The sequence below is a fragment of the Cobetia sp. BMC6 genome (genome assembly GCF_029991385.1).
Taxonomy (GTDB): domain Bacteria; phylum Pseudomonadota; class Gammaproteobacteria; order Pseudomonadales; family Halomonadaceae; genus Cobetia.
The window spans coordinates 115,344-173,014 of the sequence record NZ_JAKUMF010000003.1; the positions used below are offsets into that span (position 1 = coordinate 115,344).

Consider the following 57,671-nt stretch of genomic DNA (forward strand, 5'->3'; position numbering starts at 1 on the left):
GCCTTTTTTGCTTTCAGCATCTCTCTAAAGAAACAGCGTCTCGCAAGGGCATCAAGCGAGGGGATCAACCCCGTGCGTTCACTTCCTCGATCAGTTTGCTGGAACCAGTGAGGTCTGGCAGGCAGGCGCCGTCGGCAATCTTCGCCAGCAGCACGTCTTCGGCTTCTTGCACCTCGATGGCGTGGCTGGCGATGGCCGAGACTTCCTCGGGCGCCATGACGATGACGCCACTTTCATCGGCAAGGATGGCATCGCCCGGATTGACGACCACGCCGCCGATGCTGACCGGTACGTTGAGTGCGCCGCCGATTCCGGCGAAGCGGGTGGTCAGCGAAGCGACGCCGCGACTCCAGACCGGGAACTGCTTGTCGCGAATGGTCAGCGCATCGGTGGCCATGCCGTCGATCACCACACCGGCCACGCCGAGGCGCGAGGCGACCGTGGTCATCACGCCGCCCCAGCAGGCGCGGTGGCGATCGCCCTGTCGATGCACGATCAGCACATCGCCCGGGCGCACCAGGCGCATCAGATGGTTGAGCAGGGTGCCATCTTCCGGCGGCAGCGAGACAGTGATGGCGGTACCGGCGATGCGCACCTCGGGCAGCATGCTGGCAATCGCCGGATCGACGAAGCCCCGGGTGTGGAAGTGGCCGATGGTGGCCGTCTCGCACTGCTTGAGCTGTTCCAGCCGTTCAGGAGCGACCTGCGCTGGCATGTCATTGAGTTGGTACATGAAAGTCTCTCGTCGTGGTCGGTCAGATCAGGCTGGGCAGGAAGGTCGTCAGCCACGGGGCCCAGTAGAGCATCAGCATCGCGAACAGGAAGCAGATGACGATCGGCCAGGCGGCGGCGTAGATGGTCTGCATCGGCGTTGCCGGGGCGGCGCCTTTCACCGCGAACAGGTTGTAGCCGAAGGGCGGGGTGAGACTGCCCACCGAGATGTTGATCAAAAACAGCGTCCAGAACCACACCGGATCGAAGCCATACAGCTTGACCAGCGGCGCGTAGATGGGAATCACCACCATCATGAAGGCGATCTGGTCGATGAACATGCAGGCGATCAGCGGAATCAGCATCAGGATCAGCAGCATCCACACCGGGTCGAGATCCAGCCCGGTCACGCTGCTCACCAGACCGCTGGTGGCGCCGGTGAAGCTCAACAGCTGGGAGAACAGCTTCGAACACGCCAGGATCAGGATGATCATGGTGCTGACCTTGAGCGAGGACATCACCGCTTCGCCCGCCATCTTGAACGAGAACTTGCGGTAGTAGGCCGCGACCACCAGCGAGCCCAGCACGCCGGTGGCGGCGGATTCGGACGGCGTGGCGATGCCGAGCAGAATCAGGCCGAGCACGGCAAAGATGATGATGGTGAACGGCAGCATGTTGATCACGGCGCGGCGCTTTTCCTTTGCCGTGCCACCCCCGCTTTCATCGAGGGGCGGTGCACGGCGCGGGTCCATCGTGATGCGCACCTTCACATAGAGGATGAACAGCGCGGCCAGCAGAATGCCGGGCAGGATGCCCGCGATCAAAAGGCGTGCGATGGAGACATCGACCATCGAGCCGATGATGATCACCAAGAGGCTCGGCGGGATGATTGGTGCGAGACTCGCGCCACCCAGGATCAGGCCGATGGACAGCCTGTCGTCATAGCCGCGCTCCTGCATGGTCGGCAGCGCCGAGCGGCTGAGCATGGCGGTCACGGCCAGCGCCGAGCCGGACAGGGCACCGAACAGCGTCGAGAGGGCGACGACGAAGAAATAGAGGCGCCCCTTCATGCGGCCCATCAGGGCATCCAGCGAGTCGAAGATCACATCGATGGAGCCGGAGCGGAACAGCAGCTCCCCCATCAGCACGAACAGCGCGATGGTGGTCAGTGTCTCCGAGGTCATGCTGTCGTAGACACTGTTGGCGAACATGCCGAAACCGGCAGTGCCCATCAACCACAGCGTGCCGAGCACGTTGATGGTCAAGAAGGCGGCGAAGACGGGAATGCCGAGGGCGAACAGGCCCATCAGCAAGGCGATGGCCAGGCCCAGAGAGGTATACCATTCCATGACTCAGGGTCCTTTTCTGGTGTCGGCGGTCGCCGAAGGCGTCGCGCGGCTAGTCGAGCGGCTAAAGGCGTGGCGCAGGAAGTACAGGGCGGCGCCGATCATCGCGTAGGCGATGAAGCTGGAGACCCAGACCTTGGGAATATCGAGGCCCATGGCGGTGGTGGTGTGATACTGGAACTGACGCAGGCTTTCCTGCACGCAGATCCAACCGGCCACGGCGCAGACGGCGCCGGTCACCAGGGCGAGGAGACGATCATAGAAAGCGCGCGCGGTAGGGCCGAGGCGCTCCGGCAATACGGTGATGGCGATATGGCCATGGGTGCGTGCCAGTTCCGGCGTCGCCAGCGAAATCGAGAGGCATAGCAGATAAGCCACCATCGCGCCGGACCACAGGGTGGGCGAGTTGAAGAAGTAGCGCGCGATGACTTCCAGCCAGAAGCACAGGACGATGCCACACAAGGTGACACCGCCCAGAAGGAAGCCTGCTCGCGTCACGCCGTCATGCACACGTGCAAGCAGGGTTAGCATGGTGGATTCCTTACTCGCTGACGGTGGTCAGGTTCTTCTCGATCGCCAGTTCACGCATGGCGGTCACCGTGTCCGGGGTCTTGTCGATGCCCAGCTGCCAGATGCCGTCCGTAACGAGGGCATCCAGACGCTCGGCGTCTTCCGGCGCGAATTCGGTGGCCTGCATGCCGGCTTCGTCCAGCGCCTTCCACTCTTCGATGGCCAGTTCATCCAGGATCGGGATGATCTCGGTCTCCAGCTCGCGGCCTTCGTCGAGCAGCACTTGCTGCTGTTCCGGCGACAGGGAGTTGAAGGCGTTGAGATTCATCAGCACGAAGTTGTAGGTCTGACCGAAGGTCGGCTTGGAGTAGTAGCCGGCGACTTCCTGCCAGCCCATGTCCTTGACGCCATTCAGGCCCCAGGCCGCGCCGTCGATCACGCCACGGTCCATGGCGGAATAGACATCGCCACTGGACATCAGCACCGGCGTACCGCCCAGGCCCTTGGTGACGTTGGTGTAGGTGGGGCTGCCGCGCAGACGGCGGCCATCCAGGCCCGGCGTCCCGGTGATCGGCTCCTTCAGCACGTACTGGAAGCCGTGGCTGCCCAGCGGCGGAATCGCGATCAGCTTGAGGCCCAGGCCGTTGTAGTGCTCATCGACCATGTCCCACAGGCCGGATTCACGTGTCTGTTCCGGATTCACCGCCACGCCATCCATCGCGGCGCCGACGCCGGTGGTGTTGGTGTGGTAAGCAGCATGGGTATACAGCAGCTGGAAGACACCGGCCGCGACAGGCTGCAGCTGCTCGAAGGGCGGCACCACATCCGGGCCGGTCAGCTTGATGGTGAGGTCGGCGGCCTTGTTGGCTTCGACTTCCTTGATGAAGCGTTGGGCAATCTCGCGGGAGTAGGCAGTGGTCTGGTCGTAACTGGACAGCATGCGCAATTCGGTGGCCATGGACTGGGTGGCCGGGAGGAGTGCGAGCAGCGGGAGCAGAAGAGCGGGCTTGAGGGTTTTCATGACAGTATCCACGTTATCGTTATTGTGAGCGGGGCAGTGCATGCGGGACTTCTCGTGACCATGATGCTGCGTCCGGGAGATGCATGCGGTACCTGTCCCTGCTTCTTGTTGTGATGGTACGCCTTCAATCTATGAGGCCCTCCCTTCGCGGTCAACGAATCATCAGCCTTTTGGGCTTTCAAATTTCAATACGCAGTATTTGCCAGATTTATGTAAGAAAATATGTGTGTATTGTGCCATGACAACATGCGGGGATTGTGATGGGGAATAGGCCGATTGATGGCAGAAAAGGCAGGCAAGTCGTCGCAAGGATGGTGGGCAGTCGATCGCGAAAATCTTCCTGAAGCCATCTGCTCGCTCAGCAAGCTGGTCAAGAAGATAGTCAGTAGAATGGCGGGCATAAATCATCGAGTGAATGAAGCTGAACACAGGAAAGCCCCCGTTGCCGATGACCTCTTGTGAGTCTCGGCAACGGGGGCTCTCGGGTATTACATCACTGTCTGACACGCACTGAGTGCAACCGTTATCCTGGCCAGGCAGGTTATTGAGTCAGCATGGCCAGTCAGCGCGCCGCGGACTCGGTCGAGAGAGTCAGGCTCGGCTTGCGCAGCGCCAGCGGCATCAGCGCCAGCGAGACCGGCAGGCCGATCATCACCGGGTGCAGGCCGAAGGGATGGCCCAGCACCTGCCAGAGCACGGCGGTGGCCAGCCCGCCCCACATCATGATCACCCCGCCACGCGGGTCTGGCGTGCGACGGCACAGTGCGACCACCGTCGGCACCAGCACACCGCAGACCAGCATTGCGCTGCCGAGAATCCAGATATCGAGCAGACGCGGTGCATAGAGTGCCAGGCCCAGTGAAATCAAGGACATGGCGACCACCGAGTGGCGGCTCATGCGCAGCATGAAGGCATCATCGCGGCCCTTCATGCGCGGCTTGATGATGTCGTTGGCAATCGAGGACGCGCCGGCGATGAAGAACGAATCGGCGCATGAGATGATGGTCGCCAGCAGCACCACGACCATGCTGACCATCAATGGCAGCGGGAGTGTCGCCTTGATGATGGCGTAGAAGGACAGGTCCGGATTGGCCACCGCGATATCCAGGCCCAGTTTCGCAAAGGCGCCGATCAGGACCACGGCAGCGCCGACCAGCAGCGTGAAGACGATGGCGACGGCGTAGCCGGTGCGTGCCGCCTTGAGGCTGCGTGCGGCCCAGAAGCGCTGCCACAGGTCCTGGCGCACGAACTGATAGGCGCCGATGGTCAGCATGTAGACTGCCAGTTCATGACCCGAAATGCCGGTCAGGCTCAGGAAGTCAGGGTTGCCTTCGGGCATGGGTGCCGCGCTGATGAACTCCCAGCTGCCGCTGGCGTAGTAGACGGTGACCAGCAGGAAGAAGATGCCCAGGGTCTGCAGGGTGCCCAGGATGGCATCTGACCAGATGACCGCCATCAGGCCGCCCAGCCATGTCTTGGCGGTCAGCAGTGCCCAGGTCAGCAGGATGCCCACCGGCAGTGCCAGGCCGAACACCAGCTTGAGCACCGTGGCCACGGCCACGAACTGCATGCCGGTGATGGCCGCGTAGGCACACAGGATACTGAGCAGGGTCGGCACCCTGACGCCTTCGCCAAAGCGACTGACCAGGAAGTCGGCCAGTGTCACCATGTTGAGGCGCTCGCCTTCGGCGTGGATCCTGCCGATGAAGAAGTACAGCGCGATGCCCGCGAAGGTCATGCCCACCGGCAGCCACAGCTGGCCCATGCCGAAGGTGTAACCCTTGGAGACGAAGCCCAGCAGGGTAGAACCGCCGACGGCGGTACCGATCAGTGTACAGATCAGCGGGAAGGTCGAGGTGGAACGGCCTGCGACATTGTAATCATCATAGGTCTTGATGTGGCGGAAGAAATAGAGCGAAAGCCCCATCAGAAATACGCCACATGCTATGATCATGATCGAGAGAATGAAGGTTTCTCTGGTATCGAACATCGTCGTGTTTTCCGCTTTATTGATTTTGTATTGATCGTCATTGCTGTCTTGAGTGAGAGGGAATATATCACTCGAGGGCAGACGTCGGTGACGCGGTGCTGACTTTATTGCTATCTGGGTGTCGGCGAGAGTGCGTTTCATTGCGCTCTTGCCGGTCGCGCCACTTTCGGGACAGGAACAATCACCATGCGACCCATACATGACACGCTGGACTGGAACCTGCTGAGAACATTCATCGTCATCGTCCAGGAGGAAAGTGTCAGTCGGGCCGCGGCGCGTCTCTACCTGTCACAGCCAGCGGTGAGTCTGTCACTCAAGCGCCTGGAAGAGCGCCTGGGGCAGCGTCTGATCGAACGGGACAGTCACAGCTTTCGCGTGACGGGGGCGGGGCAGGTGGTCTATCGCGAGGCGGTGGAGATCTACGCCAACGTGGCGCGTCTCGCCTCTGAGGTGGGCAACAGTCATACGGAGATTTCCGGGCATGTCTCGCTCCTGTTCATCACCGGCATCGAATGCCGATTCCTTGATAGCGTGTTCGCGCGCTTTCATCGCTGTTTCCCCCAGGTCACTTTCTCGATCCAGGAAATGTCCAGTCACGAGGTGCAGCAGGGTCTGCTGCAGCGCCAGGGGGCCTTGGGTATCTGTCTGGCCCAGCAGACGCCCGAGCAGCTGATGTCTCAGGTGCTGGCGCGCCAGAGCTACCGCTATTTCTGTGGTCGCATGCATCCGTTGTTCGGTCAGCAGAATCTGCCGCTGGAGGCGCTGCGCAATGAGCGTTATGTCTCCTTTGGCAGTGAGCAGCTCGATGGCGTGCTGTCACCGCTGGCGATGTTCCGCGCCCGCGAGGGCTTGCAGGGCCCGGTGATCGGTCAATCCAGCAGCCTGCAGGAAATCCGCCGTATGGTGCTGGCCGGCTGGGGCATCGGCTGCATGCCGGAACACACCGTGCGGCGCGAGATCGACGAAGGTCAGCTCTGGCCCTTGCCACCCTACGGGGGCGTGGCCGATATCGATCTGCACCTGATGTGGCACCGTGAAGCGCGTTTCAGTGCCGCCGAATCCACCTTTGTCGACTTCCTGCACAACGCGCTGGCCAAGGTGCCGCTGGAAGAACGCTTGCATCGTGGTCTCGAAATGCAACTGCCGGACACGAATGCCGTGCTGGCCAGTGACGGTGCGCCGGGTGGTGATACGCCCGCCACTTGAGTCACCTTTGAGACAAGTTCAAGACGTTGTGCTGGAGCCCGTCCTGCAGCGTGTCCTGAAAGGCCAGCGCCGCTGTCACCAGAGAGTCCGGGTGGCAGCGGCGCTTCGGGGCTACCCGCGTTGGTCGACCGACGTCTCAATAGGCCAGATTGATCCAGGTGGTCTTCAGGTCGGAGTACTTGTCCAGCGCGTGCAGCGACTTGTCACGCCCGAAACCGGACTGCTTGACGCCACCGAAGGGCACGCTGATATCGCCATCGGCGTAGCAGTTGACCCACACCAGCCCTGCCTTCAAACGCCGCGAGACACGATGGGCACGCGCCAGATCGCGTGTCCACAGACCAGCGCCCAGCCCGTAGATGGAATCATTGGCCAGTTCGATGGCTTCTTCTTCGCCGCTGAAGCGGGTCACGCCGAGCACCGGGCCGAAGATTTCCTCGCGCATCACGGTGCTGTTCTGGCCGCCTTCCACGATGGTCGGCTCAAGATACCAGCCGCCTGAGGTGGCATCGCTGGGCGCGATGGCACGGCCGCCCTGGTGCAGCGTCATGCCTTCCGAGAGCGCCGTCTCGACGAAGCCGAGCACCTTCTCGTGGTGGTCCGCACTGACCAGTGCGCCCATGCGCGTGGCCGGGTCGAGCGGGTCACCGGCCGGCATGGCACGGGCGCAGGCGATCAGGCGCGGCATGAAGTCATCGAAGATGGCCTCATCGACGTACAGGCGTGAACCGGCGATGCAGACTTCGCCTTGATTGATGAAGATGGCATCGGCGGCGGCGCGAGCGGCCTGGTCCAGGTCCGGGCAATCGGCGAACACGATATGCGGCGACTTGCCGCCACACTCCAGCCACACACGCTTGAGGTTGGAGTCGCTGGCGTAGCGCATGAAGCGCTTGCCGGTCGCGGTGGAGCCGGTGAAGGCCAGCGCATCGACTTCCATGTGCAGGCCAAGCGCCTGACCCGCTACCGCGCCCAGGCCTGGCGTGACGTTGAACACGCCCGCCGGAATGCCGGCTTCATCGGCCAGCACCGCCAGACGCAGCGCACTCAGGCTTGAGGCTTCGGCCGGCTTGAGCACCACGCTGTTGCCCAGCGCCAGCGCCGGCGCGAACTTCCAGGAGGCGATCATCAGCGGGAAGTTCCACGGCACCACCGCCGCGACCACGCCCAGCGCTTCACGGGTAATGGTGGCGTGCACGTTCTCGCCGGTAGGCGCGATCTCGTCGTAATGCTTGTCGATGGCCTCGGCGTACCAGGCCACCGAGCGCGCGGTTTCCGCCAGATCGAAGCCCAGGCTGTCGCCGATCGGCTTGCCCATTTCCAGCGTCTGCAGCAGGGCCAGTTCTTCGGCATTGTCGCTGATCAGCTGGGAAAAGCGCTGCAGCACGGCCTTGCGGGCCTGGGGGGACTGACGCGACCACACACCGGAGTCGAAGGCGCGACGCGCGGCCATCACGGCGCGGTCGATGTCCTGCTCGGTGCAGGCGGTGACATGCGCCAGCACTTCACCGGTGGCCGGGTTATATGCCGGGAAGGTGTCGCAGCCGGTGCTTTCCACATAAGCACCGTCGATGAAGGCACGCGTCTCGAAGGTCAGCGCGGCGGCGCGCTGCTGCCAGTCGGCATGCGTCAGCGGAACGGAGGTTGCAGTGGTTGCGCTCATTGGGCGTTCTCCACGGTGGTAGTGTTGGTGCTGACGACACCGGCGCGCTTGAGCATCGCCAGCAGCAGCACATTGGCACCGGCTTCGAGATCGGCAGGCTCGGCGTTCTCGCTCTCGTTGTGGCTGATGCCGTCTTCGCAGGGCACGAAGATCATCGCCACCGGATTGATACCGGCGATCTGCACGGCGTCGTGACCGGCGCCGGTTTCCATGTCGCGGAAGCTGAGTTCCAGCTCCTGGCTGGCGCTGCGCACCATCTCGACCAGTTCCGGCGCGAAGGGCGTCGGCGGAATGTGCTGGACCTCGATCAGTTCGATATCGACGCGCTGCCTGTCGCTCTGGTTGGCGGCGTGATGCTTGAGGCACAGCGCCTTGAGCTGGTCGTGCATCTCGGCGAGCACCGCCGGTTCCAGGTGGCGCAGGTCGACGCTGAAGCGCACCTGGCCCGGAATCACGTTGCGCGAGTTGGGATGCACATTGAATTCGCCACAGGTGACGCGACCGTTGGGCTGATAGGCATCGGCCAGCGTCAGGATGTCGCTGACCAGCGCGCAGGCGGTCTTGAGCGCATCGCGGCGGTAGGGCATCGGTGTCGGGCCGGCGTGGGCTTCCTGACCGCTGACCACCACGTCGAACCAGTGCAGACCCAGCGAGCCGGTGACGGCACCGATGGTGATCTCTTCCTGCTCCAGCACCGGGCCCTGCTCGATATGCGCCTCGAAATAGGCGCCGAAATCGTGGCTGCCCACCGGCACGTCGCCGGCATAGCCGGTGCGCGCCAGTGACGCGGCAACGCTGTCGCCGTCGCGGTCGGTGGCGGCCAGTGCCTTCTCAAGCGGAATCAGGCCCGCATGCACCCCGGACCCCATCATCACCGGCACGAAGCGGCTGCCTTCCTCGTTGGTCCAGATCACCACTTCCAGCGGGGCTTCGGTCTCGATGCCGTGCTCATCCAGCACGCGCATGACTTCCAGGCCAGCCAGCACGCCGAAGCAGCCGTCGAACTTGCCGCCGGTGGGCTGTGTGTCGATGTGGCTGCCGGTGGCGACTGGCGGCAGGCTGTCATTGCGGCCCGGGCGACGGGCGAAGATGTTGCCGATCTCGTCGACGCGCAGCGTGAGGCCTGCGGCCTCGAGCCAGCCGGTGACCAGCTCGCGGCCGGCGCGGTCTTCTTCGGTGAGTGCCAGGCGGCAGTTGCCGCCCTTGGGCGTCGCGCCGATCTCGGCCAATGTCATCAGCGCGTCCCACAGGCGCTTGCCATCGACGCGCAGGGCGAGGGAGTCCAGCACGTCTTGAGTCGCTTGAGTTGTGGATGTGCTCATGTCAGATACCTCCCTTGTCGTTGCGTGTCAGAGCATCTTCACGGATGCCGCTGAGCAGCTTGCCCGGGGCGATGCCGTCCGGGTCATAGCGCAGCTCGATCAGGGCCGGCAGACGCTCGCGGTCGGCAAATTCCAGCGCGCGCGTGAAGCTTTCCTCGAAGTCCTCGTCCTTCTCCACCACCTGACCCAGGCCGCCGTAGGCGGTGACCAGGGCGGCGAAGTCCGGGTTGGTGAAGGTCAGCGCGATCTCGCGGCCCGGGAAGTCGTTTTCCTGGTGGGCACGGATGGTGCCCCACATGCCGTTGTTGAACACCAGCACCACGATGCCCAGACGATATTGCAGCGCCACGCCCAGCTCCTGCAGGTTCATCTGGAAGCAGCCATCACCGGCGTAGCAGACGGCGGGGCGTTCCGGGAATTCCAGCTTGCTGGAAATGGCGGCTGGCAGGCCGTAACCCATGGAACCGACGGTCGGGGCCAGCGAGCTGCCCAGGCCACGGAAGCGCACATAGCGGTGGGCGTAGAGCGCGTAGTTGCCGGCGCCGACGCTGATGCAGCCCTTGCCATCGAGAATGCGGTCGACGGTCAGGCTGACCTTGTCCAGGCTCAGCGGACCCGGCGACGGCTGCTCTTCCAGCGTGGCCAGATAGGCGGCGCGCGCCTCGCGGGTAATGTTGGACCAGCGCGGGGCGCTATCCGGTGACAGGGTGGCGAGCGCCAGCGCGAAGCCGTTGACGTCGGTATTGATGGCCAGCGTTGGCTGATAGACGCGGCCCAGCTCTTCCGGGTCTGCATAGATGTGCACCAGTTTCTGGGTCGGCACCGGCGACTGGATCCAGCTGTAGCCTTCGCTGGTGGCCTCGCCGATACGGGTGCCGACGGCGATCACCAGATCGCTCTCGACCAGCTGCTGGCGCAGTGCGTCATGCATGCCCATGCCGACGTGACCGGCGAATTGCGGCAGTTCGGCATCGACGCACTCCAGACGGCGCCAGGCGACACCGGTGGGAATATCGAAACGCTGGGCGAAGCCTTCCAGCGCGACCTGGGCATCGCGGGTCCAGCCGCTGCCACCGACCATCAGGAAGGGGCGCTCGGCGCTGGCGAGCAGGCGCTTGAGCTCATCCAGTTGCGGCTGTCCCGGGTAGGTGGCAAGACGCGGGTGCGGCTTGACGTCCGCGACCTGGGCTTCGCCCCACAGGGTGTCTTCGGGCAATGCCAGCACCACCGGCCCCGGACGGCCGCTGCGCGCCACCTGATAGGCACGGGCGATGTATTCCGGAATGCGTGAGGTGTCGTCGATCTGCGCGACCCACTTGGTCATCTCGCCGAACATGCGGCGGTAATCGATTTCCTGGAAGGCTTCGCGCTCGATGAAGTCACCACCGACCTGACCGATGAACAGGATCATCGGCGTGGAGTCCTGATAGGCGGTGTGCACGGCGATGGAGGCGTTGGTCGCGCCCGGGCCACGGGTAACGAAACATACGCCCGGCTCGTTGGTCAGCTTGCCGTAGGCTTCGGCCATGTAGCCTGCACCACTTTCCTGGCGACAGACGATGGGCTCGATGGCGCCCTTGTGCTCATTGAGCGCATCGATGCACGGCAGGTAGCTTTCGCCCGGCACCAGGAAGACACGCCTGGTGCCGTGCAGACGGATCTGGTCGACGAGGATCTGCCCGCCATTGCGCAGCGGCAGGGTGGAAGCGGAGGAAGTGTTCGTGGCCTGAGTCATGGGAGTGCTCTCGTTGTTGTTGAGAAATCAGTGTTGAGAAATCAGTGTTGAGAATTCGATGTTGAGAAATCGGTGTTGAGACGCAGCTAGTGTTGAAGCGGCAATGAATTCGGTGCGCGCTCGGCAGGGCCGCCTTTCAGAACTGCGACGCGGTGCTGTCGGCGGGCATCAGGTCACCGCCCCATCAGCGGGCCTCGGGCCAGCGCCGCGAGCGGGCATCGGGTCACCGCCGCGAGCGGGCATCAAGTCATAGAGCGCCTCGAGCTGTTCGGGGTGGATGACGCAACGCGCCTGCAGCCCCTGCTGATTGGCCCAGTGCTGGTCGGTGCCCAGCCCGTGTTGCCAGCGCCATGGGCCATCGATGGCCAGTCGTTCATGGCGCTGGCAGACCTTCGCCAGCCGCGCGCGCCACGGCTTGAGGGTCTCGGTGATGGTGGCGACAGGCTGGTCGGGCATCAGGCCCAGATCCGCAGCCAGATCTCCGGTACCGATCAGTGCGCCCAACAGGCGTGGCGTATCATCGCCGGCGGCGAGCAGTTCCTCGGCGGCCATCAGTCCGGCCTGGCTTTCCAGTGTCGCGATGCTCTTCAGACTGCCCCGTGGTAGGCCGTGCAGCTCTTCCTGCTCGGCCAGGGCGTCATCCAGCGCTGCCAGCTGGGTGCGTTGCTCGACGGCAGGCAGGAAGATGGCGGCGGGAGTCCCGCTGGAATCGCCTTGGGTGGTGCTGATCAGTTCGGCCAGCTCGTCATGTCCGCCGTGCGTGAGCGGGTTGAGACGCACGCACGGCCACACCTTCAGGGCACGGGCGCGTCTGGCGAAGTCGGCAAAGCGACTGATGGCAAGCTTGCGTCCGGTGGCCGGGGTGAACTCCTCGAGATCGACGACGATGGCATCGGCGCCGCTGGTGAGGGCGGCCTGCAGACGGGCGTCGTCGTCACCCGGCACGAACAGCCAGCGCTGGGGAAGCTTGTGGTCCATGGCGGTGGTCATCACTCAGCCCTCCATCAGGTTGGGCAGGAACAGCACGAGTTCCGGGATGAAGGTGATCAGCATCAGCACGGTCAGCATCGCGCCCAGCATCAGGCCCAGCGGACGCAGCGAGTCGCTGACGTTTATCCCGGCAATGCGACAGGCGGCCATCAGATCGATCCCCAATGGCGGCGTGTTGGCGCCGATGGCCAGATTGACGGTCAGCAGCACCCCGAAGTGCACCGGGCTGATGCCGTATTGCGCCAACAACGGCATCACGATGGGCGTCACGATGATGATGATCGCCACGCTTTCCATGAAGGAGCCCAGCACCAGCAGCACGGCGGTCAGCAGCAGCAGGACGCTGATGCGGCTGTCGGTGAATTCACCGATCAGCTGGGCGATGGCCTGCGGCACCTGCTCGTAGGTCAGGCCCCAGGCGAACATGCCGGCCGCCCCGATGATCAGCAGGATGGCGCCGGTGGTCTCGGCGGTCGCGCGGACGCTGTCCAGGAAGCCGCGCCAGGTGAGGCTGCGATAGACACAGGTGCCGATGATGATGGCGTAGAGAATCGCGGAGGCGGCGGCTTCGGTGGGCGTGAAGACCCCGAAGCGGATACCGCCGATGATCATCACCGGCACCATCAGGGCCGGCATGGCGCTGAGCAGGGCACGGCGACGCTCGCCGGGCACACGGGCCGCGACACCACCCGACCAGCCATGCTTGCGTGACAGGTAGAGGGCGACGCCGACCAGCGCGACGGTCAGCATCAGTCCGGGGGTGATGCCGCCCATGAACAGCTGGCCCACCGAGGTATTGGAGGTGGTGCCGTAGACGATCATCACGATGCTGGGCGGAATCACGGTGCCGATGGAGCTGGCGGTACCGACCAGCGCACTGCTGAAGCCCTTGTCATAGCCGTTGCGGGCCATGGTGGGCAGCAGCATGCTGCCGATGGCGATCACGTCCGCCACGCCGGAGCCGGACAGCGCGCCGAACATCATGCAGGCGAGAACCGCGACCACCGCCAGGCCGCCGCGGATGTCACCGACCATCGCCATGCACAGGCGTACCAGGCGTTCGGTCAGACCGGCGCGGTTCATCAACTGGGCGGCGAGCACGAACAGCGGGATCGCCAGCAGGGTGAAGCTTTCCATTCCGGCCACGAACTGCTGCGCCGAGACCATCATGGGCGCGGCACCAAAGGCCAGCAGGTAGAAGAGGGCCGACATCAACAGCGCGAAGGCGATGGGGATGTCGATGAGGATGCCGAGCGCGAAGACGCCGAGCAGAGCCAGGGCGCCGAGTGTCATGGGGCATCTCCTTGGCGAGATGAAGCGTTGTCAGACGCAGTGGTATCCGTCTCGTGAACCTCGGCTGCGATGGCCGAAGGGCTCAACAGATGCTCAAGCTGGATCAGGGCCATTGCGGTGCAGCACAGCGGCACGGACAGATAGACGATACCGGCCGGAATCTGCAGCGCGGTGGTGGTCTGGCGCATCGTGATGGCGGTCAGGTCCATGCCTGCCTTGGCCAGCATCAGCAGCATGATCAGGATCATGGCGTCAGTGATGCGGCCGGTGATGCGCTGGATACGCACCGAGTGCACCAGCAGCGGCAGCAGGCCCGCACTCAGGTGAGTGCGGTTGCGGGTGCAGGACACCGCGGCCAGCAGGGTGGTCCATACCAGTACCAGCTGCGGCAACTCTTCTGCCCAGTGCGGCGGCTGACCCATGACCCAGCGCATGAAGACGGTCCAGATCACCAGTGCCGACAGCGCGGCGACTCCGCTGGCAGCCAGGGCCAGACAGCCCCGGCAGCTCCAACGTGAGAGGGTGATCATCAAGGTACGCAAGGCACACAACACGGCCTGCGGCTTGACGGAGGGAGAGGCGGAAGACATCGTCACTCGCCCTTGCGGTATTGCTCGACCAGGCCCATCAGCTCAGGCCCGAAGACGTCGGTGTACTCGGCCCAGACACCCTGCACCTTGGCATTGAAGGGCGCGGTATCGACCTCGTTGACCTGCATGCCGGCCTCCTCCAGCTTGGCCACCAGTTCGGCGTCATCCTTCTGGGTCATCGCGCGCTGCTTGTCACGCCATTCGTCGGCGCTCTTCTGCACTGCCGCCTGATCCTGCTCGGAAAGCTGGTTCCAGGTGAAGTTGGACATGGTCAGACACGCCGGTGCCCAGACGTGACCGGTGAGGGAGACGTAGTCCTGCACTTCGCTGAAGGAAGAGGAATAGATGATGGCCAGCGGGTTTTCCTGGGCATCGAACACGCCCTGCTGCAGCGCGGAGTAGAGCTCACCGAAGGACAGCGGTGCGGGGCTTGAGCCCAGCGCGGTGAAGGTATCCAGACGCATCTTGTCCGGCGTGACGCGAATCTTCAGACCCGCGAGGTCTTCCGGGGTGGTGATGGGGCCACGGTTGTTGGTGACGTGACGGAAGCCGTTCTCCCACCACGACAGGATCTTCATGTTGTGCTCGTCGGCGATGTCCTCGAGCGCATCGCCCAGCTTGCCATCGTAGGCTGCGTAGGCGTGTTCGCGGTCCGGCCAGGAGTAGGGCAGTTCGACGATGCCGAAGCGGGCATCCAGCGGCTGAAAGGAGCCACAGCCGATCACGCCAGCTGGCACACTGCCGATCTGCATGCCTTCGACGACGGTCTTCTCGTTGCCGAGCTGACCACTGGGGAAGACCTGGAAATTGACGCGGCCATCAGTGGCCTCGGCGACATCCTTGGCGAAGCCTTCCGCCGCGATGTTCCAGCTATGGGTGGGCGCCAGCACGTGGCCGAGCTTGATATCCTGGGCCTGAGCGGCGCTCAGCGGCAAGGCGCAGGCCACCGCGATGGCGGTGGTCAGCAGAGCTGGCTTCAACTGGACGGATTTCATCGGGACACCTCTTGGAGTTGTTATCATCGTGACAGGCGCCTCTGTGTGCGCCTTGAGCCAAGAGTGTGTTCTGCTCGTGTATTTCGGTAGTTTCGATTTTTTATTCTTGGTATTAACCAGATTTATGCTGGGTCTGGATGTCCCGCCGATCTGACGGTTCAGCTGCATATATACCGTTATCTTTCTTGTCGTCACTTGCAGGTCTGGCAGACCTGAGAGAAGTGCAGTCATCGGGATACGCAACACAAGGCGCCCGCGAAGAAGCGAGTCTTCGCGGGCGCTGAGATATGACTGAGACTGCCTGGTTGGCGTCTCAATGTCGCCTGACTGTCGTTTAGGAACCGCTCCCGCGTCAGGCCACCGCCTTGTCCAGTGCCTGGCTGACATCGGCGATGATGTCGTCGATATGCTCGATCCCCACCGAGATGCGCACCAGATCCGCCGAGACGCCGGCCTTGGCCAGTTCTTCCTCGTTGAGCTGGCGGTGAGTGGTGGAGGCCGGGTGACAGGCCAGTGACTTGGCATCGCCGATATTGACCAGGCGCAGAATCATCTGCAGCGCATCGATGAACCTGCCGCCGGCGATGCGCCCGGCTTCGGCCTTGTCGTCACCTGTCGCGTCCGTCTTGATGCCGAAACTGATGATGCCGGAGGCCTTGCCGCCGGTGATCTTCTGACAGGTGGCGTGATAGGGGCTGTCCGGCAGGGCACCGTAGTTGACCCAGCTGACGCTCGGGTGCTGTTGAAGGTATTCGGCCAGTGCGAGCGCATTGCTGCAGTGGCGCTCCATGCGCAGGCTGAGGGTTTCCAGGCCCTGCAACAGCAGGAAGGCACTCTGCGGTGACAGTGCCGCGCCGGTATTGCGCAGCGGCACCACGCGGCAACGCCCGATATAGGCAGCCGGGCCGAAGGCTTCGGTGTAGACGACGCCGTGGTAGGAGGGGTCCGGCTCGTTGAGGATCGGGAAGCGGTCCTTGTTGGCGACCCAGTCGAACTTGCCGGAATCGATGATGATGCCACCCACGGTGGTCCCGTGGCCGCCGATGTACTTGGTCAGCGAATGGATCACGATATCGGCGCCGTGATCGAAGGCGCGACACAGCACTGGCGTGGCGACGGTATTGTCGACGATGAGCGGCACGCCATGTTTGTGGGCGATCTCGGCCAGACGCGCGAGATCGACGATGTTGCCGGCAGGGTTGCCGATGGATTCGCAGAAGACGGCGCGGGTCCTGTCGTCGATCAGTGCTTCGAGGCCTTCGAAATCATCGAAGGCTGCCATGCGTACCTCGACCCCCTGACGCGGCAGGCTATGGGCGAAGAGGTTGTAGGTGCCGCCATACAGCTGGCTGGTGCTGACGATGTTGTCGCCGACCTGTACCAGCGCCTGGATGGCATAGGTGATCGCCGCCATGCCGGAGGACACCGCCAGCGCCGCGATACCGCCTTCGACGGCGGCCATGCGTTGCTCCAGCACGTCATTGGTCGGGTTCATGATGCGGGTATAGATGTTGCCCGGCACCTTGAGGTCGAAGAGATCCGCGCCGTGCCGGGTATCATCGAAGGTGTAGGAAGTGGTCTGGTAGATCGGCACCGCTGCGGCCTTGGTGGTGGCTTCCGAGGTATAGCCGTGATGCAGGGCGAGGGATTCCAGCTTCATGTTGTCAACCGACATGACAGTGTCCTTGTGCGAGAGCGTGGCGAAGTTCTTGTTCTGTCGTGCGCTTTTCGTTCGTGCTGTTTGCTATCGTGCGGCTGCGATCTGCCGCCAACACCAACAGGGGCGCATACCGCGACGACGCCCAACATTAGCAATGGGTCATCAGGATGTCTAAGCGTTTCCCGGCGCGGGCTGTGGCAGTGTCTTGAGAGCGACAGCTCGGAGATTCCATCATGGTGGGCACAGGAGACATGGATGTGACATCACAAGACATCATATGCCAGCAGAACTGGTTGCAAGGCCCGTATGGTGCGTTGTTCGTGGCCCGGTGGCAGCCTGCTGTCCCGGACAATCACCCAGTGCGTGCGCCCATCATTCTGCTGCATGATTCACTGGGCTGCGTGACGCTGTGGCGAGGCTTTCCTGCAACGCTGGCGGCCAGTAGCGGACGCGAGGTAATCGCCTACGACCGGGCAGGCTTCGGCCGTTCGGAGGCACGCCATCACCCCATGCCGCTGGATTTCATCGAGCAGGAGGCTCGCGGCGACTTGCAGGCCGTGATCGAAGGGCTCGCGCTGGAGCGCTTCATCCTGCTTGGCCACAGTGTCGGCGGGGGCATGGCCATCGCCGGCGCCGCGACACATCATGCGCGTTGTCAGGCTGTCATCACCCTGGCGGCGCAGGCGATGGTCGAGGAGCTGACCCTGAGCGGTATCCGTGAAGCGCAACGCCTGTTTGCCGAGCCCGACCAGCGCGCACGACTTGCCCGATATCACGGCTCCAGGACCGAGTGGGTGCTCAGCGCCTGGATCGATAGTTGGCTGGCCCCCGCTTTCCGTGACTGGTGTCTCGATGCCTCTCTGGCAGCGTTGCGTTGTCCGCTGCTGGTGATCCATGGCGCGCAGGATGAGTACGGAAGTGCTTCCCAGCCGGCGCGCCTGACCGAGAACGCGGGGCGCGGTGCTGAGCTGCATCTTCTCGACGACTGCGGACATGTTCCGCATCGCGAACAGCCAGAGGAAGTGATGACACGACTTGTCCGCTTCCTTGCCGCTTGCGTCTGACATCCAGCGCCTTGCCCCGACCGTCCCCCTTGCATGTCGACTCACCCTACACCGCGCCGTTGTCAATGACAGGCCGCTGACTGGGTGGCACGCCGAACTGGCGACGAAAGGCGGTGGCGAAATTGGCGGCGCTGCGATACCCCGCCATTTCGGCCGCGGCCTCCACCGTCACATTGCGGTCCTGAAGCAGGTGAGCGGCACGGACCAACTGTCGTCGTCTCAGGTCCTGCGTCATGGTCTGGCCGTAGGCGTCGCGATAGCGGCGCTGCAACTGGCGCACGCTCATGCCCAGACGAGCGGCGATCTCCGCCTGACTTTGATAGGCGACTTCCCCGTTGTGGATCCAGTCTTCCAGCGTTTCCTTCCAGTCTGCCGTCTCCCGGGGAGGATGCCTTTCCCCGGCTCCCGTCTGGGCGGGTCCGGCCGCCAGGCATTCACTGATCATCTCCAGCGCCAGCGATTCGATTCCCAGACGCTGTGCCGGGGAGGTGGGACGCTGTCGGCTGAAGGTGTCCAGTCGTTCCAGCAGACGAGGGGACGGCCACCAGTGGAAATGCGCCAGATGGCGCATGTGGGACATCACCTCACTGGCACGTGAGACGTTCAGGTGCCATTTCAGCCAGGCCGGCGTCAGTGTCAGGATGGCGCTGTGTTCGTGGGCTCCCTTGGGACTGTTCAGTCGGAATTCAGTGGGCTCGTCCAGGGCGATGCACAGTGCACGCCCCGGCTTCAGCGCATGGCAGCGTGGCCCGAAACTGACCTCTGGCTCTCCACGCCACACCACCGCGATCTTCAGCGATGGCTCGATTCGGGAGCGAATCATCAGATCCGCTCGCTTGCGCACGCGGTTGAGGCGCATGAACAGTCCCGGCTGCGCTTCCTGTAGATGCATGTTGCCGATCAAGGCGCCGTCAGCGGACTGGCCCTCGGCAGGTTGGCATTGGTGGTCGCTGGTCAGCGCGCGCGCCATGCGATGCACGTGATCGAGCTCGATGATCCGGTGGCGTGCGCTTGCCGAGGTGTGAGAACTGGCGAGGCCGGGAGGGGGGGTAAGGCTCATCTTGTCGCACCTGCAAACATCAGGGAGGGTTCCGCAAAGGTTTTTGTCGTTCTGGAGTGCCAAAATGCCCCGTCAGCACATCAAATGCAAATAATTATCATTAGTGGCGATGATCCAGGACACGACAGGCAAGGGGACACGATGAAGAAGGTGAATGCACGAGGACGCGGTCTGTGCGGGGCAGGCACGCGTCGTCTGATGATCGGGGCAGGTGTGGTGCTGGTCAGTCTGCCGGCACAGGCGGAAGATGCGACGATGGTGCTGGATACCCAGCGGGTGACGGGGCTGCGTCTGTATGACATGGCGTCCAGTGAGCAGAGCGGCGGCTACAGTGTTGATGCTGCCACGGTGGGCTCGAAGGTACCGGCCTCGCTGCGCGACATTCCGCAGTCGGTGAGCGTGGTGACCCATGACGCCATCGAGGACCAGAACTTCATCACGCTGGATCAGCTGGCGGCACGTACGCCGGGTGTGCGGGTGCTGAACAATGACAGCGGTCGTTCCTCGATCTTCGCGCGTGGCTATGAATACGATGCCTACAGCATCGATGGGCTGTCCGCACCGATGTCGAGTCTGACGGGCTCGGTGCCTTCCCTGACTGCCATCGACCGGGTCGAGGTGATGCGTGGGCCGTCCGGCCTGTTCAACAGCACCAGTGAGCTGGGCGGTGTGATCAATCTGGTGCGCAAGCGCCCGACCGATACCTTCCAGGGCTCCATCAGCGGCAGTGTCGGGACGCTGGAAGACCGAAGCGTCAGTGTCGATATCTCCGGACCCATCGATGAGCAGGGCCGTATCCGCGGCCGCCTGGTGACCCGCTCCACCGAGCAGGCGCAATGGGTGGATGACAACGACAACACCCTGAATGATTTCTATGGCGCGCTGGATATCGATCTGGATGAGAATACCGAGCTGTCACTGGGGGTGATCCACAACACCAAGGACATCACCGTCAATCAGGGTCAGCCGGTGGATGGAGACAACAACTTCACCTATGGCCGCCGTTCGGCATTCTACGGCGCGGACTGGAACAGCTTCGAGAGTGATTCCACCGATGTGATCGCCGAGCTGACCCATCGCTTCAGCTCACGCGGCTATGGCCGGCTGGCGGCGCGTTACAGTGACCGCAATGCGGATTATGAATACGCCTACAGCGGCTCGGCACTGAGCGATACCGGCGACTTGAGCAGTGTCGCGGGTTATGCCGGTTTCACCGATGAGACCTCGGTGAGCGTGGATGCCAGCTATACCCAGGGCTTCGATGCCTTCGGCAACCAGAACGAATTCGTGGTCGGGGTCGATTACAAGACATCGGAATCGGACACCACCGCAGCGCGCACCAGCAACCTGACCGGCTCTGGCGCCAGCATCAGCGAGCTGAACAACCTCGCCTATGTCGACATACTCGGCAATGCCCGTGATGGCGTGAGCGGTTACAGCCTGTCGCGCACCGAGACCACCCTGGAAGAGCAGAGCCTTTACGGCAAGGTGACACTGCGTCCCGTGGCACCGCTGGCAGTGATAGTGGGTGCGCGCGTCAGCCAGTTCTCGGCCGAGACCGAAGACAAGCTCAACGGCGGCAGCAGCGACATGCAGGACACCGCGTTCACGCCCTATGGCGGACTCGTGTATGACCTGGATGCCGACCACTCTATCTACGCCAGCTATTCCAAGGTCTTCGAGCCGCAGACCAGTGAAGACGAAGATGGCAATCTGATCGACCCGCGCGAAGGCGAGCAATACGAGATCGGGATCAAGGGCAGCTATCTGGATGGTGCGCTGAATGCACGCATCAGCGGCTTCCAGCTGACCGACAGCCACCGCGCGGCATCCTCGACCGACGGAAGCGTCAGTTACTCGGTGGATTCCGGCAAGATGCGCATCACCGGCGCCGAGCTTGAACTGGCCGGCAACATCACGCCGCAGTGGGATGTCATCTTCGGCTACACCTACATGGACTCCGAGGTTCTGGAAGCCGGCAGCTCCGATGCGTTGCTGATGCTGATGCCCAACAACATGGTCAATCTGTGGACCCAGTATCGCTTCGAGGGCAACCTGCTGGATGGCGTGTCCGTCGGTGCCGGCATGACGGCGCTGAGCGATTTCGACAGCACCCAGGGCACCATCCATGCGCCGGGCTATGCCGTGTTCGATGCCATGCTGGGCTATCAGTTCACGCCCAGACTCAGTGGCCAGCTCAACGTCTACAACCTCTTCGATCGTGAATATTACGTGCGCGCCGGTTCGGCCAGTGTCTTCAACTTCGTGGGACGCCCGGCCAGTGCCGTCGCGACCATGAAGTACGAGTTCTGATGATGCGTCTCGGATTGCGAGCACGCGTGAGGCTATTCGTCCGGCGACAGGCCTGGGGCCTCATCATGCTGACCACCGGTACCGTCTGCTTGCCGGGCTTTGCCATGGCTCACACCGCTGATGATGCTCTGCCAGGCACCACGACCTCTTTCACCCAGCATTCGCGTCTCACGGGGCACGATTATCTGATCCAGGTGGCGCTGCCGCAGGCCGCGCCGCCTCAAGGAGGTTATCCGGTACTGCTGGTGCTGGATGGCAATCGCTACCTGGACCTTTTCACGGCGGCTCGGGACGTGCTGGGTCGCCGTGGCTTTGACAAGGCGCCGTCAGATCTCGCCATCGTCGCGGTCGGCTATGCGGGCACTGACGAGCAGGAAGAGGTGGCGCGGGGTACCGTCACGACGCTGCGCTACAAGGACTTCACGCCACCGCTCACCAGCGGCACGGCCCCTGAGGGGACGGGCGGTGGTGAAGATTTTCTCGCCTATCTGACCCAGGCTCTGCCGTCTGAACTGGCCTCACGCTATCCGCTCGATCTCGAGCGACCTGCGCTGGTCGGTCACTCGCTTGGTGGCCTGTTCGCACTCCATGCCCAGCAGAAGGTGCCCGAGGCCTTCGGCGCCATCTTCGCGATCAGTCCTTCGCTGTGGTGGCTGCAGGAAAATGACCAGGCCAACTGGCCGCTGCGTCTTGCCTGTACCGAGGCGGCGGGTCCGGTATTGATTGCCGCTGGCGGACGCGAGCAATCGCCGCAGCCACAGCGCAATGACCCGAAGCGGGACAGACTGCGTGTCCAGCGCGCGATGATCGACAACGCCCATGCCTATGCCCGCCAGCTGGGCGAGCGCTGCCCGCAGATCGAGGTGCAATGGCGGCGTTATGCAGGCGAAGATCATGGCAGCGTGATGTGGCCCGCCGCGCGCTCGGTGATGGAAATGTTGTTGGAGGCACGCTGATCAGGCTTGCCTGCGTGAGAGCGTGCATGTGAAAGGAAGCAGTCAGGCAGTAACAAGACGACGGCGGCATCAGCATGGGACATGTAGCGTCCTGACTGATGCCGCCGTCGTCTTGTTTCAGCGCCGCTTGTTCAGAGCGGTTCGTGTCATAGCCTCTCGTGTCAGAGCGATGCTTACATCACCGCACGCACCGCGAGGAACAGCACCGTCGGGGCGAGCAGAATGCCCAGGCCGGTGTAGAAGGTGGCCGTCATCGCGCCGTAGGGCACCAGACGGGCGTCGGTGGCGGCGAGACCGGCCGCGACGCCGCTGGTGGTGCCGATCAGGCCGCCGAAGATCATCGCGGAGCGGGGGTTGTCGAGCCCGATCAGGCGCGCCGTCATCGGCGTGGCCACCATGGTCAGGATTGATTTCACCAGCCCGGCGGCAATCGACAGCGCGACCACTTCGGAGCTGGCCCCGAGCGTTGCCCCGGTGACCGGGCCGACGATATAGGTGACTGCGCCCGCGCCGATAGTAGTGATATCGACAGGATCGGTATAGCCGAAGGCGATGGCGACACCACCACCGGCGACGAAGGAGATCAGCACGCCGACGAACAGCGCCACGACACCCCGAAAGCCGGTCTGACGGATTTCGCGCAGGTTGACCCCGTAGGCGGTGGCGATGATCGCGAGATCGCGCAGCATGCCGCCACCCATCAGGCCAAGCCCCGAGAACAGCGTGACATCCGAGAGCCCCTTGCTGCCGCCGGTGGTCGCACCGCCCACATAGGCGAGCACCAGGCCGAGGATGATGGCGATGGCGGAGCCGTGCAGCTTGCCGTGGGTCAGATTGTTGCTGATCCAGTAGGCGACATACATCGCCAGGCCGATCACGGCGAAGGCAGCGACCAGATGATACTTGTCGAACAGTTGGACGAGTGAATCGATCATGGTTCAGCCCTCAGAGTTTGTGCGCAGGCGTGGAGGAAGCGTGGCGGTTGCGGTCCAGCACCGGGGCACCCGTCGTCACTGAGGTTCTGGTCGGCGTGTAGCGGGTCTCGCCGGCCAGCGGGTCATCTTCCAGCGCATTCTCGGGGCGCTTGCCGGTCAGCAGCGGCACGAGGGCCAGCCCCAGCACCACGGCCAGCACGCCCGCGACCAGCGCGACCATGCCACCACTGAAGGCCGCGACCACGTTCTGGCTGGCGGCCATCGCGACCACGATGGGGATGTACATCGCGTTCCAGAAATTGATGCCGCTGGCGGTGCTGTCGGCCATCTTGCCGCGGTCCTTCAGCACGCCGGTGATGAAGATGAGCAGCAGCATGGCGATGCCGACACCGCCGAGATTGGAATCGATATTGAGCATTTCTCCGAGCAGGTCCCCGATCACGAGACCGGCCATCATGCACCCTGCGAGCAGGGCAACTCCGTAGATCACCATGGCGTAATACCTTCTTGTTGTTGTGGTTAAGTGGTGGTGAATCAGTGTGGCGTCTTGTCGTCTATCCGACTTGTCTCTTTATCCAGGTTGGCTGGCCTGGCGTTGAGTGTCTTGTGTCTGACTATTGCGCGTCCTTTGTCTGTCCTTGGCTGGGCTTGAGGGTGAGTGAGTCCACCGGCATGACGTAATGGCGTCACGCCATGCCGATGGCACGAATGTATCGAGTATCAGGCCTGTCAGGGGTGGCTCAGCCGTGTGAACGGGCCGGCTCAGGGGCGAACAGCTCCGCATACTCCTCGCGCAGCTGTTTCTTCTGCACCTTGCCCATCACGTTGCGTGGCAGGCTGTCGATGAAGAATACGCGCTTGGGCTGCTTGTAGCGGGCCAGCGTGTCGCTGAGGGCGGCGAGCACCGCTGCTTCATCGAGACTGCCCTGGTGGCCGGCCTGCATGACCACCACTGCACAGACACCTTCGCCGAAGTCTGGATGCGGTACGCCGAACACCGCCGATTCGTTGACGCCGGGCATGTCATCGATCAGCAGCTCCACCTCCTTCGGGTAGATGTTGTAGCCGCCGGAGATGATCAGGTCCTTGTCGCGACCGCTGATGCACAGATAGCCATCGGCATCGATATGGCCGAGATCGCCGGTGATGAAGAAGCCATCCTCGCGGAATTCGCTGGCGGTCTTTTCCGGCATCTTCCAGTAGCCCTTGAAGACATTGGCACCGCGCACCTCGATCAGGCCTGTCTCGCCACGCGGCAGGATGGCACCTGTCTCGCGGTCGGTGATGCGGACTTCGCTGCCGGGCAGCGCCATGCCCACCGTGCCCGGACGGCGTTCGCCATCGTAGGGGTTGGAGGTGTTCATGTTGGTCTCGGTCATGCCGTAGCGTTCGAGAATCGCGTGGCCGGTGCGTGCGCTGAATTCGCTGTGGGTCTCGCTGAGCAGCGGTGCGGAACCGGAGACGAACAGACGCATGCCGGCGGTCGTCTCGCGATTGAGGCGCTCGGACTCCAGCAGGCGGGTGTAGAAGGTTGGCACGCCCATCAGCACGCTGGCGCGCGGCATCAGGTCCAGAATCTGCTCGGCATCGAACTTCGGCAGGAAGGTCATCGAGGCGCCCACCGTCAGCACGATGTTGCAGGCTACGAACAGGCCGTGGGTGTGGAAGATGGGCAGGGCATGGATCAGATGGTCATCGGCAGTGAAGCGCCAGGTCTCGGCCAGCGCCTGGCAGTTGGAGGCCAGATTGGCGTGGGTCAGCATAGCGCCCTTGCTGCGCCCGGTGGTGCCGGAGGTATAGAGGATGGCGGCGAGATCATCGGCGGCGCGCGGCTCGATTTCACTGCTTGCGCTGCACTGGCGCGCTTGCTCCATCAGACTGCCGTCCTGCTCGGTGCCCAGACTCTCAACACGCGGCACACCACATTCCTTGCCCAGTGCGCGCGCCGTCTCCAGCACCCTGGGCTGGCAGACATACAGGTGCGGACCGGCGTCGCCCAGGAAGTAGCGGATTTCCTCGCCGGTATAGGCGGTATTCAGCGGCAGATAGACCGCACCGACCTGCAGGCAGGCCAGATACAGGATGACCGTCTCGCAGCTCTTGTCGATCTGCACCGCGACGCGGTCGCCCGGTGCCACGCCCAGCTCGCGCAGGGCAGTGGCCATCTGGCCGGCGGCGGTGCGTGCCTCGGCGAAGGTGTAGCCGTGGCCTTCGACGGTGTCGAGGAGGGTGGCATCCGGGCGCTCATCGAAGTTGCGCGCGAATTGCAGATAGAGGTTGTCGTTGTCGGCGTGAGGCATCGTTGGCTCCAATGGCGTTGTTGTTGTAGTGAGGCGTGCTCCGGCAGGCGGCGTGCCTGACGGGCGAATCATTTTTCGAGCGGCTCATTCTTCCAAAGACTCAGGCGCTGGCTTGCTGTCATTGGCATCAGCAGCCGACTTCGGCGCGGGCGGCTGCTCGTCTGTTTTGGGTGGCAAGGAATCGCTTTCCTTTCTGGCTTCGCGCTTCGGCGCCCTGGCCAGCTCCTTGTTGGCTTTCGACTCCTTCTTGACCTCGCTGCTGCACACCACGCTGTCGTTGCGGCTGAAGGCCTCGTGGTTCTGCTCGATGCGGTGCGGCTCGTAGAGGTAATTCACCATCAGGCCGTGGGCTTGCTGGCGGCCATTGGGCGAGGTATCGCCGGGCCAGTTGAGGCGATGCAGGCTGGCACCGTTGCCGAGGTGGAAGCGGGCGACCGGGTCCATCGGCTGGCCGCTGCGGTGCTTGACGTTGACCAGATAGTGGGCGGCGAGGGCGCGCAGTTCCGGCGCCATCTTCTGCTGGGCCTCCTCGTCATTCATCCAGTCATCGTGCTCAAGGTGATGGGCCAGCAGGTCGGAGACTTCCAGGCCTTCGTCATCACGTGCACGGGCCAGCCACTGACTGAAGCCTGGCACCGGCGAGAGAGTGACGAAGCGGCTGAGGTTGGGCAGTTCGCGTTGCAGCTCCTGCACCACCTGCTTGATCAGGAAATTGCCGAACGAGATGCCTTTCAGGCCCTTCTGGCAATTGCTGATGCTGTAGAAGACGGCGGTGTCCGCCTCGCGTTCGGTGGTCTGGCCGCTGTTGGCGAGCAGATGCTGGATGTTGTTGGGCACGCCCTTGCACAGCGCCACTTCAACGAAGATCAGCGGCTCGTCGCCGATGGCCGGGTGGAAGAAGGCGTAGCAGCGGCGGTCCTCGGGATCGAGACGGCCGCGCAGGTCGCTCCAGTCCTGTATGGCATGCACTGCCTCGTAGCGGATGATCTTCTCCAGTACCGCGGCGGGGGTGTTCCAGTCGATGGCCTCCAGCATCAGGAAGCCACGATTGAACCAGGAGGCAAACAGATGCGCGAAGTCGGCATCCAGCGGCTTGAGCTCCGGGTGCTGCTTGATGAGCTTGAGCAGGTCGGCGCGCATGCGCACGATTTCATAGGTGCCGCCGGGGCACAGGTTCAGACGGCGCAGCAGCGATTGGCGCCTGGGTTCGCTGGCGTCGAACAGTGCACTGAGATTGGCGTTGTCCGGGGAGTCGCGATAGGCGGCGTAGGCGGCGTGAATGCGGCCTTCATCGGCGGCGTAGTGCTCGGCCAGCACGCGGAAGAAGGCGAGGCGCTGTTCGTGGTCCAGCTGCTGATAATCCTCCAGCGCACGCTGGGCCATCATGATGCGTGAGGCTTCACCGCTGCTCTCGGTGAGGTTGTGGCAGCTCTCGGTCAGGCGGGCGAGGGCAGTGTCTTCATTGCCGGCGCCGGGCGAGAGGCCGACCTGCTGGCGGGCACGCTGGCCGACGTGGGTCAGCAGGTCCTGCAGAAAACTCAGATTTATGTTCATAGCGGTCTTCCTCAAGGCGCGAGACGCGAAGCTGTGGTGGCTGATTCCTGTCCATTGCTCAGTATGGCGTCTGAGACTTGAATATTTGGCTTCGTCTTGTTGTATACAACAGATAGGCGTCTGATGTGTTAGCGTCAAGTCTTGGCATGCCAGACACGACTAAAGTCAGTTTCCTGTGCGGCCGCATCCCCTGTTCAATGAGGGCAGGGAGCAAAGCCTGAAGCGCGTGGTGGTGGGCGTGACAGCGGTGAATCGATTTCTTCTTTAAAAGCAAAGGCGCAACAATAAGAAGGTCGCTTTCAGAATCACCGCTGCTGACACGTTCATGGTGACTGACAAGGCCACAGCGACTGACAAGCGATGCCCCATCAAGACCGCTTCAACGAGAACAGCCGCCAGGCCACAGCACAAGGACGCCGATGATGATCAAGATGTCTCATGCGCAACGCCTGCGAGACCTGCTGGAAGACGCCATCGTCGAAGGGCGCTTCCCGCCGGGCACCAAGCTCGATCCCGAAGCGCTGGGCCGCGAGTATCAGTGTTCCCGCACCCCGATTCGCGAGGCGCTGCAGCAGCTCGCCGCCTCCGGCATGGTGAAGGTAGTGCCCAAGCGCGGCACCTTCGTGACGCAGCTAGGGGTGTCGGAGCTGGTGGAACGCTTTGAAGTCATGGCGGAACTGGAAGCCATGTGTGGCCGACTCGCCGCGCGACGCATCACCCCGCAGGAACTTTCTGAACTCAAGGACGCCCACGCCGCCTGCCGTGAACGCCTGGAAGCCGACGACGCCAATGGCTACTACTACGAGAACGGCCTCTTTCATCACTGTCTCTACCGCGCCAGCCACAATGCCTTCCTCACCGAAGAAGCCACGCGCCTGCACGCCATCCTCAAGCCTTACCGCCGCCTGCAACTTCACGTCCGCCACCGCATGCACAGCTCCTACGCTGAACACGAAGCCATCGTCGCCGCCATCGAAGCCGGCGATGCTGCTGCTGCCGAGCAGGCGCTGAAGGATCACGTGCATATCCAGGGGGAGAGGTTTACGGACCTGGTGGCGAATTTTGAGCGTTTGCATGAAGTTGGGTAATTAACTTTAACTTACGTAAGCTTTTGCTTTATTTTTATACAGTTTAAATCTTACTCATTTTGATATTTCAGGGATTCTATATGATATTCAATAACAGCTCTGAGGCGAAAGAGTATGTTGTTCTAAAAACGAATAGGTTACTGAATAAAAAGGAACTTGAAGGTGTGATAAGTGACTGTAGAGATAAGGTCAATGAAGCTTGTACTGAAGAATCTAGAGAGCTGTGGGCTGAGGAGCTCGAAAAATTTAAGGAGTTAAGTGTTAATCAAGACTATGTTGATGGTCTTCTCCCTCAGGGGATTGATGAATTGATAATTGAGATGATTGAGTGGAGAGCCATGATATATGCTTTGCAGAGAGTAGAAACTAAAAGAAATGCTTTTGAAGAAAGTGCTTTCTTTGCACAATGGTATCTAGGAGCTATTTACGGTGTGTTTTCTATTTTTGGGAAATTGTTAAGTAAAGATTCTCGAGACAATTCATTACGAAAACTATGGCAATTGATCTCCCCGATTATGCTAGAGGATGGAGCTTGTTTAAAGCAAGAGACTGACTATATCAATGGATGCTTAAGTGTTAAGACGGGGTTGTTTACTAACGACAAGTCTAAGGCTATGTTGTTCCGCAATAAATTTGTTTCGCATAATGAAGCTACTCCAAAAGTTGTATGGGAAGATATAGATAGGGATATTTCAGTCTTAATAAGAATGTGGTCTTTGTTAGTATCTTGGAGTTCTTTTGGAATAGTTCACCCTTTTCGTGATGATAGCTGTATATTTCTAGGTACTGAAGCCATGTTTGATGATCTTGAGGTAAAGACATTACTCAGGGCTAGGCAAGAGTACTTAGACATGGTTGCTGCATGGTCGAAGACTTATGCACATTCAGGAGAAGTAGATGTCGGGTTCCGTCTGATTGACTATAGCTTGCGTAAACAGCTCAGGTCGTTCGATCTGCCACTCCTTCATTGCTGCTATAGGCGCTTTGTGGTGTAGTGCCTTCTGAGGAATGTGGTGGTTATAGAGCCAGCAATAACGCTCGAGTGTCTGTTCTAAATCCTCACTTGAGTCATAACGCCGAGTCGCCAGAACATCGCTGATACGCCCATTGAAGCGCTCCACCATCCCGTTCGTTTGGGGTCTGCCTGGCCTGATCAATCGATGCTCAATACCATGGTTCTGACATTCCTGGTCGAAAAGATGATTTCCACTGGGCTTACGTTCGCCACCCACGGTGAAGCGATCGGTAAAGGATTTACCATTGTCCGTGAGCACGGTTCGAATCGTGAAGGGAGCCTCCTCTTCCACACGCTTCATGAACGCCTGGGCGTCCTTTGCAGATTGACTTGATCTGACCTCCAGATACACCCACCGAGTGGCACGATCAATCGCGACGTAGAGATAACGCTTATGATCTTCGTCAGGCATTTGGGGCAGGTGCTTGATATCAATGTGCACATACCCGGGCTCATAATCCTTGAAAGGCCGATGCTTGGGCTTCTCGTCCTCCTTCGCATCTTGACGCGCCAGCTTGGCGAGAGTCGGTACATCACGTCGTTTGAGCATGCGCTGAAGTGCGGAACGCGACAAATTGGGGTTCAGGAATTCCCGAGCAACGACAAGTAGATCATCGAGCCCCAGGCGAAGCAGTTCACGTGCGGCGATGACGATCTCTTCCTGTTCTGAGGTCAGAGTCGCGAGTAGGTTATGACGTGTGTGGGAACGATCCAGGACATCATCACGATAGCGCCAGCGCTGTATAGTTGAGGCGCTGACCCCGAACTGACGAGCGAGATCTTTGTTCGTCATGCTGGAGGGAGCTGCTTGGATGTCGGCACGGATTTTCGGTGTCGTCGTCGCTTGCTTATGCAGCTTGATGTCCATGAAGCTTTTCCTGAATCAATTGCTTGATGAGCTCACGAGAGGCTAACAAAGGATAGCTTCGTTGTGAAATCCGATCATCCGGCACCCTACAAGTAGATAAAGGTAGAGGAGCATTTGCAAATCTCAAGGTCAAAATAAAAAGTATATAATAGTATTGGGTTTCTGATTTCAAATATTCTTTTTATAGTTTAATTTTTACTAATAGTTAGATGAGTTGGTGTCGCCTTTTAGGAGGCGATTATTCAGATTGTTGACTTGTATGTAGAGAGTGCTCTTCCGCTATAAACTATTCACTCAACCCTTATACAACTGATTGAAGCCTTTGACGCTGAACCCCTTCAGGTACTGATCGCCGATCTTCAGGACCGGCACGCTGCGAAAGCCGGTCTTGGCGAATTCCTTTTGGCCCGCGGGGGATCTGACATCCACCAGGCGGAAGCCGATCTTCTGTTGCTCCAGATACTGCTTGGCTGTCTTGCAGTGCGGGCAGTTTGCCATGGTGAAGAGTGACACCCGTTTCATTGCTGTTGCTCCCGTGTTGATCGATCCCGCGTGTTGTAGGCACGTGGCCTGAGTTGCTGGCCTGAGGCGCTGGCGGGCAATCATACCAGCCGTCGCTTTCTCTCTACACCAGCACTCTCTATCCCAGCACCTCCCTCATCAGCTCCCCACATTGCGCACCCTGAAAATCAGCCCTTGCGCGGGATATGGCTCATCGCATGTTCCGCCAGTGCCGTGATGGTCAGGCTGGGATTGACGCCCAGATTGGCGGCGAGCATCGAGCTGTCGCAGATCAGCATGTTGCGGTAATGAAAGACCCGGTTTTGCCCATCGCAGACGCCGTCCTCGGGGGAGGCCGCCATGGCCGCGCCGCCCATGCAGTGCGCCGTGGTGGGGATGTTGAAGAGTATCTCGGGGATGCTGCTGCCGGGGATGGCGCCGATGGCCTTGGCGCCACGCGTGACGAAGTCATTCGCCTCGGGGATGAAGGTGGGAATGCGCTTGCCCTCGGTGACCAGCGCCTTGCGAAATGGCCAGTACCACAGGCGTTTGAGCGTCATGTCGAGGTGGCCCTCCGCCGTCTGCATGCACAGAAAGATGATGGTCTCCTTCGCGAAGCCCCACGGCAGCTGGAATCTCAGCGCGCGCAGTGGATTGGCGAGGAAGAGCTTCGCCATCGCGCTCAGCCAGGAAAAAGGGCGTGTCCAGCCGGGCTTGCCCCTAGCCATCGCGGTGAAGAGCAGCCCCATGAAATCGGAGCCCGCGGGATAGCGCGTGGCTTCGATATGGGTGTGCTCATCGATATGGATGCCGGAGCCGATGGCGATGCCCTTGGACATGTCATCGTGACTTCCCGGCATGCGGCAGCTGATCAAGGACTCCGCATTGGTGCGCACCCGCTTGCCCAGCGCGTCCGAGAGGTTCGGCAATGAGCCCTTGTCCCTGAGGTGGAACAGCAACTCCTGGGTGCCGAGCGACGAGCCTGCGAAGACGATGGACTGACAGGTGACACGGCGCTGTCCTAGCCCAAGATAGAGCCCGGCGAAGGTGGAGGGCACCGTCGTTACCACATAGCCATCGGCACCATCCGCCTTGCCATTGAGCGGTACGACATCGATCACCTTGGTCTCGGCGTGCACCTTGGCGCCGTGCTTCTCGGCCAGATAGAGATAGTTTCTGTCGAGTGTGTTCTTGGCGCCATGACGGCAGCCCATCATGCAGCCGCCACAGCCGATACAGCTTTTTCGTTCAGGCCCTTCGCCAGCGAAATAGGGGTCTGGATGGGTGCTACCGGCGGCAGGCGTGCCGCTTTCGCCCTCGGGGCCGAAGAAGATGCCGACCTCGGTGGGGTACCAGGTGTCTTCGCAGCCGGCGACTTCCGCCATGCGTTTCAGGGCGTCATCCGCCGGCGCGATGATCCGGTTGGTCGTCACGCCGAGCATCCGCTGCGCCGTGGCGTAGTGCTCTGGCATCACCGCATGCCAGTCATTGAGTCCTGCCCATTGGCCGTTGTCCCAGATCCTTGCAGGCGGCACCAGCAGTGTCTGCGCATAGGTGATGGAGCCGCCACCCACCGCGTTGCCGTGCAGCACGATGACATGGCGGAAGAAGCTCATGGTGAAGAAGCCGCGCAGCCCCAGCATCGGTCGCCACAGCCAGCGGCGAAGACGCCAGTTGGAGCGGGGCATGTTGTCCGGCGTCCAGCGCTTGCCCTGTTCCATGACCGCCACGCGATAGCCTTTCTCGGTCAGGCGATGCGCGCACACCGAGCCGCCAAAGCCCGAGCCCACGATCAGGTAGTCGTGGTCGTGGCCGTGGTCGTGCTCTTGTGGCGCAGTGGCACTGGCGTGGCGATCAGCGGTAGTCATCGATAGTCATCGGTAGTCATTGATAGCGCTTGAGTTGCTGCGCGATCAGGTCAACGAAACCCTGGCGGTCAATATCGAACAATACCCTGGCATTGTGCGGCTTGCCGGTGAGCTGGTAACGGTCGACCACCGTCATGCCCTGGGTATGCTCGCCCTGTGTCTCGACCCCGACCCAGCAATCGACAGCGGTGAACAGCTCAGGCTTCAGCAGCCAGGCGATGGTGCAGGGGTCATGCAATGGCGCACCGCTGAAGCCCCACTTGGGGTCACGGTGGTAGATCATGAAGAAGTCGAGCAGCTCGGCGACACACTGGGCGACGGGATTGTCGATGGCGCGGATACGCTCGATGTCCTCATCCATGATCTGCGCCTGATGGGTGACATCCAGCCCGCACATCACGATGGGCAGCCCGGACTTGAACACCATGTCGGCGGCTTCGGGGTCGACGAAGATGTTGAACTCGGCGGCGGGGGTCCAGTTGCCGACACCTGCCGCGCCCCCCATCAGCACGATGCTGTCGATCTTGTGGTGAAGCTCCGGATGGGCTGAGAGAAACAGCGCGATATTGGTCAGCGGGCCGGAGGGCACCAGCGTGACCTTCTGCTCACAGGCACGGACCTTCTCGGCCATCAGCTCGATGGCGCTCTGGGTGACGGGAGCGAAGGCGGGGTCCGGCAGCTTGGGGCCATCCAGGCCACTTTCCCCATGCACGTTGTCGGCGATGATCAGCTCACGCGCCAGCGGCTTGGGCGCGCCACCGGCGACCGGAATGTCATGCCGTCCCAGCAGGGTGAGCACGCGCAGCGCATTGTTGAGGGTCTTGTCAGGCGTCTGGTTGCCGGCACTGGTGGTGACGGCCAGTACGTCGAGCGCCTCTGAACTCAGGGCCAGAATCAGCGAGATGGCATCGTCGTGGCCGGGATCACAATCGAGAATGATGGGGCGCGGCATGCAGCAGTCCTTGTCGTGAGTCGTATTGTTGTCGTGACTTGCCTCAATCAGCCTTTCCTTTATGCCTGAACGCAAAACGACACGCCATCCTTGCGAAGGGCGTGTCGTCTGTCCGTTCATGGCATTCGCGCTTGGTGTCAGCGCTTGGTGTCAGCGCTTGGTGTCAGTGCTTGGTGTCAGTGCTTGGTGACAGTGCGTGGCAGATCAATCCGTCTGCTGGGCACGCGCCTCATTGAGCATCTGCACCAGCACTTCCACCGGCTGGGCGCCGGGCACGTAGTACTGACCGACGATGGTGCTGGGCACCGACTGGATACCGGCGTTGCGCAGCGCTTCCTGCTGGGCGACGACTTCCTGCTCGCCCTCGCCGGATTCGAGGAAGGCCAGCGCCTGTTCGACGCTCAGATTCTCATCGTGCTGGCTTGCGATCTCTGCCAGCACCTGGCGGTCGCCCACGTCCTTGCCATCGTGGAAGTAGGCGCTGAACAGCGCTTCCAGCAACGGGCGCTCCGCCAGGCCCGTGGATTGCTGGCGCCAGACGATGCGCTGGGCGTCCGTGGAGTTGGGCGTGCGCTTCATCAGGGCATGACGGAAGGTGACGCCGCTCTGCGCGCCGGACTGTGCCACCTGCGCATCCAGCTCCGCGCCACGCTCGACACTGCCGAACTTCTGCGCGCGATAGTCGGCGCGCGCCATGCCTTCACGTGGCACCCACGGATTGAGCTGGAAGGGCAGGTAGCTGACGCGCACCTCATCCTTGAAGTCGAGTTGCGCGATGGCGTCATCAAGATGGCGCTTGCCGATCCAGCACCAGGGGCAGACCACATCGTAGGCGACCTGGATATCGAGCTGTGACATGGGGTTCTCCTGCTGATCTCTCATGCGCTCTTCAATACAGCGTGAAGGGCGCTGTGAGAGCACGTCGAAATGATTTTGAGCAATCGCTCATCAGTGTCCTGCCATCCTAGCGATTTGGGGCGCGGGACGCTACCGAAAACGCCCTGACCGATCATGCGACATGACCGGACAGGGCGTTCGTGTTCAGTGCTTGGAGTTCAACACTTCGAGTTCAGTACTTGGAGCTCAGTGCTGCGTATTCACTGCGGCGTACTCAGCGTTCGTACTAGCCCCGTGCCTCAATCAACTCAGCGCCTTGCGCAGATCCGCCAGGGCGCGGATGTCGTCCGGGCCGGTGCGGCAGCAGCCACCGATGGCCGTGGCGCCGGCGGCCAGCCAGCGTGGTGTCCAGCCGGCGAGGTCATGATCGTGTTCATAGCCGTGACCATCGGCATCTGAGACGGCACAGGCGGCAGACCAGGTCTTGGTGACTGGGTCATAGACCTCGCCGGAGTTCGGGTAGATGACGATGTCCTTGTCGGTCTCGCCACGAATCTCACGCACCAGCGATTCGATGTGCTCAAGCGCGGTGCAGTTGACGCCGATGGCGACCACCTGCTCGTAGTTGGCGATGGCGCGCACGGCCTCACGGATCGGCGTGCCGTCGCTCAATTCGGTGGCATTGCGCGCGCTGAAGGCGATCCAGGCACGCGCCGTGGGGAAGTCATCGCGCAGCAGATCACACACGGCCAGTGCTTCCTCGGCACACGGCAGCGTCTCCACGGCGAGAATGTCGGGCTTGGCATCGAGCAGCGTGGCGAGACGGGCACGGTGGAAGTCGCGCAGGCCGGCGCGGTCCAGCGTGTAGCCGCCACGGTATTCGCTGCCATCGGCGAGATATGCGCCATAGGGGCCGACGGAGGCCGCGACCAGCGGCGGGCAGTCCAGACGCTCCGGGTGCGCGGCCAGGTACTCGCTGCGGGCCTGGGCGGCCAGGGTGACGGAGCGCTGGATCAGCGCGCTGGCCTGGGTCTCGCTCAGGCTGCGCGCCATCAGGCCCTCGAGCGTGGCCTGATAGCTGGCGGTGGTGGCGACATCGGCACCGGCCTCGAAGTAGGCGCGGTGCACATCGACGATCGCCTGTGGCTCATCGGCCAGCACCCTGGCCGACCACAGCGAGTCGTTGAGATCGAATCCGGCACGCTCAAGCTCGGTGGCCAGGGCGCCATCGACGATCAGGAAGGGCTGGCGCGCGGTGATGGCGCTCAGCGGATTGCGGGTGGCATCAGCGGGCATCGAGGGCCTCCTGCGGGGTCGGAGTCGGGGAATTGGCGGCGTCGGTAGACGAGCGATGGGTCAGAAAGTGCACCAGATAGCACAGCGCCACGAAGGGCACGCCGAAGTAGAGCGCGATGCGCTGGTTGGGGTCAAAGGCGATGCCGATGCAGGCCAGCGCGCAGAACAGGAAGGCGGCAATCGGCACGACGGGGTACAGCGGCGCGCGGTAGGTCAGCTCGCTGGCGCTGTGGCCGGCCTTCAGCCATTGACGGCGAAAGCTGAACTGGCTGGCGGCGATCGCCATCCACACCAGCACCACGGCAAGCCCGGAAATCGACACCAGCGCCAGATACAGGGTGTCTTCGGCATAGACGCTCGAGAGCAGCGACAGCAGGCCGCCGAGCATGGTGATCAGCAGTGCGGGCACCGGAATGCCACGCTGATTGACGCGACTGAACACGCGGGGCAGCGTCTTCTGGTCCGCCAAGGTCCACAGCATGCGCGAGGCGGCGTAGAGACCGGAATTGGCCGCCGACAGCAGTGCGGTGATGATCACGAAGTTCATGATATCCGCCGCGTAGGGGATGCCGGTGAGCTGGAAGACCGCCACGAAGGGGCTTTCCTTGAGACCGGCGCTGTCCTGGGGCAACAGGGCGGCGATGACGATGATGGTGCCGATGAAGAAGATGATCAGTCGCCACAGGGTGGCGCGGATCGCCAGGGGCACGTTCTTCTCGGGATTCTCGCTTTCGCCCGCGGCGATGCCGATCAGTTCGGTGCCGGAGAAGGCGAAGCTGACGGCCAGCAGTGTCATCAGGATCGGCATCACGCCGTGATCGAACACCCCCTCCTGCAGGATGCGCGTGACGCCCGGCGCCTCGGTATTGCCCGAGAGTGACGTGAAGCCGAACATGGCGGCGGCGCCCACGGCGATGAACACGATCACCGCGGCGACCTTGATCAACGACAGCCAGAATTCGGATTCGGCGAAGAAGCGTGCCGAGACGAGGTTCATGCCGAACACGATCAGCGAGAAGAGCCCGCACCAGATCCAGGGTTCGACACTGGGGAACCAGCGGCCCATGAACACGGCGGATGCGGTGAATTCCGAGCCCAGTGCCACGGCCCAGGTCAGCCAGTAGAGCCAGGCGACGGTGTAGCCGGTGGCCGGGCCAAGATAGCGGGTGGCGTGGGCGCTGAAGGCGCCGGGTTCCGGGTGGTGCACGGCCAGCTCGCCGAGACACATCATTACCAGATAGACCACCAGGCCGCCGATCAGATAGGCGAGTACCGCCCCCGCCGGACCGGCCTGTTGAATGGTATAGCCGGAGCTGAGAAACAGGCCGGTGCCGATGACACCGCCGAGGGACAACATCACCAGGTGGCGCTGCTGCATGCTGCGTTTGAAGTCGTGGGCGTTGCTGTCAGTCATGGTCGGGGTCACTCGAGGGGCTGCCGATGAGAAAGGCCTTTCTCTGGCAGCCGTCGTTCACGATGGCGTGTGGCATGGCGAGAATCGGTCGGGAATACGCAGAAATGCAGCGAATATCATAATTTAATCAATTAGTTGCCACAAAAGGCTGCTTGGGTTGATTGGCTATATGGTTAGATGGGTAATGAGCTTGCGACTCATTTCTTGGCCCAGGGTTTCCCTCCAGCGCAGCGAGTGGCGCTGGAAACGACAACGGCCACCCGAAGGTGGCCGTTCTGTTACAGGTGTGTCGGAAAAGGCAACCGATCAGACGAGGCTTTCCAGCGCCTTCTCGACGATGTCGAGACCTTCTTCCAGCACTTCGGGCTCGACCGTCAGCGGCACCAGCACGCGAATGGAGTTGGAGTAGAAGCCACAGGACAGCAGGATCAGCCCCAGCTCCTTGGCCTTGGCACATACGGCCGCCGTCGCGGCGGGGTCCGGCTTGCCATCGGCATCCACCAGCTCGAAGGCCGCCATGGAACCCTGGTTGCGTGAGTGCGCGACATGCGCGAAGCGTTCTTCCCATTGGGCGAAACGCGCGGCCAGTTGCTCGCCCATCTGGGTGCTGCGCTCCAGGATATTCTCTTCGCGGATGACGTCGATGACGGCCAGGGCCGCGGCGCAGGACAGCGGGTTGCCGCTGTAGGTGCCGCCCAGCGATCCCGGGCCGGAGGCATCCATCACCTCGGCGGTACCGACGACGGCCGACAGCGGCATGCCGTTGGCCAGACTCTTGGCCATGGTCATGATGTCGGCTTCGACGCCGCTGTGCTCCATCGCGAACAGCTTGCCGGTACGCGCGAAGCCGGACTGCACTTCATCGGCGATCAGCAGGATGCCGTGCTCGTCACACAGCTCACGCAGGGCGGTCAGGAAGCTCGGCGAGGCGATGTAGAAGCCGCCTTCGCCCTGCACCGGCTCGATGACGATGGCGGCGGTGCGGTGCGGTGCGATGTCAGTCTTGAACAGGGTACGGATGGCGTTCAGGGACTGCTCTTCGCTGATGCCGTGAATCGGGTTCGGGTAGGGCGCACGGAAGATATCACCCGGCATCGGACCGAAGTCGTTCTTGTACGGCAGCACCTTGCCGGTCATCGCCAGGGTCATCATGGTGCGGCCGTGGAAGGCGCCGTCGAAGGTGATGACGCCGCTGCGTCCGGTGGCGGCACGTGCGATCTTGATGGCGTTCTCGACCGCTTCCGCGCCGGAGTTGACCAGCAGGGTCTTGCGTTCCGGGCCACGTACCGGCGTCAGCTCGGCCAGCTTCTGGCTCAGTTGCACATACGGCGCGTAGGAGATGACGCCCGCGGCGGTGTGCATGACCTTGTCGAGCTGTGCCTTGACGGCGGCGACGACCTTGGGGTGGCGGTGACCCAGGTTGAGCACGCCGATACCACCGGCGAAGTCGATCCAGCGGTTGCCGTCCGCATCCCAGATTTCCGCGTTCAGCGCGGTGTCGGCGAACTGCGGTGTGGCAGTGACGGCACCCTTGGCGACGTACTTGTGCTTGAGGACGTCGAGTTGTTCGTTGCTCAGCTGAGAGTGGCTCATGTCAGGTTCCTTTTCTTGTTGTCGGTGGCATGGCACGGGCCATGCCACCGATGTGCAGTAAACGTAGTGGGATACCGTTGTGGGACGTCCTCTCGAGGCATCGGCGCGATGCGTCGTCGCGAGGCGCCCTCGCAGGATCAGAGGCCGCCGATGCAGACGTACTTCAGCTCGGTGAACTCTTCCAGACCGTGGTGAGATCCTTCCCGACCCAGACCGGATTCCTTGATGCCACCGAAGGGCGCGAGTTCTGTCGAGATCAGGCCTTCATTGACGCCGACCATGCCGTATTCCAGCGCTTCCAGCGTGTGCCAGATGCGGCGGTAATCGTTGGCGTAGAAATACGCGGCCAGCCCGAACGGGGTGTCGTTGGCCATCGCGATGGCTTCCTCGTCCTTGCCAAAGCGGAACACCGGCGCCAGCGGGCCGAAGGTTTCTTCAGCCGCGACGACCATTTCCGTGGTGACATCGGCCAGTACGGTCGGCTCGAAGAAGCTGTGACCGAGAGCGTGCTTCTTGCCGCCGGTGACCAGGCGCGCGCCCTTGCTGACGGCGTCATCGACGTGGCTCTGCACCTTGCTGACCGCCGCATCATTGATCAGCGGGCCGATGGTGTTGCCTTCGACCAGACCATCACCGACCTGCATGCTTTCAACGCGTGCCGCGAGCTTCTCGACGAAGGCGTCGTAGACACCGTCCTGGACGAGGAAGCGGTTGGTGCACACGCAGGTCTGGCCGGCATTGCGGAACTTGGAGGCGATGGCGCCATCGACGGCCGCATCCAGATCGGCATCATCGAAGACGATGAAGGGCGCATTGCCGCCCAGCTCCATCGCGGTCTTCTTGACGGTGGAGGCACACTGCGCCATCAACGTCTTGCCCACCGGCGTGGAGCCGGTGAAGGACACCTTGCGGATGCGCGGATCGGTGGTCAGCACTTCGCCGATGGCGATCGGCTTCATGGCGGTGACGACACTGATCAGCCCCTTCGGCAGGCCGGCTTCCAGCGCCAGGTCCGCCAGTGCCAATGCGGTCAGCGGCGTGGCTTCAGCCGGTTTGATGACCACGGCACAACCTGCGGCGATCGCCGGGGCGCACTTGCGGGTGATCATCGCCAGCGGGAAGTTCCACGGCGTGATCGCGGCCACTACTCCGATCGGCTCGCGCAGTACCATCAGACGCTTGTCGGCACCGTGGGACGGCAGGGTCTCTCCGGCCATGCGCTTGGCTTCTTCGGCGAAGAATTCGATGAAGGAGGCGCCATAGGTCACCTCGCCACGCGACTCCGCCATCGGCTTGCCTTGTTCCAGCGTCATCAGCTGGGCGAGATCCTCACGATGCGCCAGCACCAGATCGAACCAGCGACGCAGCAGTGCGGATCGCTCCTTCACCGGCACCTTCTTCCAGGCGTTGCCGGCGGCCTCGGCCGCGGCGACGGCGTCACGGGTGTCATCGGCGCTGACCTCGGCGACACGGGCCAGCTGCTCGCCGGTGGCCGGATTGGTCACGTTGAAGGTGGTGCCGGTCTCGCGGTGCTCGGTACCGATGAGCGCCGGGACGAAGACGTCGCTGCTGGTTTCCGAGTTGACGTAGCGCTTCAGGAAGTCGCTGATCGGGAGGGCGGAACGGGACATGTGAAGCTCCTGCTGCTGACGATGGTCGTTGGACACGAATACGGGCTGCGGAGATTGGTTGCGCTACCCGCCTGATTGATGAAACACACGCTATCAGCGCCCACTGTTCAGGCGAATAGACCAATTGCGCGTTTGACTGGACCAATCAGCTGAGGCTGCGGATAATCAGGGCTGAATGGGCGTTGCGCACCGGCCTTGAAGCGCGTGGCTGACGGGAGTGGGACAGCCTCGAGGAGCTGCGTGACACCATATCGACAAAGACAAAGACAAAGACAAAGACAAAGACAGCGACAACGGGAGACCGGGATGGAACTGGCCGCGCTGGAGCCGCTGATCGAATGTTACCGCCGCCAGTCCGAGACGCTGGGCAAGCAGGTGAGGCTGGAGCAGGCGTTGCTCGAGATGATTCGTGACCAGTGGCCGGTGGGGGTACGGCTGCCTCCGCATCGCAAGCTATGCGAGGCCCTGGGTGTAGCGCGCAATACGCTGGCCTTGGCGATCAAGTCGCTGATCGAGGAGGGCTATCTGCACACCGGGCAGGGCCAGGGCACCTGGACGCGCCGCCCGCATGCCGCGAGACCCGGCAGCGCCTCGCCCGAGGCACCTGCGCCACTGCCGCTCTCCACTCGCGCACGTCGGGTGCTGGGCGGGCAGGGTGCCAGCCTGATCCAGAGTGGCGCCTTCGTGCCGGGCATTCCGGATATCGCGCGCTTTCCGATGCGCAAGTGGCGTCAGCTATATGCCAGCGTCACGGTGCCCCACAACGCGCTCCTGCTGTCGTATTCCAGCGGTGGCTATGGCCCGCTCAAGCGGGAGATTCGGGACTTTCTGCGCCGTTGGCGCAACATCGATTGCGATACTCAGCAGATCATCATCACCGAGGGCACCCACCACGGCATCGAGCTGTGCGCGCTGGCGCTGGCGGACGCCGGCCAGCAGGTGGTGATGGAGTCTCCCTGCTACTGGGGGGCACGCAATGTCTTTCTGGCTGCCGGACTCGAGACCCGGCAGATTCCCTGGCGGCCGGTGAACGACACGACGAGTGATACGACTAATGAGTCAGGACACGACCTCACCTCGCTTGGCGAGGGGCCGGTGCAGATCGCCTATTTCACCGGCTCGCATCACTATCCGCTGAGTGTGCCCACCTCGCGGCGTGACAAGCTGGCGCTCTGCGAGGCCTGTCAGCCCGCCTATATCCTCGAGGATGATTACGAGTTCAGCGGTGATGATCATGGCGAGTTGCTGTTTGATCCCGATTCCGGCAATCGCCTGCTGGTGGGCTCGTTCTCCAAACTGATGTTTCCCGGGCTGCGGCTGGGCTACCTGGTGGTACCGCGCGCGCTGGCCGGGCCGATGAACCGTCTGCGCAGTGAGGTGTTCCGCGAGGGGCGAATGCTCGATCAGGCGGTGTTGGCGCAGTTCATCGCCGATGGGGATCTCGATGCCTGGTATCAGCGCATCCAGCGCGATTATCTGGGCCGGCAGCAGGTGGTGCATGACCAGCTGTGTCAGGTGAAGGGCGTGATCAGTGTCTCGCCGCCATCACGCGCTATCAGCCTGTGCGTGCAGTTTGCCCCCGAGGTCGACGACAAGCGCGTCGCGCAACTGATGGTCAAGGAGCATCTGATCGTGCGGCCGTTAAGTCCGGTGTGTAGTGCCAATGATTCGCGTCGTGGCCTGGTGCTCGGAGTGGGTATGTTGGCGGGAGATAGCCTTGTCAACGAGGTGGCGCGCCTACGGCGCACGCTGGAGAGCATCCTGAGCATGCGCGACATCCGTTTGGGCGGCACTCCGCTGGGCGGCACTCCGCTGGGCGGCACCCCGCTGGGCGGCACCCCGCTGGGCGGCACCCCGCTACGCTAGCCCTGACGAGTGTGACGACACTCGCTGTCGTGATCCTGTGGCCTGCGGACGGGCGTGATTGCTGACCACAGGATAGGCACGCCCGGCTTCAGCGAGGTTCGGCCTTGCCGTGATCGGGACGCATGCGCGCGACATCCTCGGCACTCAGCGTCGCCTCGAGCTGGTTGCCGAAATGGCTACGCAGGTGATTCACCACATCGGCGATCTGCTTGTCACTCAATGTGTCGCCGAAGCCAGGCATGCCGCGCAGGCCATTGAGCACCACATCAACGGCATAGTAGGGCGTGCGCAGTCGTTCATTGCCGACGAAGGACGGGAAGGTGCCGGCGCTCTGAGCGCCCTGACCATCTGCCATGTGGCAGGCCTGACACAAGGTCTCATAGACTGCCTTGCCGCTGCTGGCGGAATACCCCTTGGTGTCGGCAAACCACTCCTCCCAGCGCGGGTCTACCTCCTGGCTGCCGGACGTGACGGGCGCACTGATAGTGCCTGTCTTCCCCGTTGCCTCGCCGGTGGCTTTCAGGGTGCCCTTGCTGGCGCCTGGCCTGGAGCTGTCCTCGGCGGTCTTGTCAGTCGAGTTGCTGGCGCCTTCTCGGGAAGGCCCGCCAGCACCGCTTTCGGGTGTCTTTTTCGCCCCTTGTTCAGGCTTCTGGTCCGGGGGTGCCGTGGTGTCCTGGCGGGAGTCTGCCTGACTCACTACCCACGGCGGCGTGAGACGGTGATGTTGCATGCTGTCGTTCGTCGCTGCGGCGGCCGATACCGTCAGGGCCGTGGTGGTCAGACTCACCGCGCCCAGAGCACAGGCCATCACGCTACTACGCCATCCCATGGTGGCGAATTTCGTTGCTTGCCTGGTTGCGCCCTTCGCCGATGAACCGGTGTCGTGGAAGATCAACTTGGCCCCCCTCAGGCGCTTGCCTTGTGCTTGGTGGCTTTCTCGTGCAGACGTTGGCTGGCATCCATGCCCGACAGAATGGCGCCTTCCTGCCAGGCAGGGATGTAGGAGCAGTGCTCGCCGGCCAGCACCAGTCGATGATCGATCTCGCACAGTGTCTCGTAGTGTGCCGCACGCAGTTCATCGGTCCACAGGCCGTAGCAGCCCAGCGACCAGGGGCTGCGATGCCAGGACCACGAGACCCCGCTCAAGAATTCCTCTTCATACTGGGGGTGGATCTGTTTGCCGTAGGCCAGCGCTGCCTTGATGCGTTCCCTGGCGGTCAGCGTGGACATCGTGTAGCTGTTGGGATCATCGAAGGTGTAGGCAGCCAGCAGGACCGCCGGGCCATCACTGAAGTAGTCGTAGGCCGGATAGGAGATGGTGGTGATTGGCAGGTCGGTGAAGGTAATACCCCCGAAGATGCTCTCGTCCTGTTCCCAGAAGCGACGCTTGAACTCGAGACCTGTCTTGGTGGAGCTGCCATAGGGCACTGCGGCGATGGCCTGACGCAAGGCCGGCGAGGCATCCACCGGAATCTGGCTGAGGATCGACAGCGGAATGTTGCACACGCACCAGTCGGCGCTGCGCGTCTTGATGTCGTACGGCCGGCTCGGGTCGATGTAGTGCACGGTGACCTGAGTCTCGGACTGTTCGATGCGCACCACCTGGGCGCGATATTCAATCAGGTCCCCGACCTCGCGCGCGAAGCCCTTGGCGATCTGATCCATGCCGCCCACCGGCTCGAAGATGGTGTGCTGGTACTCGTTGTTGAAGTAATCCAGCAGCAGTCCCCACAGCCCGGAGTGCAGCAGCTCCTTGAAATCCAGTGGCTTGCTGGGCGACGGCCTTGGCATCAGGCCGCCGGCAGGCCAATGCTCGTAGCCTCGGAAGCGGCTGGCCTTGAGACTTTGCTGATACTGGTGATCGCCGGTCAGGCGCCCCCAGTCATCCAGCTGGTCGAGCAGAGCCTCGCAGTCTTCCTTCGTCAGTACTTCGTCCAGTGCACGTTGGTCGGTGGCCTTGGCCAGCAGCTCCGAGGTGTAGCCGTGGATGTCGGTCAGCACTTCCCGTATCCGCTGTGGCTTGCCCTCAAAAGCGTTCTGCGCGTGCACATAGGCGTTGTAGTTGAGCTGGATGAAGGGTTCTAGCTTGACCCCGAATTTCTTGCAGTAATGCAGCACACCGTAGTGGTGATAAGGCACCCGCCACGGGCCGACATTGATGTAGTTGCCAGGCGAGAAGTTGCAGTGCTGTGTCTCGCCGGAAAGATCAGTGACCGTATCCCCGGCGTGGAGCGTGAAGCAGCGCCCGCCGGCCCGCTCGCTGTATTCCAGTACGCTGACGTCGTAACCCGCCTTGCGCAATTCGTAGGCCGCCGTCATGCCCCCGAGGCCGGCCCCCAGCACCAGAACGCTGTCACCCTTGGGGGCCTGTGAGAGATTCAATTCACCGATGAAGGTCGAGGCCTTGGCAAGGCCCATGGAGGACATGGCGGAATACAGTGCGCTCGCACCAGCGGTTCTGCCGATCATGGTCAGCAGGTCGCGACGTGTCATGAAAGGAGGCGTAGGCATGAGAACACCCTTATGGCGAGTGATGGGTATTGGACGTGGCACTGGCGGGCTGGCGGCGATCATGGCGCCGCCATAGCCACCAACCCGCGAGGCCCGCCAGTGTCACGGCCACGATAATGCCCAGCCAGGCGAGGGTACCGGCGTGGCGTATCAGTGCCGGCACCGGGCGCTCGCCCGTGATCAGCTCATTGACGTCCTGCGCCGTGAGCTGACTCTCGTTGTGCCCGCCAAACTCGGTTCTGACATGGTTGGCCACCTTGGCGATCTCGGCATGGCTCAACACTTCAGCAAAGCCCGGCATCTGAGGCAGTGGCGTCGCGCCTTGATAGGCGACACCCTGGGTGATCACCGCGATGAGGTTGCGCGGGTCGGCGCGCCGCAGGGTGGTGTTCCCGTTCAGACTCGGGTAGAAGGAGACCGGCTGACCATTGCCATCTGCCGCGTGGCAGGCTGCACAATGGGTGAGGTAGAGCCCCTGTCCGGTGTCTGGTTGCGCGATATCGTCTGGCCTGAGGCCTTGCGTTGCCAGCGTGTCTTCGCGGTGGCGGGTGGCGGGGCTCACCACCGGCTCATGGCCGAGCAGTGCCTGATTGGCCATCTGATCGAACACGGGCTGTTGCTGGGCGTCATCCTCAATTGCTGGCACCGTCTTCAGATAAGCGGCGATCGCCAGACGATCCTTCTCACTCAGATATTGCAGGCTCTGATGGACAGCCTCGCCCATGGGGCCGGCTGCCTGGGCGACATAGCCTGCCATGCCATGTTTGAAATAATCCGCCAGTTGCTGGTCTTGCCAGGCACCGATACCCGACGTCTCATCGGAGGTTATGTTGGGGGCCGACCAGATTCCCAACCGTGCACCACTCAGATAACGCGTCGAGTCACTGGCCATGAAATCATCGCGAGGGGTATGGCAGGTACCACAATGTGCCAGATGATCCACGAGGTATTGCCCACGACTCACCGCCCCATCCTGTCCCTGTGAGGCAGGATCATCTTCAAGTTCGAGCGTATTCCACATCGCCATCAATATCCGGAAATTGAATGGGAAGTCCATGTCGGTGTGGGCCTCGGGTTCGCGATCCACTGCGGGAATACTTTGCAGATAGGCGTATAGTGCCGCGATATCGTCTTGCTTCATGCCACGATAGGAAGGGTAAGGCATGGCGGGATACAGATGGCTGCCGTCGGGCGTCTTGCCATGGCGCAACACGTTGGTGAGGTCTTCCAGCGAATAATCGCCGATACCGTATTCCTTTGATGATGTGATATTGGTGGCGACCACGTCGCCCATCGGCGTGCTGATCGGCCGGCCCCCAGCGTAGGGCGTGCCATCAGGGCCCATGTGACAAGCCGCGCAGTCAGCCGCCAGGGCGATGTATTTCCCATGCTCGATCTCGGCCCTGGGAGATGTGGTCTCGGTTGCTTCACTGGCATGAGCGGTGGCGATCCCTACCACACTGCCCAGTACCAGCAGTCCCGTTGTCCGTAACGATTGCTTGCGCATGAGTCACGTCCTGTCATGGGTAACGAAGGCAAATCGTGGCGTCCTGACCTGGATAATGACTATCAATCTTCCGGTCAAAGGACTGACATTCCTGTGTGATTCCTCTGAACAAGCCTTGTCGCTCTTCAATCCGGCTATCCAGGGTCAAGAACGTATTTCTCATCAGGTGATGTTCTGCCACCTGCTAGTCTGACATGTTTTCATGTTAGTTCAGGTTCTTCGATTATTCTAAAGTTTAGAGATTTTCCGCAAGTTAATGGTGGGCGTCTCGAGAGCAGGGGCCACTGAAGCTGGAGTTGGATAGTTGAATTAACGGAAAACCTCTACCGTCAAGAGCAGTCTTCAAGAGTAATCAGAAAGAGCAGTCGCGAGGAGGAGGTCAGGCGAAGTCGCCAAGGGAAGATTGACAGAGGATACGGGGACGGCCTGAGTGAGAGGGTACAGCGGAAAGCAGGGCTGAGAGCAGAAGAGACTCTCATCAGGATGGAATGATCAGGTTGGAATAAAGGGGGAGTCAGGAACGAAACGGGCAGCGGTGTGATTCGCGAAGTGCAGTGGGAGCAGCGAGCGAAACAGCGTGAATCTCAAGCTTCGTGCCTGAAGCCCTGTTTCTCAAGTGCTAGATCTCAAGTGCTACATCTCAAGTGCCATGTCTCAGGTTGTATATCTTCTCAGTCTGTATGTCTCAAGCCCATAGAGGTGGACGATAACTGAAAGCCGTGCGCAACCTGTCTAAGAGAGACGATAAATGCCCTCTAAACCATGCTTCCTGCATCTGGTTCAGAGGGACGTGGACTGCTAGCGCATGCGCTCGGTCAGCTTGCGGAATTCCTCGCGCATGGCGCTGTTCTCGAAGCTGGTGGCGACCGGCACCTGCAGTCCGGCGAGGGTGTCGAAGGTCTTGACACCCTGGCGGATCAGGTCGGCAACGTGAGCGCTGAGCTTGACGGTGCGATAGGTATTGGTCGCCACCGCAAGCTCGCGCTGGCTCTTGGTCAGAGAGGTCGTGACGCGGTCGCGCTGCTCGGTGACCAGCGAGCGATACAGGTTGATCGTCTTGAGCGTCAGCGCATTGGCGCGGATGTTGTTCTCCAGGCTCTCGCGTGACCCGCCTTGCTTGATCAGCGTGCGGGCTTCTCGCGTGGTGGCCTCGGCTTCGTCGGCGAAGCCTTGCAGTTGCGGCAATACCTCATCATTCACGCGCGTGATGAAGTCCTGCTGCATGGTCACGATCATGCGGTGAAGCATGACGACCATGCCGTAATAACGACGCGCGTAGTCGAGGTTCTCGCCGCTGTCGCGGGTCAGCTCCGCGAGCTGCTGGGCCACCGACTTGATGCTGGCGAACACGACACTCATGGTCAGCACATCATCGCCGACCACCGAGGACAGCCATACCTGGACCTGGTCTGGCGTCAGGGTGATGCCGATCTCCTCGAGTCGCGCGGCCAGCTTGCCTTCCAGCGTGGTCAGCTCGCCCTGATAGGCGGCGATGTTCTTCTCATGCGCGGCGATCAGCAGATCATAATCGCCGCGCGTACTGGCGGTGAATTCGCGCAGGGTGTCGGTGGGCGTGAGGCGCGTCAGCGTCGAGACATCGGTGTCAGGCGCAAGGATGCGCTTTTCCTTCAGCTCGGAAATTTCGCTACGCGACTCGCGTATCTTGTCCTCGACCTGGCGATAGGTGCTGCGCAATGTCGAGAGCTGCGGGACGTCGAGGGCCTGCATGGCTTCCTCTATCATCTCGTCCATATCGCTGCGCGCCGACGCTTGATCGCGGCTGATCCATGCCTCTTCCGGCAAGGTGTCCATTTCATCGAAATAGCTGACCGCCTTCTTCAGGGTGGCGAAGGCTTCCGGCTGGTCAAAGCGCATATCGTCGTCTGACTGCGCTGTAGTGGGTACGAGAATCGCCAGAGATAAAGTGAGAGTCACCAGCATTCGCCATGTTGAGTTGGCGGGGCGAATGCGAGTGTCTTGCGGTGTGCCATGTGTCATTGAATGAACTCGGGTCGGCGTGAAGCACGGCAGCGCAGAGTAGCAAAATCGCTGACAGACGTCTCCGAGTGCAATGTGGGGAAGGCTTGCTCAGTGCGGTTGATAGGCTTGCGGCCGGCCGGTGAGGGGATCGATGCGGTCAAGCGAGGGCCCTTGGTAGCGGTCGGTGATCAGGGCCACCACAGCGTCACCATATTGCTCGAACCAGAAATCGCCCATGGCCTTCAGATGCTTGATGTTGGTGGTGCTGATGTCGTCCATCGCGTCATCAGGCGCCTTGAGCATTCCCGGTTGCGGGCGCATCTCGGCATTGACGCGGATATAGCTGCCCGGCGGCGAGATGGTGATGGCCTGATAGCCGACCACCTTCTCATCGGAGAGCACGTCGATCAGGCTGCCTTCCAGCACCCACTGCACTGCGCCCCAGTGCTGCGAATCCGGGCCATTGATCTTGCGCGTGCGTGTTCCGGTGCCGATCGACAGCACGCGACGCGGCTCATGCGGCCACAGGCGACAGGCTTCGGCGATGGCGCACATGGTGGGGTTGTTGGCGATGACGCCGCCATCGATCAGCCAGGTCTGCTCGTTGTCCGGCCCGAGCTTCATGTCGCGGGTCGGGAAGTAGGTCGGCGCCGCGCTGGAGGCGTCCGCGGCCTGCCAGGCCAGCAGCTTGTGATGCTCGCGCTTGCTCGACTTCAGGACATGCGGGCGGCGTCTCTCGATGCCGTAGGTGACGACAAGCACCTGCTTGCCAGCGGGGACATCCCTGAGCCTGGCCTGGCCGAGGTGCTTCTTGAGCATCGTGCTCTTGCCCTTGGCCTCGTACTTGGGCGCATTGATGCCATCGAGTTCGAACCAGCCGCGGTTGTCGGCGAAGATCTGCCTGGCGCTGGTCGCGCTGTAGAGCCCATTGATGTCCTCGAGGCTCATGTCGGTGGTGGCCAGCGCCAGCGCGATCAGACTGCCGGTGCTGGTGCCCGCATAGAAATCGACCCGCTCACGTAGGCTGGTCTGGTGGTCATTTCTGAGTGTCGCATCGACACGCATCAGGAACTGCGCGGTGGCCGCCCCGCGTATTCCGCCGCCATCCAGTGAAAGAATCAGCTTGGACATGCTTGCCTCCTGCAGAGCGGGTAATGCTCAGTCCTGTCCACGGCAACGTCTGTGGCTGCTACCAGAATAGAGAGGCCACTGGCTTTCAGCCGACTGAAAAGACTGATACGGACAGACAGGAGGACCTGATACTTCCAGGGAGAGTAAAGGCGGCATGAACGCGGAGCAGGCGCTGAGGTGCGGCGCATCTTCCATGAACCGTCCCCTATGCAAGAAGGCCACCCGGATCGGGTGGCCTTGCGTTTTCTGCGCGGTTGTTCCTCGCCGTTTGCAGCGGTACTGCCCTCAAGCATCAGGCGCAGTGGGCGCCTGAAAAAGCAGGGCGATCAGGTGTTGAGCACGACGCCGCCGTTGAGGTGAATCGTCTGGCCTGTCATGTAGCTTGAATCTTCGCTGGCCAGATAGACGTAGGCCGGGCCCATCTCGCTAGGCTGACCGGGGCGCTCCATCGGTACTTGCTGGCCGAAGTTGGCGACCTTTTCGTCCTCGAAGCTGGCGGGGATCAAGGGAGTCCAGACCGGGCCGGGTGCAACCGCATTGACGCGAATGCCGCGGTCCATCAGCGTGCCGGAAAGTGAGCGTACCAGCCCCTGGATGGCGCCCTTGGTGGCGCTGTAATCGATCAGGCTGTCGTTGCCCTTGAAGGCGTTGACGGACGAGGTGGCGATGATGGAATCGCCTTTGGAGAGATGCGGCACGGCGGCCTTGATCATGTAGAAGTGGCTGAACAGATTGGTCTTGAAGGTGCGCTCGATCTGTTCGTCATCGATCTCGGTGACGTCGTCCCAGTCGTACTGTTCTGCAGCATTGTTGACCAGGATATTCAGCTGACCGAATTCCTCCAGCGCGCCCTCGACAACCTTGCGGCAGAAGGCCGGGTCACCGATATCCCCTGCGATGCGGCGTCCGCGTCTGCCTTCGGCTTCGATCAGACGGATGGTCTCCTGCGCATCGACTTCTTCACTGCCCAGGTGCGTGATCAGACAATCGGCTCCCTCGCGTGCGAAGTGCACGGCGGCGGCGCGGCCGATACCGCTGTCACCACCGGTGATGACTGCCACCTTGCCCAGGAGCTTGCCGCTGCCGCGATAGCTCTCGCGGATATATTCGGGCTTGGGGTCCATGCGATGTTCATCGCCCGGTTGCTGGTTCTGATGCTGTGGGGGCTGTTGCTGAGTCATGCCGTCACCTCCGGTTCGTTGATCGTGAATGCGCTGATGCGCCTTCAGACGCTGAACGTCTGCCAATGGACCTGTGGACGATCCCGTCGGATTAAACCCCTCCATCATAATTTTCTTGTTTAGTAATGTTAAAACGCCCAGTCCTGCATGAGCAGAACTGGGCGTCGGGTTGTCTCGTTTCGGTACGCCTGGCGGTGGTCAGGAGAGCGCATCCTCATGCTTGTCATGCACGGTGGCTGGCGTACTGGCACCCGCTGCCATGGACTGGGCAAGCGGAACACGCGGCTCACTTTCCTTGGTCTGTTCTATGCCATGCAGGCTTGGCAGATTGGCAGGGGCATGCCCGGGGCCGTTTTCGAGGCTGGGCAGGGCCTTGCGAATGATGCTCGCGCATAGCACACGATGTTCATGCAAAATCAGACCTTCCCGCTCGAGGAATTGCAGCAGCCGAGTGGCAGAAACCAATGCCACGATGGGATGGAGATCGCGAAAGTGTTCCTCGACCTGGCTGGCGCTGATCGTCGCGAGTCGCTCCGGATGAGTATGCGGCATCGAAATATCCTCTTTTCGGGTTCCGATGAGTCGGAATCTTGAGTGATTCTCTAGGTGTCACGCTGCTTCGTCGGCGGTGAGGCTAGCCCATCTGCCGGCGAGACCCACGCGCTTTTCATTGCGCGCCAGCCATCAGGCAAGTGACAGTTGCTACTGAGAGTGTTCGTTCTGAGTGTGTCTGGTTTACGACGGTGTTGCGTTCTACAAAAACTAGTATTAGAGAATTCGCGAATATCTTCCAGCCTTGATGCGCGCATGCTCTCATTTTTCTCGTGCTTTCGCGAAACTTCATGCCTTCGCGCAGGCGGATACCTGCCATGGGGTTCTGACTGTTAGACTAACGCTCCCCCCATGTCGTACAGATGTCCGTCATGTTGAATATAGTCAGGATGGCCACGAAGCCACCTGACAGATGATCATTTTTCCTTCTATGGATGTGCCATGAAACGCTTTGTGCTGCTCGATACCGCGCCGATCCCCGGCACGTCGGATTCGTTGTGTCTGTTCGAGTATGGCGAGGACTTTGTCATCAAGATCGAGAGCGGCAAGGGCGGGCAGCTGATGAACACCCGCATGCATGGCTCGGAAGATGCGCTGGCCGAGATTCCTGCCGGCCTGCTCAATAGTCGCGGCACGTCGGCGGCGCCACAGCGCGTTCTGATCGGCGGCCTGGGGATGGGCTTCACGCTGGCTGCCGCGCTCAAGCACTTCAAGCCAGATGCCGAGGTGGTCGTCGCCGAGCTGGTGCCGGGAGTGGTGGCCTGGAATGACGGCCCGCTGGGGGCCAAGGCGGGCTATCCGATTCGGGACCCGCGCACGACAGTCGAGAATCGCGATGTCGCCGAGGTGCTGCGTGAAGCGCCTGGCGGCTTCGATGCCATCATGCTGGATGTGGACAATGGCCCGGAAGGCCTGACCGCGGATGACAACGACTGGCTCTACAGTGCGGAGGGGCTGGTGGTATGCGCCAGGGCGTTGCGCCCGGCCGGCATTCTGGCGGTGTGGTCGGCCACGGCCGATGCGCGTTTCTCGCAGCGCCTGTCGCGGGCCGGTTTCAAGGCCGAAGCGCGTCAGGTCTACGCACATGGCACCTCCGGGGCCAAGCACACCATCTGGATCGCGCGTTACGTGGGGCGCTCCGAGGCACTTGATGCCAGGCCGAAGGCTGGGAAAGGCAAGGGCAAGCGCTCAGGCAGCCCAAGTAGAAAGCCGGCAGCGAAAGGTACCGCACGGCCATCGCGCCGCAAGTAACCCGAGTGCGTCGTGGCTGATGACGTGATGGATGACTCTTCGCCTCATTCGCTATGACACACGCTGTGAGAGACAGCAGCGCCTTCGCGGCTAGTTGAACGCATGACAAAACGGGCTGGCCACATGATGTGGTCAGCCCGTTTTGGTGTACGTCATCGGCGGCTATCGATAGCGTTCAGCCTGTTGAAGCGCCAAGCGCTTTCGGCCTGAATTCTGGCTCAGGCCGCTTCGCGCGCCTTCATGTCCTGATGATATTCCTCGGCGAGGCGTTTCTTGGTGGCGTCATCGAAGACGCGGCCTGCCAGCTGGAAGACTTCCTGCTCTTCCTCATCCAGATGGTGGGTCACCAGGTGCTCGAGCTGCTTGGCGGTGGCCAGCCAGCCCGGCGAGCTGTAGTCGGTCGCCTCGAGCTTCTCGACCAGCTCATCGATCTCATGGTGCTCGGCGACACTGTGACGCGCCTTCTCCTGCGTCATGTCGTGCTCCATCATCGGCATGTAGAGCGCGCGTTCCTCAGCACCGGCGTGATTGGTCAGCGATTCCTTGAGACGCTTGAACAGGTCATCGCGCGGCTCGCTGTCACCTTCGGTCTGCAGCAGCATGTCCAGCAGGCGGCGTTGTTCGTCGTGGGTCTCGCGCAGGGCTTCAAATACGGTCATGTTCCAGCTCCTCATCATGTCTGGCGTGTTGAGTGGCGGGTCTGCTTGTGTGGTCTTGCTCAAGTGCGATCTTGCTTGTGTCAGGTCTGTACAACTCTGGTGGCGGATCGGCGGAAGTTCAAGTGCGCAACGGCGATCGGCCTTGAAAAAGGCTTGGCGCGAGTCAAGGAAGCAAGGGTGACCCTTGAATTCTTTGTTCGGTGGCGTGCCCGCAGCGGTGTCTGATCTATGCCAGCCGCCGGCCGCCACCGTCAGGAGCCCCGACATGTCCCAAGACCAGACCACGCCAGTCGATTCCTTCAGCCCCAAGGGGTCCCACGCGCCGGCGTTATCGGCGTCGCTGTCAGGCAGTCAGCTGGACCGGCCGCCGGGCGGTGGCTGGCCGTCGATCAAGGCGGTCGAGAAGTTCATCTGGCAGGAGCATCTACCCATCGAGGGCCATCGCAGCCTGATGAAGATGAACAAGCCCGATGGCTTCTACTGCCCGAGCTGCGCCTGGCCGAATGGTGACAAACCCAAGGGGGCCAACTTCTGCGAAAACGGTGCCAAGGCGCTGGCGTGGGAGGCGACACGTGAACGTGTCAGTGATGAGCTGTTCGCCAACAATACGCTCAGCGAGTTGCGTGAATGGTCGGATCACCATCTGGAGAAGGAAGGGCGCTTGACGCGCCCCCTGCGCTACAACGCCCAGACGGACCGCTACGAGATCACCAGTTGGGAAGCGGCCTACGCCGAGATCGGCCAGCGCCTCAAACGCTATGAGGACCCGAATCAGGTCGAGTTCTACACCTCGGGGCGTACCTCCAACGAGGCGGCGTTCCTGTTTTCCCTGTTCGGGCGCATGTACGGCACCAACAACTTCCCGGACTGCTCGAACATGTGCCACGAGACCACCTCGCGGGCGCTGCCGGAGTCCATCGGCATCGGCAAGGCGACGGTCAATCTCGAGGACTTCAAGCAGGCCGATGCCATCTTCATCTTCGGCCAGAACAGCGGTACCAACAGCCCGCGCATGATGGGGGATCTCCACGAGGCGCGTGGCCGCGGGGCCGAAGTGGTCAGCTTCAACCCGCTGCGCGAGCGGGCGCTGGTCAGCTTTGCCGATCCGCAGTCGCCCAAGGACATGCTGAGCGGCAAGGGCGTCGAGATCAGCAGTCAGTATCATCAGCTGCGCATCGGCGGGGACCTCGCCGCCGTGCAGGCGATGTGCAAGTACGTGATCGAGGCCGACGATGCGCTGCGCGAGCGCAATCCGCATGCGGTGGGCTATCTGGATCACGACTTCATCGCCCAGCATACCCACGGCTTTGATGCCTTCGCCGAGCATTGCCGCAAGCTCGAGTGGCAGGACCTGGTCGCCATGTCCGGCCTGTCACGCGAATCGCTGGAACAGGCGGGGCAGACCTATCTGGAGGCTGAGCGCGTGATCTGCTGCTGGGGCATGGGCATCACCCAGCATGCGCGCGGCGGCGACACCATCCAGCAGATCATCAATCTGTTGCTGCTGCGCGGCAATATCGGCAAGCCCGGCGCGGGCGCCTGCCCGATACGCGGCCATTCCAATGTGCAGGGCGACCGCACCGTCGGCATCGAGAACCTGCCCAATGACGCGATGCTGGATGCCTTCGATCGGGTCTTCGATATCAAGTGCCCGCGCGAGAATGGCCATGATGTCGCCGAATGCTGCGAGGCGATTCTGCGCGGCGAGGTCCGCGCCTTCATCGGCATGGGGGGCAACTTCTTCCGCGCGATTCCTGATCAGAAGCGCGTGGTCGAGAAGGTGCACGATCTCGACATGACGGTGCATGTCGCCACCAAGCTCAATCGCAGTCACCTGCACCCCGGCAAGCATGGTTGGGTGCTGCCCACGATTGGCCACAGTGAACGTGACCTGCAGGCGGGCGCCGATGGCAAGGGCGCGGAGCAGGTCTCCAGTGCCGAGGACGGTATGTGCAACGTGGCGCCGTCGCGCGGCGTGATGGCACCGGCGGACCCAAGCCTGCACTCCGAGATCGCCATCACCTGTCAGCTGGCCAAGGCGACGTTGCCGCCGCACCCCACCGTGGATTGGGATTGGCTGCAGGCGGATTACGCACGGATTCGTGACCGCATCGAAGAGGTCTTTCCGCAGATCTTCCCCGACTACAATGCGCGCCTGGCTCAGGGCGGCTTCCACATCCGCATCGCGCCGCGCGAGCGTATCTGGCATACCGACTCGGGGCGTGCCAACTTCCTGTTCCCCGAGGGGTTGGGCACGGATGAGGAGGGTCTCGACAAGGTGACCCACGAGACACTGAACATGGATAGCACCTTCCTGCTCATCACCATGCGCGGGCATGACCAGTTCAATACCACCGTCTACTCCAATGATGATCGCTATCGCGACGTCTATGGCACGCGCATGGTGGTGATGATCAGCCCGCAGGATCTCGAGACGCTGGGGCTTAGCGAGGGGCAGCGCGTGACGCTGGAAACGGTCAGCGAAGACGGCGTCGAGCGCAGCATGGCGGGCTTCAAGCTCAAGGAATACGACATCCCGACCGGCTGTCTGGCAGCGTACTACCCGGAAACCAATGACCTGATTCCGCTGGATCACCGCGATGCGCGCAGCAATACGCCCGCCTCGAAATCGGTGCCGGTCAGACTGCGCCTGATGGACACTGAAGAGGTCAATGCCAGCGAAGGGGTGTTGGCGAGCAGCTGAAGGGTTCAGCATGAACCGCTAAACAAGGAAAGGCTGAAAAAAATTGCATCCTGTGCTCGGCGTCAGGTTTCGATGTCAGTGCAGGACGCCTCGAGCCACGCCACGCGCTGCACTGAAAGAGTGCGCTGCGGGGCGTTCTGGTGTCTGGCGCTCAAGTTGATGCCAACGTCGGCGTAATTGAGGGGTTTGTAGGTACTGCGCCGGACTAGCCGCGAAATCATTTCTGGAGGCGGTCTTGCGCCCGATCGCGTCTGCTGACAGGCCAGATTCTGACGCCTGTGTCAGCTTCATGAGGCAGACGACGAGCTGGCGTCTTGCACGGTTTGAGGATGGGTGGCGTGAATCTTGCGTGGTGGTAGGGTAGCGACCGCCGCTCTGACCACCACCTTGCGCGCAGGGGGCGGTGGTCGGCGTTCAGGCAGGCTGACACCACCACAAGACTCGACGACTCACGACCGAGCTCCAGGAAGGCACTCATGGCAGAACACTCCTCACCGCACGCCTCAGACCGCACCTCAGATCAGCAATCGATGACAGGCGAATCCGGCAATGACTATCCCTTGAGCGAAGTCCCCGCTTCGGCACGACGTGGGCTGCTTTCCACCTCGATGGTGCTGCTCGGCTTCACCTTCTTTACCGCCACCATGTGGGCGGGTGGGTCATTGGGTGCCGCGTTCGCGCTCAATGAACTGCTGTGGATCATCATGATCGGCAATCTGCTGCTCGGCGGTTACGCCGCTGCCTTGGCCTATATCGCCTGCAAGAGTGGTCTGAATTCAGTGCTGATGGGACGGCTGTGCTTTGGCGAGAAGGGCAGTCGCCTGTCTGACTTCGTGCTCGGGTTCACCCAGATCGGCTGGTACGCCTGGGGCACCGCGACCATCGCCATCGTGCTGGTCAAGACACTCGGCTTGCCCGAGTGGCTGACCACGCCGCTGATGATCATCTTCGGTTTCGCCTTCTGTCTGACGGCGATGATCGGCTATCGCGGGCTGGACATTCTCTCGCGCATCGCCGTGCCGGCCATGCTGCTGTTCATCCTGTTCAGTCTCTACACCGGCATGGTCGATGTCGGTGGCGTGGCAGGCCTTGCGTCACTGACGCCGAAGGATTCCATGAGCTGGACGGCCGCCATCACCGCGGTGATCGGCACCTTCATCAGCGGTGGCACCCAGGCAACCAATTGGAGCCGCTTCGCGCGTTCGCCGAAGATCGCCGTCATTGCCACCCTGGCGGCCTTCTTCGTTGGCAATGGCCTGATGGTGCTCACCGGCGCGCTCGGCGCGATGATCTACCAGCAAGCCGATATCGTTGACGTGATGATCGCCCAGGGGCTGGTCAGCCTCGCCGTCCTGATGCTGTTCCTCAATATCTGGACTACCCAGGACAACACCATCTACAACTTCGCGATCGCCGGCTGCAATCTGCTGCGTACCCCGCATCGTCAGCGTGTCACCCTGGGGGGCGCGGCCATCGGCACAGTGCTGGCGGTACTCGGCATGTATGAGTGGCTGATTCCGTTCCTGATTCTGCTCGGTACCTTCATCCCGCCGATCGGCGGCGTGATCATGGCCAACTTCTGGCTAGGCCACAAAGGACAGTATCCGCGCCTCGCCGAGATGCCCAAGGTGGATTACCACTGGCCGGGGCTCGCCGCCTACGCCATCGCCTGCCTGTGCGCCTGGAGCTCACCCTTCATGCCGCCGGTCGTGGGTGTCGTGGTCGCCTTCGTCGTCTACGGCGGGCTGATCAAGCTTGCCAAGGTAGAACTGGCCAGCAAGACGGCGGCGTGAGTGGTTGAGCGTCTGGTGTGAAGGGCAGAGGAATATGAAACGCCCAACGAGTCCTGGACTCGTTGGGCGTTTTTCCTGGGGGGTAGCGTCAGGGGAGAACCACTTGATGCACAACGTGGTTGTGCATAGAATGAGGAAAAAAGGTGCTGCCATGGCGGTGGAATTCAGGGATGTGTGGCTCGAGCGCTTCTATGAGCATGATGTTGGCCACCGCAAGATACCTGCGGCGCTCTCCAGTTCGCTCTACCGAAAGTTGCAG

At 61.9% G+C, this 57,671-nt stretch carries 45 protein-coding genes and 1 pseudogene (1 of these 46 only partly in view); 11 read left to right on the top strand and 35 right to left on the bottom strand.

Translation table 11 applies throughout. The annotated features are described in order from the left end of the window. Positions 1 to 64: 64 nt before the first annotated feature. The 5 genes from MKZ40_RS07935 to MKZ40_RS07955 all read right to left on the bottom strand — a co-directional run bounded on the left by MKZ40_RS07935 (position 65) and on the right by MKZ40_RS07955 (position 5,578). A complete protein-coding gene (locus tag MKZ40_RS07935) occupies positions 65 to 733 on the bottom strand; it encodes an RraA family protein (RefSeq protein WP_175090134.1) in 669 nt (222 codons plus the stop codon). 22 nt (positions 734 to 755) lie between these two features. After that, positions 756 to 2,060, bottom strand: coding sequence for a TRAP transporter large permease subunit (locus tag MKZ40_RS07940; RefSeq protein ID WP_175090135.1), 1,305 nt, complete (start codon positions 2,058 to 2,060; stop codon positions 756 to 758). 3 nt (positions 2,061 to 2,063) lie between these two features. Then, positions 2,064 to 2,588: a TRAP transporter small permease subunit gene (locus tag MKZ40_RS07945; protein ID WP_175090136.1), complete on the bottom strand. Its 525-nt coding sequence runs from the start codon at positions 2,586 to 2,588 to the stop codon at positions 2,064 to 2,066. A 10-nt stretch (positions 2,589 to 2,598) separates the two neighbouring features. After that, positions 2,599 to 3,588 carry a TRAP transporter substrate-binding protein DctP gene (gene dctP, locus MKZ40_RS07950; RefSeq protein WP_172978676.1) on the bottom strand — a complete coding sequence of 330 codons (990 nt, stop codon included), beginning with the start codon at positions 3,586 to 3,588 and terminating at the stop codon, positions 2,599 to 2,601. Positions 3,589 to 4,150: 562 nt separating this feature from the next. Next, entirely contained in the window at positions 4,151 to 5,578 is a 1,428-nt protein-coding gene (locus MKZ40_RS07955) for a sodium:solute symporter family protein (RefSeq protein WP_175090137.1), read from the bottom strand. Positions 5,579 to 5,764: 186 nt separating this feature from the next. Between MKZ40_RS07955 and MKZ40_RS07960 the strand changes: the two genes are divergently transcribed. Next, complete coding sequence (locus tag MKZ40_RS07960) at positions 5,765 to 6,784, top strand: LysR family transcriptional regulator (RefSeq protein WP_153635881.1); 1,020 nt, start codon at positions 5,765 to 5,767, stop codon at positions 6,782 to 6,784. A gap of 136 nt (positions 6,785 to 6,920) precedes the next feature. Here the strand turns inward: MKZ40_RS07960 and MKZ40_RS07965 are convergent, their stop codons facing one another. The 8 genes from MKZ40_RS07965 to MKZ40_RS08000 form a co-directional block, all read right to left on the bottom strand. Continuing rightward, a complete protein-coding gene (locus tag MKZ40_RS07965) occupies positions 6,921 to 8,447 on the bottom strand; it encodes an aldehyde dehydrogenase (protein WP_175090138.1) in 1,527 nt (508 codons plus the stop codon). Continuing rightward, positions 8,444 to 9,769, bottom strand: coding sequence for a Zn-dependent hydrolase (locus tag MKZ40_RS07970; protein WP_175090139.1), 1,326 nt, complete (start codon positions 9,767 to 9,769; stop codon positions 8,444 to 8,446). Before MKZ40_RS07970 ends, MKZ40_RS07965 begins: the two co-directional genes overlap by 4 nt. 1 nt (position 9,770) lies before the next feature. Then, positions 9,771 to 11,504, bottom strand: a complete 1,734-nt coding sequence (locus MKZ40_RS07975; protein ID WP_175090140.1) for a thiamine pyrophosphate-binding protein — start codon at positions 11,502 to 11,504, stop codon at positions 9,771 to 9,773. A gap of 168 nt (positions 11,505 to 11,672) precedes the next feature. Beyond that, positions 11,673 to 12,494: an aldolase/citrate lyase family protein gene (locus MKZ40_RS07980; RefSeq protein ID WP_175090141.1), complete on the bottom strand. Its 822-nt coding sequence runs from the start codon at positions 12,492 to 12,494 to the stop codon at positions 11,673 to 11,675. A 3-nt stretch (positions 12,495 to 12,497) separates the two neighbouring features. Next, positions 12,498 to 13,787, bottom strand: coding sequence for a TRAP transporter large permease (locus MKZ40_RS07985; RefSeq protein WP_175090142.1), 1,290 nt, complete (start codon positions 13,785 to 13,787; stop codon positions 12,498 to 12,500). Next, positions 13,784 to 14,377, bottom strand: a complete 594-nt coding sequence (locus MKZ40_RS07990) for a TRAP transporter small permease (RefSeq protein ID WP_254627136.1) — start codon at positions 14,375 to 14,377, stop codon at positions 13,784 to 13,786. The genes MKZ40_RS07985 and MKZ40_RS07990 overlap by 4 nt, the downstream gene beginning before the upstream one ends. 2 nt (positions 14,378 to 14,379) lie before the next feature. Further along, on the bottom strand, positions 14,380 to 15,372 hold the full coding sequence (locus tag MKZ40_RS07995) for a DctP family TRAP transporter solute-binding subunit (protein ID WP_175090143.1): 993 nt from the start codon (positions 15,370 to 15,372) through the stop codon (positions 14,380 to 14,382). 352 nt (positions 15,373 to 15,724) lie between these two features. Then, positions 15,725 to 17,032: an aminotransferase class I/II-fold pyridoxal phosphate-dependent enzyme gene (locus tag MKZ40_RS08000; protein ID WP_175090161.1), complete on the bottom strand. Its 1,308-nt coding sequence runs from the start codon at positions 17,030 to 17,032 to the stop codon at positions 15,725 to 15,727. 359 nt (positions 17,033 to 17,391) lie between these two features. Between MKZ40_RS08000 and MKZ40_RS08005 the strand changes: the two genes are divergently transcribed. Beyond that, positions 17,392 to 18,096, top strand: a complete 705-nt coding sequence (locus tag MKZ40_RS08005; RefSeq protein WP_217485894.1) for an alpha/beta hydrolase — start codon at positions 17,392 to 17,394, stop codon at positions 18,094 to 18,096. 46 nt (positions 18,097 to 18,142) lie between these two features. On the opposite strand, the gene MKZ40_RS08010 is transcribed toward MKZ40_RS08005, so the two are convergent. After that, positions 18,143 to 19,156, bottom strand: a complete 1,014-nt coding sequence (locus MKZ40_RS08010) for a helix-turn-helix transcriptional regulator (RefSeq protein ID WP_175090145.1) — start codon at positions 19,154 to 19,156, stop codon at positions 18,143 to 18,145. A gap of 141 nt (positions 19,157 to 19,297) precedes the next feature. On the opposite strand from MKZ40_RS08010, the gene MKZ40_RS08015 reads away from it, so the two are divergent. After that, complete coding sequence (locus tag MKZ40_RS08015) at positions 19,298 to 21,469, top strand: TonB-dependent siderophore receptor (protein WP_175090146.1); 2,172 nt, start codon at positions 19,298 to 19,300, stop codon at positions 21,467 to 21,469. Positions 21,470 to 21,534: 65 nt separating this feature from the next. Beyond that, positions 21,535 to 22,425 (top strand): alpha/beta hydrolase-fold protein, encoded by an 891-nt coding sequence (locus MKZ40_RS08020; protein ID WP_175090147.1) that lies wholly within the window; start codon positions 21,535 to 21,537, stop codon positions 22,423 to 22,425. Between the two features lie 173 nt (positions 22,426 to 22,598). Here the strand turns inward: MKZ40_RS08020 and madM are convergent, their stop codons facing one another. The 4 genes from madM to MKZ40_RS08040 form a co-directional block, all read right to left on the bottom strand. Further along, positions 22,599 to 23,360: a malonate transporter subunit MadM gene (madM, locus tag MKZ40_RS08025; RefSeq protein WP_175090148.1), complete on the bottom strand. Its 762-nt coding sequence runs from the start codon at positions 23,358 to 23,360 to the stop codon at positions 22,599 to 22,601. Between the two features lie 10 nt (positions 23,361 to 23,370). Then, entirely contained in the window at positions 23,371 to 23,853 is a 483-nt protein-coding gene (gene madL / locus MKZ40_RS08030; protein WP_175090149.1) for a malonate transporter subunit MadL, read from the bottom strand. A 247-nt stretch (positions 23,854 to 24,100) separates the two neighbouring features. Then, positions 24,101 to 25,660, bottom strand: a complete 1,560-nt coding sequence (locus MKZ40_RS08035; RefSeq protein WP_175090150.1) for a malonyl-CoA synthase — start codon at positions 25,658 to 25,660, stop codon at positions 24,101 to 24,103. An 84-nt stretch (positions 25,661 to 25,744) separates the two neighbouring features. Further along, positions 25,745 to 27,214, bottom strand: a complete 1,470-nt coding sequence (locus tag MKZ40_RS08040; protein WP_217485895.1) for a malonyl-CoA decarboxylase — start codon at positions 27,212 to 27,214, stop codon at positions 25,745 to 25,747. Positions 27,215 to 27,636: 422 nt separating this feature from the next. Here MKZ40_RS08040 and MKZ40_RS08045 point away from each other — a divergent pair, with 422 nt between their 5' ends. Both MKZ40_RS08045 and MKZ40_RS08050 read left to right on the top strand, forming a co-directional pair. Then, positions 27,637 to 28,302 (top strand): GntR family transcriptional regulator, encoded by a 666-nt coding sequence (locus MKZ40_RS08045; RefSeq protein ID WP_175090151.1) that lies wholly within the window; start codon positions 27,637 to 27,639, stop codon positions 28,300 to 28,302. Positions 28,303 to 28,382: 80 nt separating this feature from the next. Further along, positions 28,383 to 29,297 (top strand): hypothetical protein, encoded by a 915-nt coding sequence (locus MKZ40_RS08050; protein ID WP_175090152.1) that lies wholly within the window; start codon positions 28,383 to 28,385, stop codon positions 29,295 to 29,297. Here MKZ40_RS08050 and MKZ40_RS08055 read toward each other — a convergent pair. From MKZ40_RS08055 to MKZ40_RS08095, 9 genes are all read right to left on the bottom strand, one after another. Further along, on the bottom strand, positions 29,187 to 30,185 hold the full coding sequence (locus MKZ40_RS08055) for an IS481 family transposase (protein WP_282627830.1): 999 nt from the start codon (positions 30,183 to 30,185) through the stop codon (positions 29,187 to 29,189). The genes MKZ40_RS08050 and MKZ40_RS08055 overlap by 111 nt on opposite strands. A 294-nt stretch (positions 30,186 to 30,479) precedes the next feature. Then, positions 30,480 to 30,791, bottom strand: coding sequence for a glutaredoxin family protein (locus MKZ40_RS08060; RefSeq protein ID WP_217485814.1), 312 nt, complete (start codon positions 30,789 to 30,791; stop codon positions 30,480 to 30,482). Positions 30,792 to 30,874: 83 nt separating this feature from the next. After that, positions 30,875 to 32,554, bottom strand: coding sequence for a GMC family oxidoreductase (locus MKZ40_RS08065; RefSeq protein WP_175088845.1), 1,680 nt, complete (start codon positions 32,552 to 32,554; stop codon positions 30,875 to 30,877). Between the two features lie 16 nt (positions 32,555 to 32,570). Continuing rightward, positions 32,571 to 33,506, bottom strand: a complete 936-nt coding sequence (gene rihA / locus MKZ40_RS08070; protein WP_175088844.1) for a pyrimidine-specific ribonucleoside hydrolase RihA — start codon at positions 33,504 to 33,506, stop codon at positions 32,571 to 32,573. Between the two features lie 204 nt (positions 33,507 to 33,710). After that, positions 33,711 to 34,364 (bottom strand): DsbA family oxidoreductase, encoded by a 654-nt coding sequence (locus MKZ40_RS08075; protein ID WP_175088843.1) that lies wholly within the window; start codon positions 34,362 to 34,364, stop codon positions 33,711 to 33,713. A gap of 282 nt (positions 34,365 to 34,646) precedes the next feature. After that, on the bottom strand, positions 34,647 to 35,639 hold the full coding sequence (mmuM, locus tag MKZ40_RS08080; RefSeq protein WP_175088842.1) for a homocysteine S-methyltransferase: 993 nt from the start codon (positions 35,637 to 35,639) through the stop codon (positions 34,647 to 34,649). After that, positions 35,629 to 37,053 carry an amino acid permease gene (locus MKZ40_RS08085; RefSeq protein WP_175088841.1) on the bottom strand — a complete coding sequence of 475 codons (1,425 nt, stop codon included), beginning with the start codon at positions 37,051 to 37,053 and terminating at the stop codon, positions 35,629 to 35,631. Before MKZ40_RS08085 ends, mmuM begins: the two co-directional genes overlap by 11 nt. 306 nt (positions 37,054 to 37,359) lie before the next feature. Then, positions 37,360 to 38,631 carry a 4-aminobutyrate--2-oxoglutarate transaminase gene (gabT, locus tag MKZ40_RS08090; protein WP_166018270.1) on the bottom strand — a complete coding sequence of 424 codons (1,272 nt, stop codon included), beginning with the start codon at positions 38,629 to 38,631 and terminating at the stop codon, positions 37,360 to 37,362. A 152-nt stretch (positions 38,632 to 38,783) separates the two neighbouring features. After that, complete coding sequence (locus MKZ40_RS08095; protein ID WP_175088840.1) at positions 38,784 to 40,277, bottom strand: NAD-dependent succinate-semialdehyde dehydrogenase; 1,494 nt, start codon at positions 40,275 to 40,277, stop codon at positions 38,784 to 38,786. 306 nt (positions 40,278 to 40,583) lie between these two features. On the opposite strand from MKZ40_RS08095, the gene MKZ40_RS08100 reads away from it, so the two are divergent. Next, positions 40,584 to 42,143: a PLP-dependent aminotransferase family protein gene (locus tag MKZ40_RS08100; RefSeq protein ID WP_175088839.1), complete on the top strand. Its 1,560-nt coding sequence runs from the start codon at positions 40,584 to 40,586 to the stop codon at positions 42,141 to 42,143. Positions 42,144 to 42,231: 88 nt separating this feature from the next. Here the strand turns inward: MKZ40_RS08100 and MKZ40_RS08105 are convergent, their stop codons facing one another. From MKZ40_RS08105 to MKZ40_RS08135, 7 genes are all read right to left on the bottom strand, one after another. After that, positions 42,232 to 42,972 (bottom strand): cytochrome c, encoded by a 741-nt coding sequence (locus MKZ40_RS08105; RefSeq protein ID WP_175088838.1) that lies wholly within the window; start codon positions 42,970 to 42,972, stop codon positions 42,232 to 42,234. Positions 42,973 to 43,049: 77 nt separating this feature from the next. Then, positions 43,050 to 44,654: a flavin monoamine oxidase family protein gene (locus MKZ40_RS08110; RefSeq protein ID WP_175088837.1), complete on the bottom strand. Its 1,605-nt coding sequence runs from the start codon at positions 44,652 to 44,654 to the stop codon at positions 43,050 to 43,052. Between the two features lie 10 nt (positions 44,655 to 44,664). Further along, a complete protein-coding gene (locus MKZ40_RS08115) occupies positions 44,665 to 46,161 on the bottom strand; it encodes a cytochrome c (RefSeq protein WP_175088836.1) in 1,497 nt (498 codons plus the stop codon). A 798-nt stretch (positions 46,162 to 46,959) separates the two neighbouring features. Further along, positions 46,960 to 48,096: a hypothetical protein gene (locus tag MKZ40_RS08120; RefSeq protein WP_175088835.1), complete on the bottom strand. Its 1,137-nt coding sequence runs from the start codon at positions 48,094 to 48,096 to the stop codon at positions 46,960 to 46,962. Positions 48,097 to 48,249: 153 nt separating this feature from the next. Further along, complete coding sequence (locus MKZ40_RS08125; RefSeq protein WP_175088834.1) at positions 48,250 to 49,272, bottom strand: patatin-like phospholipase family protein; 1,023 nt, start codon at positions 49,270 to 49,272, stop codon at positions 48,250 to 48,252. Positions 49,273 to 49,598: 326 nt separating this feature from the next. Next, the gene (locus MKZ40_RS08130; protein WP_175088833.1) at positions 49,599 to 50,453 is read right to left on the bottom strand and encodes an SDR family oxidoreductase; all 855 of its coding nucleotides are present in this window, start codon (positions 50,451 to 50,453) and stop codon (positions 49,599 to 49,601) included. Between the two features lie 198 nt (positions 50,454 to 50,651). Further along, the gene (locus MKZ40_RS08135; RefSeq protein ID WP_175088832.1) at positions 50,652 to 51,005 is read right to left on the bottom strand and encodes a hypothetical protein; all 354 of its coding nucleotides are present in this window, start codon (positions 51,003 to 51,005) and stop codon (positions 50,652 to 50,654) included. Between the two features lie 441 nt (positions 51,006 to 51,446). Between MKZ40_RS08135 and MKZ40_RS08140 the strand changes: the two are divergent. Further along, positions 51,447 to 52,127: pseudogene (locus tag MKZ40_RS08140) on the top strand (hypothetical protein); the annotation flags it as partial. A 347-nt stretch (positions 52,128 to 52,474) separates the two neighbouring features. Here MKZ40_RS08140 and MKZ40_RS08145 read toward each other — a convergent pair. After that, entirely contained in the window at positions 52,475 to 52,915 is a 441-nt protein-coding gene (locus MKZ40_RS08145; RefSeq protein ID WP_153635859.1) for a hemerythrin domain-containing protein, read from the bottom strand. A 265-nt stretch (positions 52,916 to 53,180) separates the two neighbouring features. On the opposite strand from MKZ40_RS08145, the gene MKZ40_RS08150 reads away from it, so the two are divergent. From MKZ40_RS08150 to MKZ40_RS08160, 3 genes are all read left to right on the top strand, one after another. Further along, positions 53,181 to 55,619, top strand: a complete 2,439-nt coding sequence (locus MKZ40_RS08150) for an FdhF/YdeP family oxidoreductase (RefSeq protein ID WP_175088831.1) — start codon at positions 53,181 to 53,183, stop codon at positions 55,617 to 55,619. 530 nt (positions 55,620 to 56,149) lie between these two features. Next, positions 56,150 to 57,412 (top strand): cytosine permease, encoded by a 1,263-nt coding sequence (gene codB, locus MKZ40_RS08155; protein WP_175088868.1) that lies wholly within the window; start codon positions 56,150 to 56,152, stop codon positions 57,410 to 57,412. Between the two features lie 151 nt (positions 57,413 to 57,563). Then, a protein-coding gene (locus MKZ40_RS08160) for a type II toxin-antitoxin system RelE/ParE family toxin (protein WP_175088830.1) crosses the window boundary here: on the top strand, positions 57,564 to 57,671 show its 5' end (the start). It continues 186 nt past the right edge of the window; only the first 108 of its 294 coding nucleotides appear in the window; it begins with the start codon at positions 57,564 to 57,566; the stop codon falls past the right edge of the window.

Bases quoted from the DNA above. Each gene is read 5' to 3' on its own strand.
- MKZ40_RS08015 (WP_175090146.1), top strand. From the start codon at position 19,298: ATGAAGAAGGTGAATGCACGAGGACGCGGTCTGTGCGGGGCAGGCACG.
- MKZ40_RS08020 (WP_175090147.1), top strand. From the start codon at position 21,535: ATGCTGACCACCGGTACCGTCTGCTTGCCGGGCTTTGCCATGGCTCAC.
- MKZ40_RS07945 (WP_175090136.1), bottom strand. From the start codon at position 2,588: ATGCTAACCCTGCTTGCACGTGTGCATGACGGCGTGACGCGAGCAGGC.
- MKZ40_RS08145 (WP_153635859.1), bottom strand. From the start codon at position 52,915: ATGACCGTATTTGAAGCCCTGCGCGAGACCCACGACGAACAACGCCGC.
- MKZ40_RS08055 (WP_282627830.1), bottom strand. From the start codon at position 30,185: ATGGACATCAAGCTGCATAAGCAAGCGACGACGACACCGAAAATCCGT.
- MKZ40_RS07955 (WP_175090137.1), bottom strand. From the start codon at position 5,578: ATGTTCGATACCAGAGAAACCTTCATTCTCTCGATCATGATCATAGCA.
- MKZ40_RS07980 (WP_175090141.1), bottom strand. From the start codon at position 12,494: ATGACCACCGCCATGGACCACAAGCTTCCCCAGCGCTGGCTGTTCGTG.
- MKZ40_RS07975 (WP_175090140.1), bottom strand. From the start codon at position 11,504: ATGACTCAGGCCACGAACACTTCCTCCGCTTCCACCCTGCCGCTGCGC.
- MKZ40_RS08060 (WP_217485814.1), bottom strand. From the start codon at position 30,791: ATGATTGCCCGCCAGCGCCTCAGGCCAGCAACTCAGGCCACGTGCCTA.
- MKZ40_RS08095 (WP_175088840.1), bottom strand. From the start codon at position 40,277: ATGTCCCGTTCCGCCCTCCCGATCAGCGACTTCCTGAAGCGCTACGTC.
- MKZ40_RS08065 (WP_175088845.1), bottom strand. From the start codon at position 32,554: ATGACTACCGCTGATCGCCACGCCAGTGCCACTGCGCCACAAGAGCAC.
- MKZ40_RS08045 (WP_175090151.1), top strand. From the start codon at position 27,637: ATGATCAAGATGTCTCATGCGCAACGCCTGCGAGACCTGCTGGAAGAC.
- MKZ40_RS08135 (WP_175088832.1), bottom strand. From the start codon at position 51,005: ATGCCGCATACTCATCCGGAGCGACTCGCGACGATCAGCGCCAGCCAG.
- MKZ40_RS07935 (WP_175090134.1), bottom strand. From the start codon at position 733: ATGTACCAACTCAATGACATGCCAGCGCAGGTCGCTCCTGAACGGCTG.
- madL (WP_175090149.1), bottom strand. From the start codon at position 23,853: ATGGTGATCTACGGAGTTGCCCTGCTCGCAGGGTGCATGATGGCCGGT.
- MKZ40_RS07960 (WP_153635881.1), top strand. From the start codon at position 5,765: ATGCGACCCATACATGACACGCTGGACTGGAACCTGCTGAGAACATTC.
- MKZ40_RS08035 (WP_175090150.1), bottom strand. From the start codon at position 25,660: ATGCCTCACGCCGACAACGACAACCTCTATCTGCAATTCGCGCGCAAC.
- MKZ40_RS08085 (WP_175088841.1), bottom strand. From the start codon at position 37,053: ATGACTGACAGCAACGCCCACGACTTCAAACGCAGCATGCAGCAGCGC.
- MKZ40_RS08100 (WP_175088839.1), top strand. From the start codon at position 40,584: ATGGAACTGGCCGCGCTGGAGCCGCTGATCGAATGTTACCGCCGCCAG.
- MKZ40_RS07940 (WP_175090135.1), bottom strand. From the start codon at position 2,060: ATGGAATGGTATACCTCTCTGGGCCTGGCCATCGCCTTGCTGATGGGC.
- codB (WP_175088868.1), top strand. From the start codon at position 56,150: ATGACAGGCGAATCCGGCAATGACTATCCCTTGAGCGAAGTCCCCGCT.
- MKZ40_RS08010 (WP_175090145.1), bottom strand. From the start codon at position 19,156: ATGAGCCTTACCCCCCCTCCCGGCCTCGCCAGTTCTCACACCTCGGCA.
- MKZ40_RS08105 (WP_175088838.1), bottom strand. From the start codon at position 42,972: ATGGGATGGCGTAGTAGCGTGATGGCCTGTGCTCTGGGCGCGGTGAGT.
- MKZ40_RS08040 (WP_217485895.1), bottom strand. From the start codon at position 27,214: ATGAACATAAATCTGAGTTTTCTGCAGGACCTGCTGACCCACGTCGGC.
- madM (WP_175090148.1), bottom strand. From the start codon at position 23,360: ATGATCGATTCACTCGTCCAACTGTTCGACAAGTATCATCTGGTCGCT.
- MKZ40_RS07970 (WP_175090139.1), bottom strand. From the start codon at position 9,769: ATGAGCACATCCACAACTCAAGCGACTCAAGACGTGCTGGACTCCCTC.
- MKZ40_RS07995 (WP_175090143.1), bottom strand. From the start codon at position 15,372: ATGAAATCCGTCCAGTTGAAGCCAGCTCTGCTGACCACCGCCATCGCG.
- MKZ40_RS08150 (WP_175088831.1), top strand. From the start codon at position 53,181: ATGTCCCAAGACCAGACCACGCCAGTCGATTCCTTCAGCCCCAAGGGG.
- MKZ40_RS08000 (WP_175090161.1), bottom strand. From the start codon at position 17,032: ATGAAGCTGGAATCCCTCGCCCTGCATCACGGCTATACCTCGGAAGCC.
- MKZ40_RS08115 (WP_175088836.1), bottom strand. From the start codon at position 46,161: ATGCGCAAGCAATCGTTACGGACAACGGGACTGCTGGTACTGGGCAGT.
- MKZ40_RS08125 (WP_175088834.1), bottom strand. From the start codon at position 49,272: ATGTCCAAGCTGATTCTTTCACTGGATGGCGGCGGAATACGCGGGGCG.
- MKZ40_RS07990 (WP_254627136.1), bottom strand. From the start codon at position 14,377: ATGTCTTCCGCCTCTCCCTCCGTCAAGCCGCAGGCCGTGTTGTGTGCC.
- MKZ40_RS08050 (WP_175090152.1), top strand. From the start codon at position 28,383: ATGATATTCAATAACAGCTCTGAGGCGAAAGAGTATGTTGTTCTAAAA.
- MKZ40_RS08130 (WP_175088833.1), bottom strand. From the start codon at position 50,453: ATGACTCAGCAACAGCCCCCACAGCATCAGAACCAGCAACCGGGCGAT.
- MKZ40_RS08075 (WP_175088843.1), bottom strand. From the start codon at position 34,364: ATGTCACAGCTCGATATCCAGGTCGCCTACGATGTGGTCTGCCCCTGG.
- mmuM (WP_175088842.1), bottom strand. From the start codon at position 35,639: ATGCCCGCTGATGCCACCCGCAATCCGCTGAGCGCCATCACCGCGCGC.
- dctP (WP_172978676.1), bottom strand. From the start codon at position 3,588: ATGAAAACCCTCAAGCCCGCTCTTCTGCTCCCGCTGCTCGCACTCCTC.
- MKZ40_RS07965 (WP_175090138.1), bottom strand. From the start codon at position 8,447: ATGAGCGCAACCACTGCAACCTCCGTTCCGCTGACGCATGCCGACTGG.
- MKZ40_RS07985 (WP_175090142.1), bottom strand. From the start codon at position 13,787: ATGACACTCGGCGCCCTGGCTCTGCTCGGCGTCTTCGCGCTCGGCATC.
- rihA (WP_175088844.1), bottom strand. From the start codon at position 33,506: ATGCCGCGCCCCATCATTCTCGATTGTGATCCCGGCCACGACGATGCC.
- MKZ40_RS08110 (WP_175088837.1), bottom strand. From the start codon at position 44,654: ATGCCTACGCCTCCTTTCATGACACGTCGCGACCTGCTGACCATGATC.